The sequence below is a fragment of the Sphingobium xenophagum NBRC 107872 genome, assembly GCF_000367345.1.
GTDB classification, from domain to species: Bacteria; Pseudomonadota; Alphaproteobacteria; order Sphingomonadales; family Sphingomonadaceae; genus Sphingobium; species Sphingobium xenophagum.
Genome location: NZ_BARE01000028.1, coordinates 1 through 55,805, shown reverse-complemented (window position 1 = coordinate 55,805; position 55,805 = coordinate 1). Strand labels below are relative to the sequence as shown.

At 63.9% G+C, this 55,805-nt stretch carries 56 protein-coding genes and 1 tRNA gene (1 of these 57 running past the window's edge); 20 read left to right on the top strand and 37 right to left on the bottom strand.

What is annotated here, in order from left to right:
• Positions 1–1,163: the end of a valine--tRNA ligase gene (locus SX1_RS13325; RefSeq protein WP_019053391.1), read on the top strand. The gene continues 1,555 nt to the left of window position 1, outside the view; only the last 1,163 of its 2,718 coding nucleotides appear in the window; its start codon lies off the left edge, out of view; its stop codon occupies positions 1,161–1,163.
• Positions 1,164–1,319: 156 nt separating this feature from the next.
• Complete coding sequence (locus SX1_RS13320; protein WP_017181600.1) at positions 1,320–2,771, top strand: MATE family efflux transporter; 1,452 nt, start codon at positions 1,320–1,322, stop codon at positions 2,769–2,771.
• A 158-nt stretch (positions 2,772–2,929) separates the two neighbouring features.
• Here the strand turns inward: SX1_RS13320 and SX1_RS13315 are convergent, their stop codons facing one another.
• Complete coding sequence (locus SX1_RS13315) at positions 2,930–4,585, bottom strand: ATP-binding protein (RefSeq protein WP_026002126.1); 1,656 nt, start codon at positions 4,583–4,585, stop codon at positions 2,930–2,932.
• A 195-nt stretch (positions 4,586–4,780) separates the two neighbouring features.
• Here SX1_RS13315 and SX1_RS13310 point away from each other — a divergent pair, with 195 nt between their 5' ends.
• Positions 4,781–5,869 (top strand): acyltransferase family protein, encoded by a 1,089-nt coding sequence (locus SX1_RS13310; RefSeq protein ID WP_019053390.1) that lies wholly within the window; start codon positions 4,781–4,783, stop codon positions 5,867–5,869.
• Here SX1_RS13310 and SX1_RS13305 read toward each other — a convergent pair.
• The 11 genes from SX1_RS13305 to SX1_RS13255 form a co-directional block, all read right to left on the bottom strand.
• The gene (locus SX1_RS13305; RefSeq protein WP_019053389.1) at positions 5,866–6,870 is read right to left on the bottom strand and encodes an LLM class flavin-dependent oxidoreductase; all 1,005 of its coding nucleotides are present in this window, start codon (positions 6,868–6,870) and stop codon (positions 5,866–5,868) included. The two genes, SX1_RS13310 and SX1_RS13305, sit on opposite strands and share 4 nt — an antisense overlap.
• 45 nt (positions 6,871–6,915) lie before the next feature.
• On the bottom strand, positions 6,916–7,356 hold the full coding sequence (locus SX1_RS13300) for an Hpt domain-containing protein (RefSeq protein WP_026149755.1): 441 nt from the start codon (positions 7,354–7,356) through the stop codon (positions 6,916–6,918).
• A gap of 90 nt (positions 7,357–7,446) precedes the next feature.
• On the bottom strand, positions 7,447–7,662 hold the full coding sequence (locus SX1_RS13295) for a sulfurtransferase TusA family protein (RefSeq protein WP_019053387.1): 216 nt from the start codon (positions 7,660–7,662) through the stop codon (positions 7,447–7,449).
• Between the two features lie 5 nt (positions 7,663–7,667).
• Entirely contained in the window at positions 7,668–9,032 is a 1,365-nt protein-coding gene (der, locus tag SX1_RS13290; protein ID WP_017181594.1) for a ribosome biogenesis GTPase Der, read from the bottom strand.
• A 129-nt stretch (positions 9,033–9,161) separates the two neighbouring features.
• Positions 9,162–10,511 carry an outer membrane protein assembly factor BamB family protein gene (locus SX1_RS13285; RefSeq protein ID WP_017181593.1) on the bottom strand — a complete coding sequence of 450 codons (1,350 nt, stop codon included), beginning with the start codon at positions 10,509–10,511 and terminating at the stop codon, positions 9,162–9,164.
• Between the two features lie 14 nt (positions 10,512–10,525).
• Entirely contained in the window at positions 10,526–11,224 is a 699-nt protein-coding gene (locus SX1_RS13280; protein WP_026149754.1) for a tetratricopeptide repeat protein, read from the bottom strand.
• 76 nt (positions 11,225–11,300) lie between these two features.
• On the bottom strand, positions 11,301–12,173 hold the full coding sequence (panB, locus tag SX1_RS13275) for a 3-methyl-2-oxobutanoate hydroxymethyltransferase (RefSeq protein ID WP_019053384.1): 873 nt from the start codon (positions 12,171–12,173) through the stop codon (positions 11,301–11,303).
• Positions 12,174–12,271: 98 nt separating this feature from the next.
• On the bottom strand, positions 12,272–14,731 hold the full coding sequence (locus SX1_RS13270) for a TonB-dependent receptor (protein WP_026149753.1): 2,460 nt from the start codon (positions 14,729–14,731) through the stop codon (positions 12,272–12,274).
• A gap of 159 nt (positions 14,732–14,890) precedes the next feature.
• Positions 14,891–15,079, bottom strand: a complete 189-nt coding sequence (locus SX1_RS13265) for a YezD family protein (protein ID WP_019053382.1) — start codon at positions 15,077–15,079, stop codon at positions 14,891–14,893.
• 103 nt (positions 15,080–15,182) lie between these two features.
• Entirely contained in the window at positions 15,183–15,851 is a 669-nt protein-coding gene (locus SX1_RS13260; RefSeq protein WP_026149752.1) for an RBBP9/YdeN family alpha/beta hydrolase, read from the bottom strand.
• A gap of 192 nt (positions 15,852–16,043) precedes the next feature.
• Positions 16,044–16,421 (bottom strand): PRC-barrel domain-containing protein, encoded by a 378-nt coding sequence (locus tag SX1_RS13255; protein ID WP_026149751.1) that lies wholly within the window; start codon positions 16,419–16,421, stop codon positions 16,044–16,046.
• A gap of 86 nt (positions 16,422–16,507) precedes the next feature.
• Between SX1_RS13255 and SX1_RS13250 the strand changes: the two genes are divergently transcribed.
• Positions 16,508–16,939: an OsmC family protein gene (locus SX1_RS13250; protein WP_019053380.1), complete on the top strand. Its 432-nt coding sequence runs from the start codon at positions 16,508–16,510 to the stop codon at positions 16,937–16,939.
• Here the strand turns inward: SX1_RS13250 and SX1_RS13245 are convergent.
• From SX1_RS13245 to SX1_RS13230, 4 genes are all read right to left on the bottom strand, one after another.
• The gene (locus SX1_RS13245) at positions 16,911–17,837 is read right to left on the bottom strand and encodes a DMT family transporter (protein ID WP_026149750.1); all 927 of its coding nucleotides are present in this window, start codon (positions 17,835–17,837) and stop codon (positions 16,911–16,913) included. The genes SX1_RS13250 and SX1_RS13245 overlap by 29 nt on opposite strands.
• Positions 17,838–17,892: 55 nt before the next feature.
• A complete protein-coding gene (locus tag SX1_RS13240; RefSeq protein WP_019053378.1) occupies positions 17,893–18,714 on the bottom strand; it encodes a class I SAM-dependent methyltransferase in 822 nt (273 codons plus the stop codon).
• Positions 18,715–18,847: 133 nt separating this feature from the next.
• On the bottom strand, positions 18,848–20,377 hold the full coding sequence (locus SX1_RS13235) for a TadA family conjugal transfer-associated ATPase (protein WP_019053377.1): 1,530 nt from the start codon (positions 20,375–20,377) through the stop codon (positions 18,848–18,850).
• Positions 20,374–21,939: a putative glycosyltransferase family protein gene (locus SX1_RS13230; RefSeq protein WP_019053376.1), complete on the bottom strand. Its 1,566-nt coding sequence runs from the start codon at positions 21,937–21,939 to the stop codon at positions 20,374–20,376. The genes SX1_RS13235 and SX1_RS13230 overlap by 4 nt, the downstream gene beginning before the upstream one ends.
• Positions 21,940–22,055: 116 nt before the next feature.
• Between SX1_RS13230 and SX1_RS13225 the strand changes: the two genes are divergently transcribed.
• Together SX1_RS13225 and SX1_RS13220 are read left to right on the top strand one after the other, a co-directional pair.
• The gene (locus tag SX1_RS13225; RefSeq protein ID WP_019053375.1) at positions 22,056–23,066 is read left to right on the top strand and encodes a glycosyltransferase family 2 protein; all 1,011 of its coding nucleotides are present in this window, start codon (positions 22,056–22,058) and stop codon (positions 23,064–23,066) included.
• Complete coding sequence (locus SX1_RS13220; RefSeq protein ID WP_019053374.1) at positions 23,039–23,764, top strand: class I SAM-dependent methyltransferase; 726 nt, start codon at positions 23,039–23,041, stop codon at positions 23,762–23,764. The genes SX1_RS13225 and SX1_RS13220 overlap by 28 nt, the downstream gene beginning before the upstream one ends.
• On the opposite strand, the gene SX1_RS13215 is transcribed toward SX1_RS13220, so the two are convergent.
• The gene (locus SX1_RS13215) at positions 23,735–25,261 is read right to left on the bottom strand and encodes a hypothetical protein (protein ID WP_019053373.1); all 1,527 of its coding nucleotides are present in this window, start codon (positions 25,259–25,261) and stop codon (positions 23,735–23,737) included. The genes SX1_RS13220 and SX1_RS13215 overlap by 30 nt on opposite strands.
• Before the next feature lie 294 nt (positions 25,262–25,555).
• Between SX1_RS13215 and SX1_RS13210 the strand changes: the two genes are divergently transcribed.
• Positions 25,556–25,909: a YciI family protein gene (locus SX1_RS13210; protein WP_019053372.1), complete on the top strand. Its 354-nt coding sequence runs from the start codon at positions 25,556–25,558 to the stop codon at positions 25,907–25,909.
• Positions 25,910–25,989: 80 nt separating this feature from the next.
• Here SX1_RS13210 and SX1_RS13205 read toward each other — a convergent pair whose 3' ends face one another.
• From SX1_RS13205 to SX1_RS13180, 6 genes are all read right to left on the bottom strand, one after another.
• Positions 25,990–26,244, bottom strand: a complete 255-nt coding sequence (locus tag SX1_RS13205) for an ATP synthase F1 subunit epsilon (protein WP_017181577.1) — start codon at positions 26,242–26,244, stop codon at positions 25,990–25,992.
• A 50-nt stretch (positions 26,245–26,294) separates the two neighbouring features.
• The gene (gene atpD, locus SX1_RS13200) at positions 26,295–27,740 is read right to left on the bottom strand and encodes a F0F1 ATP synthase subunit beta (RefSeq protein ID WP_017181576.1); all 1,446 of its coding nucleotides are present in this window, start codon (positions 27,738–27,740) and stop codon (positions 26,295–26,297) included.
• A gap of 24 nt (positions 27,741–27,764) precedes the next feature.
• On the bottom strand, positions 27,765–28,649 hold the full coding sequence (locus tag SX1_RS13195; protein ID WP_019053371.1) for a F0F1 ATP synthase subunit gamma: 885 nt from the start codon (positions 28,647–28,649) through the stop codon (positions 27,765–27,767).
• 73 nt (positions 28,650–28,722) lie between these two features.
• A complete protein-coding gene (gene atpA, locus SX1_RS13190; protein ID WP_019053370.1) occupies positions 28,723–30,252 on the bottom strand; it encodes a F0F1 ATP synthase subunit alpha in 1,530 nt (509 codons plus the stop codon).
• A gap of 2 nt (positions 30,253–30,254) precedes the next feature.
• On the bottom strand, positions 30,255–30,809 hold the full coding sequence (locus tag SX1_RS13185; RefSeq protein WP_026002122.1) for a F0F1 ATP synthase subunit delta: 555 nt from the start codon (positions 30,807–30,809) through the stop codon (positions 30,255–30,257).
• 182 nt (positions 30,810–30,991) lie between these two features.
• On the bottom strand, positions 30,992–32,539 hold the full coding sequence (locus SX1_RS13180) for a S1C family serine protease (RefSeq protein ID WP_019053369.1): 1,548 nt from the start codon (positions 32,537–32,539) through the stop codon (positions 30,992–30,994).
• 113 nt (positions 32,540–32,652) lie between these two features.
• Between SX1_RS13180 and ada the strand changes: the two genes are divergently transcribed.
• Together ada and SX1_RS13170 are read left to right on the top strand one after the other, a co-directional pair.
• The gene (ada, locus tag SX1_RS13175; RefSeq protein WP_019053368.1) at positions 32,653–33,714 is read left to right on the top strand and encodes a bifunctional DNA-binding transcriptional regulator/O6-methylguanine-DNA methyltransferase Ada; all 1,062 of its coding nucleotides are present in this window, start codon (positions 32,653–32,655) and stop codon (positions 33,712–33,714) included.
• 73 nt (positions 33,715–33,787) lie between these two features.
• Positions 33,788–35,308, top strand: a complete 1,521-nt coding sequence (locus SX1_RS13170; RefSeq protein WP_019053367.1) for a hypothetical protein — start codon at positions 33,788–33,790, stop codon at positions 35,306–35,308.
• On the opposite strand, the gene SX1_RS23810 is transcribed toward SX1_RS13170, so the two are convergent.
• Genes SX1_RS23810 through SX1_RS13160 form a run of 3 tightly spaced genes read right to left on the bottom strand, consistent with a single transcriptional unit; the run spans position 35,220 to position 38,316 of the window.
• A complete protein-coding gene (locus tag SX1_RS23810; RefSeq protein WP_081609960.1) occupies positions 35,220–35,441 on the bottom strand; it encodes a DUF1289 domain-containing protein in 222 nt (73 codons plus the stop codon). The genes SX1_RS13170 and SX1_RS23810 overlap by 89 nt on opposite strands.
• Positions 35,441–37,609, bottom strand: coding sequence for a primosomal protein N' (locus tag SX1_RS13165; RefSeq protein ID WP_019053366.1), 2,169 nt, complete (start codon positions 37,607–37,609; stop codon positions 35,441–35,443). The genes SX1_RS23810 and SX1_RS13165 overlap by 1 nt, the downstream gene beginning before the upstream one ends.
• Positions 37,610–37,653: 44 nt before the next feature.
• Complete coding sequence (locus tag SX1_RS13160) at positions 37,654–38,316, bottom strand: DUF2490 domain-containing protein (protein ID WP_019053365.1); 663 nt, start codon at positions 38,314–38,316, stop codon at positions 37,654–37,656.
• 132 nt (positions 38,317–38,448) lie between these two features.
• On the opposite strand from SX1_RS13160, the gene fsa reads away from it, so the two are divergent.
• Entirely contained in the window at positions 38,449–39,102 is a 654-nt protein-coding gene (gene fsa, locus SX1_RS13155; RefSeq protein WP_019053364.1) for a fructose-6-phosphate aldolase, read from the top strand.
• 60 nt (positions 39,103–39,162) lie between these two features.
• Here fsa and SX1_RS13150 read toward each other — a convergent pair.
• Positions 39,163–39,239 (bottom strand) — tRNA-Arg (locus SX1_RS13150).
• A 68-nt stretch (positions 39,240–39,307) separates the two neighbouring features.
• Between SX1_RS13150 and SX1_RS13145 the strand changes: the two genes are divergently transcribed.
• The gene (locus SX1_RS13145) at positions 39,308–40,027 is read left to right on the top strand and encodes a queuosine precursor transporter (RefSeq protein WP_019053363.1); all 720 of its coding nucleotides are present in this window, start codon (positions 39,308–39,310) and stop codon (positions 40,025–40,027) included.
• Here SX1_RS13145 and truA read toward each other — a convergent pair.
• Both truA and fmt read right to left on the bottom strand, forming a co-directional pair.
• A complete protein-coding gene (truA, locus tag SX1_RS13140; protein WP_019053362.1) occupies positions 40,024–40,767 on the bottom strand; it encodes a tRNA pseudouridine(38-40) synthase TruA in 744 nt (247 codons plus the stop codon). The genes SX1_RS13145 and truA overlap by 4 nt on opposite strands.
• Before the next feature lie 52 nt (positions 40,768–40,819).
• Positions 40,820–41,728, bottom strand: coding sequence for a methionyl-tRNA formyltransferase (fmt, locus tag SX1_RS13135; protein ID WP_019053361.1), 909 nt, complete (start codon positions 41,726–41,728; stop codon positions 40,820–40,822).
• Positions 41,729–41,781: 53 nt separating this feature from the next.
• Here fmt and recR point away from each other — a divergent pair, with 53 nt between their 5' ends.
• Complete coding sequence (gene recR / locus SX1_RS13130) at positions 41,782–42,378, top strand: recombination mediator RecR (protein ID WP_017181562.1); 597 nt, start codon at positions 41,782–41,784, stop codon at positions 42,376–42,378.
• A 68-nt stretch (positions 42,379–42,446) separates the two neighbouring features.
• Positions 42,447–42,977: a peptide deformylase gene (gene def / locus SX1_RS13125; protein ID WP_026002120.1), complete on the top strand. Its 531-nt coding sequence runs from the start codon at positions 42,447–42,449 to the stop codon at positions 42,975–42,977.
• A gap of 103 nt (positions 42,978–43,080) precedes the next feature.
• Here the strand turns inward: def and phoB are convergent, their stop codons facing one another.
• The 7 genes from phoB to SX1_RS13090 form a co-directional block, all read right to left on the bottom strand.
• Positions 43,081–43,782 carry a phosphate regulon transcriptional regulator PhoB gene (gene phoB / locus SX1_RS13120; RefSeq protein ID WP_026149749.1) on the bottom strand — a complete coding sequence of 234 codons (702 nt, stop codon included), beginning with the start codon at positions 43,780–43,782 and terminating at the stop codon, positions 43,081–43,083.
• A gap of 5 nt (positions 43,783–43,787) precedes the next feature.
• Positions 43,788–44,480 (bottom strand): phosphate signaling complex protein PhoU, encoded by a 693-nt coding sequence (phoU, locus tag SX1_RS13115; protein ID WP_019053359.1) that lies wholly within the window; start codon positions 44,478–44,480, stop codon positions 43,788–43,790.
• 17 nt (positions 44,481–44,497) lie between these two features.
• On the bottom strand, positions 44,498–45,286 hold the full coding sequence (gene pstB / locus SX1_RS13110; RefSeq protein WP_019053358.1) for a phosphate ABC transporter ATP-binding protein PstB: 789 nt from the start codon (positions 45,284–45,286) through the stop codon (positions 44,498–44,500).
• An 8-nt stretch (positions 45,287–45,294) separates the two neighbouring features.
• The gene (gene pstA, locus SX1_RS13105; protein ID WP_019053357.1) at positions 45,295–46,536 is read right to left on the bottom strand and encodes a phosphate ABC transporter permease PstA; all 1,242 of its coding nucleotides are present in this window, start codon (positions 46,534–46,536) and stop codon (positions 45,295–45,297) included.
• A 124-nt stretch (positions 46,537–46,660) separates the two neighbouring features.
• Positions 46,661–48,055, bottom strand: a complete 1,395-nt coding sequence (gene pstC, locus SX1_RS13100) for a phosphate ABC transporter permease subunit PstC (RefSeq protein ID WP_019053356.1) — start codon at positions 48,053–48,055, stop codon at positions 46,661–46,663.
• Positions 48,056–48,063: 8 nt separating this feature from the next.
• Entirely contained in the window at positions 48,064–49,134 is a 1,071-nt protein-coding gene (locus SX1_RS13095) for a substrate-binding domain-containing protein (RefSeq protein WP_019053355.1), read from the bottom strand.
• A 126-nt stretch (positions 49,135–49,260) separates the two neighbouring features.
• A complete protein-coding gene (locus tag SX1_RS13090) occupies positions 49,261–50,514 on the bottom strand; it encodes a sensor histidine kinase (protein ID WP_052310912.1) in 1,254 nt (417 codons plus the stop codon).
• A gap of 98 nt (positions 50,515–50,612) precedes the next feature.
• Here SX1_RS13090 and SX1_RS13085 point away from each other — a divergent pair, with 98 nt between their 5' ends.
• From SX1_RS13085 to SX1_RS13070, 4 genes are all read left to right on the top strand, one after another.
• Positions 50,613–51,053, top strand: a complete 441-nt coding sequence (locus SX1_RS13085; RefSeq protein ID WP_019053353.1) for a hypothetical protein — start codon at positions 50,613–50,615, stop codon at positions 51,051–51,053.
• Positions 51,054–51,270: 217 nt separating this feature from the next.
• Positions 51,271–51,558, top strand: a complete 288-nt coding sequence (locus tag SX1_RS13080) for an HPr-rel-A system PqqD family peptide chaperone (RefSeq protein ID WP_019053352.1) — start codon at positions 51,271–51,273, stop codon at positions 51,556–51,558.
• Complete coding sequence (locus SX1_RS13075) at positions 51,555–52,418, top strand: HprK-related kinase A (protein ID WP_019053351.1); 864 nt, start codon at positions 51,555–51,557, stop codon at positions 52,416–52,418. The genes SX1_RS13080 and SX1_RS13075 overlap by 4 nt, the downstream gene beginning before the upstream one ends.
• The gene (locus tag SX1_RS13070; RefSeq protein WP_019053350.1) at positions 52,415–53,404 is read left to right on the top strand and encodes a nucleotidyltransferase domain-containing protein; all 990 of its coding nucleotides are present in this window, start codon (positions 52,415–52,417) and stop codon (positions 53,402–53,404) included. Before SX1_RS13075 ends, SX1_RS13070 begins: the two co-directional genes overlap by 4 nt.
• Before the next feature lie 5 nt (positions 53,405–53,409).
• Here SX1_RS13070 and SX1_RS13065 read toward each other — a convergent pair whose 3' ends face one another.
• Positions 53,410–54,771, bottom strand: coding sequence for an amidohydrolase (locus SX1_RS13065; protein WP_017181549.1), 1,362 nt, complete (start codon positions 54,769–54,771; stop codon positions 53,410–53,412).
• 261 nt (positions 54,772–55,032) lie between these two features.
• Between SX1_RS13065 and SX1_RS13060 the strand changes: the two genes are divergently transcribed.
• Genes SX1_RS13060 through SX1_RS13050 form a run of 3 tightly spaced genes read left to right on the top strand, consistent with a single transcriptional unit; the run spans position 55,033 to position 55,730 of the window.
• Positions 55,033–55,281: a hypothetical protein gene (locus SX1_RS13060; RefSeq protein WP_255209758.1), complete on the top strand. Its 249-nt coding sequence runs from the start codon at positions 55,033–55,035 to the stop codon at positions 55,279–55,281.
• Between the two features lie 32 nt (positions 55,282–55,313).
• On the top strand, positions 55,314–55,442 hold the full coding sequence (locus SX1_RS24840) for a hypothetical protein (RefSeq protein ID WP_017181547.1): 129 nt from the start codon (positions 55,314–55,316) through the stop codon (positions 55,440–55,442).
• 3 nt (positions 55,443–55,445) lie between these two features.
• Positions 55,446–55,730, top strand: coding sequence for a hypothetical protein (locus SX1_RS13050; protein ID WP_019053348.1), 285 nt, complete (start codon positions 55,446–55,448; stop codon positions 55,728–55,730).
• Positions 55,731–55,805 lie beyond the last annotated feature (75 nt).

The following is a 55,805-nucleotide window of genomic DNA, read 5'->3' as shown; positions in this document are numbered from 1 at the left end:
TGATTTCCGGCTTCGACATCCTGTTCTTCTGGGACGCGCGGATGGCGATGCAGGGGATTGAGTTCATGGGGGACGTGCCATGGCGCAAACTCTATCTCCACGGCCTCGTTCGTGCGGCGGACGGGCAGAAAATGTCCAAGTCCAAGGGCAATGTCGTCGATCCGCTGGGCTTGATCGACACATATGGCGCGGACGCCCTGCGCTTCTTCATGAGTGCGATGGAGAGCCAGGGTCGCGACGTGAAGATGGACGAGAAGCGGGTCGAGGGGTATCGCAACTTCGCGACCAAGCTGTGGAACGCTGCGCGCTTCCTCCAGTCGAACGGCGTCACGGCGTCGACCAGCATCGATGCGCCTGCCGCCACCCTGCCGGTCAATCGCTGGATCATCGCGGAGACGGTGGCCACCGTGCAGGCGATCGACACGGCGCTCGCCGACCTGCGTTTCGACGCGGCGGCCAACGCCATCTATCATTTCGTCTGGGACCAGTTTTGCGACTGGTATATCGAACTGACCAAGGGCGCGATGGATGACGAAACGCGCGCCGTCGCCGGATGGGCGTTCGACCAGATTTTGGTGATGCTGCACCCGTTCATGCCATTCATCACCGAAGAGTTATGGCACCTGACCGGCGACCGCGCGAGCGCGCTGATTGTCGCGCAATGGCCCAGGGCGCTGGCGGCGGTGGATACGGAGGCTCAGGCGGAGATTGACTGGCTGATCCGGCTGGTCAGCGCGATCCGCACCGGGCGGACCGAACTGAATGTGCCGCCCGGCGCGAAGCTGCCCATGGTGGTGCGCGACGGATCGGAAGAGACGCATCGTCGCCTCGACCGGCAGGGCGCGGCGCTGGCGCGGCTGGGGCGGATCGAAAGCCTGACCTTTGGCGAGCCACCCGCAGGCGGCGCGGCGCAGATCGTGGTGGATGAGGCGACCTTCATCCTGCCGCTGGAAGGCGTGATCGACATTGCGGCGGAAAAAGCGCGGCTCGCCAAGGCGCTGGCCGCCGCGGAGAAGGAGCGCGACGCGCTGGGCGGGCGGCTGTCCAACCCCAGCTTCGTTGAAAAGGCCAAGCCCGAAGCGGTGGCCAAGGCCCGCGAGGACCATGCCGAAAAGAGCGCCGAGGCCGAACGGCTGAAAGCAGCGCTGGACCGGCTGGGGTAAGTGAGTAGTCTGGCGTAGCAGAATATAGACCCGTTCGGGCTGAGCCTGTCGAAGCCTTGTTCTTTCCTTCAAGAAGGACGGCCCTTCGACAGGCTCAGGGCGAACGGGGGTGGAGGGTTTCATCCTCCGTTCGATTGGGTGGGCTGAGGAACGAGCATGGCAGCGAGCACAGCGGGCGGAAAAGACCTGACGCAGGGGCCGATCGCGTCCACGCTGTTGCTGTTTGCCATTCCCACGCTGGCGTCGAACATCCTCCAGTCCCTTAACGGCTCGATCAATGCGATCTGGGTCGGGCGCTTTCTGGGGCCGCAGGCGCTGGCGGCGACGGCAAACGCTAATATCATCATGTTCCTGATGTTCTCCGTCGTGTTCGGATTTGGCATGGCGGCCACCGTCATGATCGGCCAGTCGATGGGGCAGCGGGATGTCGATGCGGCGCGGCGCGCGTTTGGATCGGCGGTCGGTTTCTGCATGGGGCTGGCGGTCGTCGTTTCGACCGCGGGCTGGCTGGGCGCGCCCGCTTTGCTGCGGGTGCTGGCGACCCCGGCGGAAGCCTATGACATGGCGCTGGTCTATCTGCGCGTCATCTTCATCGCCATGCCCGCCACCCTGTTGTCGGTGATGATGATGATGGGCCTGCGCGGGGTGGGGGACGCCCGCACGCCGCTCATTTTCATGATCGTCAGCGTAGGCGTCGACCTGATTCTCAATCCCGTGCTGATCCTGGGGCTGGGGCCGTTTCCCGCGATGGGCATCGCCGGGTCAGCGACCGCGACGGCGCTGGCGGGCTTTATCAGCCTGATCGGCATCATCGCCTATAGCTATGCCAGGGATCTGCCGCTGCGGTTGCGCGGCCCGGAGCTTGCCTATCTCCGTCCCGCCGCCGACCAGATGCGGGTGCTGCTGGGCAAGGGGCTGCCGATGGGGCTGCAAATGATCGTCATGTCGGCGTCGGGGCTGGTGATGATCGGCCTCGTCAATCGCGAAGGGCTGGCGGTGACGGCGGCCTATGGCGCGTCGCAACAGCTATGGACCTATCTCCAGATGCCGGCCATGGCGATGGGCGCGGCGGTCAGCGCCATGGCGGCGCAGAATGTGGGGGCGGGCCGGTGGGACCGGATCAGCCGGATCACAGGGGTCGGCATCGGCTATCAATTGCTGATCACCGGCACGATGGTCGCGGTGATGCTGGCGTTCCACGAGCCGCTGCTGAGCCTGTTCCTGGGCAATAACAGCGCGGTGATGGCCGAAGCCTGGCATATGCAGTTGCGGGTGAGCTGGAGCTTCCTGGCCTTTGGCTGCACTATGATCCTGTTTGGCGTGATGCGCGCCAATGGCGTGGTGGTAAAGCCGCTCATCATCCTGATCTTCACCCTGTTCGTCGTGCGGATCGGCTTTTATTATGTCGGTTATCCGCTGATCGGGCCGGACGCGCTTTGGTTCAGCTTCCCCGCGGGGTCGTTCGTGTCGCTGCTGCTGGCGTTCCTAGTCTATGCCCATGGCGGCTGGCGCAAGGCCAAGCTGCTGGTGCCGGTGCATGAGGAAGAATGTCGCGAGGCCGTGAACAGCGAGGCGGAGCCGGCCGGGCGGATCGCGCCGACCGGGTAAGGGGTCTTTTGAAAAATGCGCGGAAGGGCGCATTTTTGCAGCCGCACCGGCCCTCTCCCCCACCCGGCCACCCATAGGCTACTATCGTGGGGTGGCCGGGTGGGGGAGAGGGCCGGTGCGGCACGAATGTGCTAAGGCACATTCAACAAAAAGCCGCTTTAGCGCCCTTGATTGCGCCAGCGGGTGATAGTGCGGTCGAGAATGGCGTCCTCGCCGCCCGACTGGCGCCAGAGTTCGGTGAAGCTGGGGTCGCCCGATGCGGGGCGGCGATGTTCTTCCAGATTGTCGAGCGCGACGCGGATGGGCACTGCGACGCCTTCGCCGCAGATGATCGCTTCCCGATTGCGCAGCGCCGGGATGGAATCGAGGAAGCCGCGGGCGCCTTCCGGCATGGCGGCTTTCACGAAGGCCTGGTCGCGATCATTGTTCAGGCGCATCGAAATGATGGTGCCGCACTGGGATAGCACGCCTTCGGCCAGATCGGACGGGCGCTGGGTGATGAGGCCCAGCGAGACGCCATATTTGCGGCCTTCCTTGGCGATCCGCTCCAAAATCTTGCGCACTGCCTGACCCGCGCCGGTGGTGCTGTTGGGAATGTAGCGATGCGCCTCTTCGCAGACGAGCAGGATGGGGCGCTGCGGTTCGTCGCGCGCCCAGATGGCATAGTCGAACACTAACCTGGACAATACCGACACGACGGTGGAGGTGATGTCGGACGGCATGGCCGACACGTCGATGATGGAGATGGGCTTGCCGTCCGATGGCAGGCGGAAAATCTTGGCGATGAAGGCCTGCATCGTGTCGGCGACCAGCATGCCGGAGAACATGAAGCTGTAGCGCGGGTCGGCCTTGATCTCGTCAATCTTGGTCTTGAGCCGCATATAGGGCAGCGAGTTGGTGCCCTTGTCGAGCTTGCCCATCTCATTCTGGAGAATGTTGGTCAGGTCCGACAGCAGATAGGGGATCGGCGAATCGACGGTCAGGCGGCCAATCTGTTCGGCCAGGCGGTTCTTCGATCGCGCCGCGAGCAGGCATTTGGCGAGAATGTCGCAATCGACGGTGCGTTCGGAGCCGGACGAGGTGACGAACACCTCGCAATGTTCCTCGAAATTCATCAGCCAATAGGGCAGGGCCAGATTGTTGATGTCGAACACGGCCCCGTTGCTGGCGAAGGCCGCGCCATATTCGCCATGCGGGTCGATCATGACGATATGCCCCTGCGGCGACAGGTCGCAGATGCGGTGCAGGATCAGCGCTGCGCTGGTCGATTTGCCGGTGCCGGTGGAGCCGAGCAGCGCGAAATGCTTGCCCAGCATCGAATCGACATACAGGGCGGCGCGGGTGTCGTTGGTCGGATAGACGGTGCCGATTTCGACATTGGCCCGGTCGTCCGCAGCGTAAATCTGCTGCATGTCGCTGCCCGACACGGGGAAAATGTCCGTACCCGGCGTGGGATAGCGGGTAACGCCGCGACGGAAGCGATGGATACGGCCGGTCAGCTTTTCCTCTTCGCCCTCACCCAGAAAATCGATGTCGGCTATGATGCTCTGGCTCGCCTGATCCAGCGTCATCGCGCGGACGCTGGCGACCAGCCAGCATTCGCCGACGCGCATCTTCACCTGGCTGCCGACCTGCCCGGCCATGGCGGTGCAGGGATCGAGATCCTGACCCAGGACGGCGAGCCGCACAGGGTCTATCATCACCTTGGAACTGGAGCCGGCGATCTGGAACACCATACCCATGGCCTGCCCCAAGGCGGGGTGCGCGGACGGTACAGCATTACAAAATTCATGTACGCCCGGCATCTGGGTCATGAGCCTTTGTCATCCCTTTGACCGGAGCGGATTCCGGCAAACAGAGACTTGTCTAGGCGATGAAGGTAAAGATTGGCTTATACGCGCGGACGGTTAACAGGGCGTAGGCACGGGTCCGAAACGGATCGACCTTGCCACGCGGGGAACAGCGGGCCAATTGGCGCATTGTTGCCGCGTAACTGTCAGGATCTTTGTTTGTCCGAAACGATATTGGCCGATGGAGCGCGTCGCTCCGACGCGATCGCCATTGCCCGTGTCATCTGCATCCTTGGGGTGGTCTATGTCCATGCATGGACCGGGCAGAATGGGGAAGCGCTCGCGGCGCTGCGCGGCAGCGCGCAGGATAATCTGCGCTGGGCGTTGATGGAGATATTCGGGCGCAGCGCGGTGCCGCTGCTGGGGCTGATTTCCGGCTGGCTGGTCGCGGGATCGGACACTGCGCGCCATTGGGGGGCGCATGTCCGGCGCAAGGCGCGCACGATATTGCTGCCGATGATCCTGTGGAACGGGCTGGCGATCCTGCTCGTGTCGGGCACGGCCTACCTCTGGTCGCTGAGCGCGCCGGTGCCGACATCGCTTTGGTGGGTGGTGCAGGAAGTGCTGATCATCAGCCGCAACCCCGACATCAATGTCCAGATGCCGTTCCTGCGCGACCTGTTCCTGTGCATGGTCGCCGCGCCCATGCTGGTGCGATCGCCGGGATGGGCGCTGTCGCTGGTGGTCATGGTGGCCGCTGCGGCGCATGTGGCGGGGCTGGGGCCGCCATTGCTGATGCGGGCGTCGATCCTGTGCTTCTTCACTCTCGGCATCCTTGCCCGGCGCGGCGCGTGGGCGCAGCGGGCGATCGCCCTGCCGCTGGCGGCGGCAGTGCTGCCCTTTGCGCTGATGATCGGCGTGCAGTTTTGCTTGATGGTCGGGCTGGTCGACATGCCCTACGCGCCGGTGCGCAATGCGATCGACCTGATGGTGCGGATCGCGGCCACGCTCGCTTTCTGGCGGTTGGCATGGGCGCTGGCGGGGAGCAGGGCGCGCGCTGTGCTGCTGCGGATCGAGCCTTTTGCCTTTTTCCTCTTCTGCGCGCACCTGATCCTGATCTGGCTGTTCGGGCCACTGCTGGGCAAGCTGTTCGGCAAGCTCGGATCGCCGCTCTATCCCGTCTACCTGCTGATCCAGCCATTGCTGGTGCTGGGCGCGGTCATGCTGATCGCTACCGGGCTGCGCCAGATCGCGCCCGGCGCAGCAAGCGTGCTGAGCGGTGGCCGGTTGAAACCTCGCTCGCGTTAAGCCGGTTCGCGGGCGGTAAGCGCCTGTGCCGCGGCCATGGCGATGGCGAAGCTGTGCTTGCGCGCCTGCACATCATGGATCTGGCCCGTGAGGATCAGCTCGTCCGCCTGGGTACGTCGCAGGAAGGCGGCAATGTCGCGCTCGACATCGGCCTGGGTGCCGATGCTGGAAACGCTCAGCACGTCGGACAGCATCGCCTGCGCCTGGGGCGGCAGGCTGTCATAATAGCCCTCCACCGGCGGCTGGAGCTTGCCCGGCTGCCCGGTGCGCAGGCGCACGAACGCCTGCTGCATCGAACTGGCCAGCAATTGCGCTTCTTCCGCGCTGTCGGCGGCAAAGACGTTATAGCCCGCCATGACATAGGGATATTTCAGCTGCGCCGACGGGCGGAAATCGCGGCGGTAGATGGCGATCGCCTCGTCCAGCGCGCCCGGTGCGAAGTGGGAGGCGAAGGCGTAGGGCAGGCCGAGCGCGGCGGCGAGCTGCGCGCCATAGAGGCTGGACCCCAATATCCACAGCGGCACATCCTCGCCTGCGCCCGGCGTCGCTTCTATGCCCAGCCGCTCGTCACCCGCGAAATAGGCCTGCAATTCCATGACGTCGCGCGGGAACTGATCCGCGCCGCCGGCCAGATTGCGGCGGATCGCCTGCGCCACCCGCTGGTCGGAGCCGGGCGCGCGGCCCAGCCCCAGGTCGATCCGGTTGGGGAAAAGCGCCGCGAGCGTGCCAAATTGCTCGGCAATGAGCAGCGGGGCGTGGTTGGGCAGCATGATGCCGCCTGCGCCGATACGGATGGTGGAGGTCGCATGGCCGATATGGGCCAGCACGACCGATGTGGCGGCCGACGCGATGCCCGGCATGCCATGATGTTCGGCGACCCAGTAGCGATGATAGCCCAGCGCCTCGGCATGGGCCGCAAGATCGGCGGCATTGGCGAGCGCGGTGGATACGCTGTCGCCTTCGCGGACGGGGACGAGGTCGAGCAGGGAAAAACGTGTCATGCCCGCTATATGGGGGCATGATGAGTTTTATTTCAATACGGGAAATCAGACGGCGCGACCAAATCCCTGTGGCGGGGTGTCTGCGCGGCGGCCAAATGTCACGGGGCGGCGGGCGACCAGCGGATTTGCGTCCCGGTCGAGCAGCGCCATCGTTTCGGTAAAGCAGGGACGCAGCGCCACGACGGTTTCGATCAGTTCGTCCGGGCCTTCGCGGGTTTCCACGCATCGGCGGGCGACCATCTCAATCTCTTCGGCCATGGCGCTCAGCCGATAAGCGCCGAACTGGGCCGATTCGCCCTTGAGCGTATGGGCCGGCGTCACCAGCGCAGCGGCGTTGCGGGCACGAAAGGCATCCTCGACCGCGCTGATGGATTTGGCGCCATCTTCACGGAAATAGCCAAGGATGCGCAGAAATGCCGCACCCAGCTCACCGCGGGTCCGTGCAAAATCGCTCCAATTGACGAGGTCGGCGTCTTGATGAGGCACCCGGGCCACTCCTTGTTCTACGAACGGGAAAATAAGTGGCGCGCGTAAATAGAGCGTTAAAGCGTGGCGGGCAGCAACCGATTGTTTGCGTCAATCCGGAGCGATGCGCGACAACGCATATTGGTGCGTGTCGATAACCGCGAAAAGCCAGCCATTTTGCCGGGCAAGCGCTTCCAGTTCGCGCCCGGCAATCGGGTCATCCGCTTCGATCCTGATGGCGGGCGCATCGCGCATGGCCCGTGCCGCGCGCAGGGCGGGCCAGGGGCATTTCATGCCGCGTGCATTGACGATGACCGGGTCGGCCATCGCGCCTATTTGCCGAAGGGATTTTTGGCGCTGCGCAGCGTCAGCCGCACCGGCACCGCGCCAAAGCCCAGTTCCTTGCGGATGCCGTTGACCAGATAGCGACGATAGCTTTCGGGCAGATCATCGAGCCGGGTGCCAAACAGGATGAAGCCGGGCGGGCGCGTCTTGGCCTGGGTGATGTAGCGCAGCTTGATCCGCTTGCCGCCGGGCGCTGGCGGGGGATTGGCCTCCAGCGCGCTTTCGAACCAGCGGTTGAGGACGCCGGTGGACACGCGCTTCGACCAGGTGGAGCGGGTTTCAAAGGCGACGCGGATCAGATCGTCCAGTCCCTTGCCGGTCGCGGCCGACACGGTCATGATCGGCACGCCGCGCACCTGCGCCAACCCGTCGAACAGCGCCTGCTTGATGCCCTGATACAGGGCCGATCCATGTTCGACCGTATCCCATTTGTTGAGCGCGACGACGAGCGCGCGCCCTTCCTCCAGCACCTTGTCGGCGATGCGCAGATCCTGCGCCTCCAGCCCGCGGGTCGAATCCAGCAGCAACACGACGACTTCGGCAAAGTTCACAGCGTTCAGGCCATCGGTGACGGCCAGCTTTTCCAGCTTGTCCTGCACCTTGGCATGTTTGCGCATCCCGGCGGTGTCGATCAGGCGGACGGGACGCTCCAGCCCCTCGTCATCGACCCACATCCAGTCCACGGCGATGCTGTCGCGGGTGATGCCCGCTTCCGGGCCAGTCAGCAGCCGGTTTTCGCCCAGCAGCCGGTTGATCAGCGTGGATTTGCCCGCATTGGGACGACCGACGATGGCGAGCTTGAGCGGGGCGCTCTCCTCATCCTCGTAAAAAGTCTTGTCTTCGCTTTCAAACTCCTCCCGCTCCAGATGCGGGAGCAGCGCCTGAAACAGGTCGGCCAGGCCCTGACCATGTTCGGCGGAAAAGGGGATTGGTTCGCCAAGGCCCAGGCTGAAGGATTCCATTACGCCATCGTCGGCGGCCTTGCCCTCCGCCTTGTTGGCGACCAGCACGACCGGCACGTCATTGGCGCGCAGCCAGCGGGCGATTTCCTCGTCCAGCGGGGTAATGCCCGCGCGCGCGTCGATCATGAACAGGGCAAGATCGCAATTGTCGACCGCCGCTTCGGTCTGCATCCGCATGCGACCGGGCAGGCTGTTGGCGTCCTCATCCTCATAGCCTGCGGTATCGACGATGATGAAATCCAGGCCAAGCAGATGGGCCTCGCCCTCCCGCCGGTCGCGGGTGACGCCGGGCTGGTCGTCGACCAGCGCCAGCTTCTTGCCGACCAGGCGGTTGAAGAGGGTGGACTTGCCCACATTGGGACGCCCGACAATGGCTACTGTGGGCAGCATGGAGGCCCGTATCCTTCCGAAAAATTCAAAATCGACAAACGCCGCGCTCCCGCGAAGGCGGGAGCCCAGTCCGTATCGGGGAACTGGACTCCCGCCTTTGCGGGAGCGGGCTTAGCATGTTTGTTGCTCTTAGCGGAGTGCCGTCAACTTTCCATCATCGGCAAGCACATAAAGCATATTGTTGGCGACGATGGGCGGGAGCGACATGGAGCGATTCATGTCCACATCGGCCTGCACGCTGCCATTGGTGGGATCGACATAGACCATCTGGCCGCGCGTCGACACGACGATCAGCCGATTGCCCGCCAGAACGGGGCCGGTCCAGCGGATCGCCTTGTCCTTCTTCTTTTCCTTCTGCCAGCGGCGCAGCTGGCTGACCCAGCGAATCTTGCCGGTGGCGCGCGCGACGCAGAGCAGGCGGGCGTCGCTGGTGACGACGAACACCCATTCGCCGACGACCGACGGGGTGGAGATGCCCGCAATGTTGATTTCCCAAAGGCGCTGGCCGCTGGTCAGTTCGTAGGAGGCCATGCGGCCGCCCTGACCGATCGCGAACACCCGGCCCCGGTCGATCACGGGATCAGCGTCGATGTCGGTCAGCGTCGCGACGGCGGTGGAAATGCTGGTGCGCGAGAGCGCGTCGCCCCACAGCGTCCGGCCATTTTCATATCGATAGGCGGTCAGTTCGCCCGAACTATAGCCCGCGATCACCGTGCCCTGCGCCGCGGCGGGCGCGGCAACGCCGAACACGCCGGTCACCTGCAACGTGCCGCTGTCGGTCCACTGGGTTTCGCCGTCGGACTGGTTGAGCGCGAAAATCTGGTTGTCCTGACCCATCACATAGACATGGCCATTTTCCAGCGTCGGCGCGCCGCGCAGCGGCCCGGACAGATGCTTTTTCCAGATGATCGCGCCATCGGCGACGTTGAGCGCGAATACGTCGCCAAGGCCGGTGCTGGCGAACACCCGGTCGCCCAGGACGCTGACGCCGCCGCCGAAGAGCGAACGGCCATTGCCCTTGCCCTCGGCAGGCAGGCTGGTCTGCCACAATTTGCTGCCATTGGCCGCATCGAACGCGATGACATGGGCGCCTGCGTCAGTGACGAACAGCTTGCCACCCGACACGACCGGCGATGCGGCGAGGCGCGCCTGTGGCGAACTGCCCTCGATCGAAGCGCTCCACACCTGCGTCGGCGATGCGCCGAGCGCGACATTGCCCATCGCCTTGGACGGATCACCGCCCGGCTGCGCCCATTGATCGTTGACATAAGGGGCGGGCAGGGCGACGGGCACGTCGGCCAGAGCCGGTTCGACCTCGATACCCTGTTCATTGTTCAGGATGGACACGCGGTTGCCCAGCACCGGGGTCTTGGGGCCGCCCTTCTTGCCGCCGACAATGCCGCAGCCGGCCAGCAGCGCGATCATGAGGGTGAGCGTCACAGCGCGGCCGATGGGCGCCTTTGTCTTCATGCTGTCCATTCCCATGCGCTCATTCATCCCTGTGCCGGATCAGCGGGCGATTCCACCGCGTCGATCCCCAATAGTCCCGCCATCTGTCGCGCGCGTGAACGGATCGACTGGGGGACGTTGGCGTCCTTGGCGATTCCGGCGAACAGCGGCCCGGCGAGGTCATTCTTGCCCATCTTCATATAGGCGATGGCGACCAGTTCCCCCGCGCTGCCGAACCAGGGCGCGCCCTCGACCGCCAGCGGTTTCAGCCGATCGACGATCTGCTGCGGCTTCAGGCTGTCAAATTCCAGCGCGGTCTGGCGGATCAGCGCCACATCGCGATAGGGCTGGTCCAGCCCCGTGTCGGCAACCATCGCGCCATAGAGCGCGATCGCGCCCTTGGTATCGCCCTTGCGCGATGCCGTCCCCGCCTGCACCAGCAGTGCCGACGCGCGATAGCCCGGCTGGCTGGCCTTCGTCAGCGCGTCCAGTTGCTTGGCGTCAGGGGTGCCGCCGCCGGTTGCGGTCGCCAGCACGGCGTCCATCTGTTCCGACACGGCTTCCGCCTCGGTCTTGCTGTGATGCTGCCAGTAGAGCCAGCCGCCAAAGGCCGCCAGCCCGGCCACGACCGCGACCAATATCCAGCGCCCGTAGCGCTGCCACACGGTCAAAAGCTGGTCCTGACGGACGGCTTCATCGACCTCGCGCATGAAGGCTTCGCTATTTTGCGGCGTCAGGGCCACTTTATTCTCCGGGACATGGATCAGAAACAGATGGGCAGAAGGCGCGATCAATAGCGGCGCTTATGCCACAGGCAAATCACTTTTTAGGGCGATAGACCTGTTCTTCGGTCGGAAAGCTGCGCGCCCGCACGTCATGGGCGTAACGCTCCGCCGCGCTGGCGATCGTTTCGGCGATATTGTCGAAGCGTTTGACAAAGCGCGGCACCCGTTCGAACATGCCCAGCATATCTTCGGTCACCAGCACCTGCCCATCGCAATGGGCCGATGCGCCGATGCCGATCACGGGCACATCGACGCTGTCGGTAATGGCAACGGCCAGTTCCTCCATCACGCCTTCCAGCACCAGCGCGAAGGCGCCCGCCTGCGCGACGGCGCGGGCGTCGGCCATGATCTTGGCATGTTCTTCCTGGCTCTTGCCGCGCGCGCCATAGCCGCCCAGCGCATTGACCGCCTGCGGGGTCAGGCCGACATGGGCCATGACCGGGATGCCGCGCTGGCTCAAGAAAGAAATGGTTTCGGCCATCACTTGCCCGCCTTCCAGCTTCACCGCCGCCGCGCCGGTTTCCGCCATGATGCGGCTGGCGCTGGCAAAGGCCTGTTGCGGTGAGGCTTCATAGCTGCCGAACGGCATGTCGACGATGACGACGCTATGATAGCTGCCGCGCACCACCGCCGCACCATGCGCGCACATCATGTCGAGCGTGACGGCAAGGGTGGAGGGCAGGCCGTAAATCACCTGCCCCAGCGAATCGCCGACCAGCAGCATGTCGCAATGCGGATCGAGCAATTGGGCCTGCCGCGCGGTGTAGGCGGTCAGCATCACCAGCGGCTCGGTCGTTTTCCCCTCAAACTTGCGCCGCTGGATGGCGGGCACGGTCAGGCGCTTCATTGGCGCGGGCGTGGGATTGGCGCGGCTGGTCGAGGTGTCGAGCGTGAAGGTCGTGGACATGGGCAGGCTCTAGCCCAGCCAGTCCCGCGGCGCAAATGGCCAGCAATGGGCGGAGTGGCATGGTCGTGCCGCTCCGCCCACCGGCGGGGTGAGAGGGATCAGAAGCTGAATTTGATCGTGCCGCCCCAGGTTTGCGGATCGCCAGGCTGGCCGGCGATCAGGCCGGTGTTGCCGGGTGCGACCTGGAGCGTTTCGATATAGTCGACGTCGAGCGCATTGCGGACCCAGCCGAACACTTCGAACCCTTCGCCCCGGAAACCGGCGCGGAAGTTGGTCAGCGCATAGCCCTTCACATTGGTGTAGATCGAGGGCGAGGCGTTGCTGTTCCAGTGCGAACGGTAATTGCCGTCCACGCCGAAATAGACTTGGCCCTCTTTCGCCAGCAGCGTCACCGGCTGGTTGATCTCCGCACCATAGGAGAAGGCCCATTTCGACACGCCGGGCAGATCGGCGCCGGAAATGTCGCACTGGCGCGGGCTGAGTGCGCCCGGCACGCCGGGTTGCGAATAGTCCAGCGTGGCGTTGGCCGCCTGGAACGTGCCGCCCGACAGTTCGGGCGGGCAGGGCGCGTCCACGAACCTTTTATATTTGGCGTCGGTATAGGCGCCATTGGCATAGGCGGTGAAGCGGTCGCTGGCGACGATCTTGAAGTCCGCCTCGATCCCCTGCGACCGGACCTTGCCCGCATTGGCCAGATAGCCGCGCACCGTGCCGAACTGGCCGCCATTCACCGTTGCCTGAAAATTCCTGATGTCGGTGCGGAAGGCGGTGAGATTGAAGGTCGCCCGCCGGTCAAGGAACTGGGTCTTGAGGCCGATTTCAAAATGGTTGACCGATTCCGGCTTCACCGTGCTGGCGTCATAATTGACCGTGTTGTCGGCGTTGAGCGGCAGGCCGTTCTGGTTGATCCCCAGCGTCTTGAAGCTCTTGGCATAGGTCGCATAGGCCAGCACGTCGCGGGCGATCTTGTAATTGATGTTGAAGTCGTAGGTGAAATTCCAGGCGCTGTCGGACGGCGCGCTGACCTGCGGCTGATAGACGCCGCATTGCTGTGAGGTTCCCTTGATCGTCCCCGGCTCAGCGACGGTGGTGCAGCTGATGGCCTGCCCTTGGGCGTTGGTGACGACGCGCTGATAGAAGCCAGACTTCTTGTCATAGTTCAGGCGCAGGCCCGGCTGGATCGTCAGCGCGTCGGTCACCTTCCAGCTCAACTGCCCGAACAGCGCCGCGCTGTCCGCCTTGAGCCACTGGGTGTTGCTGGCGGTCAGGCCAGCGAGTGTCGCGGGGTTATTGGCGGGGTTGGCCGGATCGGATGAAGGGGCAAGGCTCCATTGCGCGGCGGCGCTGCCCTGTTGCTCCGTCCCCTGGGTGTCGACGCGCTGCTTGAAGCCGAAAAGGCCGACAACGACATCGACATTCTGGCTTTCGTAATTGTAGCGGAATTCCTGGCTATACTGGTCCTGCTGAGAGGGGTTTTGCGATCGGGATACGATCGACAGTCCGGTAAAGTCGCGGTCATTTTCCGGCTTCCAGTCCCAGAAGCGCCAGGCAGTAACCGACGTCAGCGTGCCGGGACCGACATCCCATTTGATCTTGGCCGATACGCCGCCAATCTTGTTGCCAGCGTTCAGGTTGGAATCGAGGTCGGTCAGCCGATCATAGGGATTGCGGCTGGGCACGACATAATTTTGCGCCGCTGCCAGCGCGTCATATTGGCGGTTGAGCGGGCGCTGGGTGCGACCGACGCGCACGAAGGTGGTACCGCAGCATTTCGGGTTCTGGCGGCTGTAGTCGCCCGACAGGGTGACGCTGAAATCCTCGCTCGGCTTGAACAGCAATTGCCCGCGAAGGCCCAGATTGTCCTGTTCGTTGATCCAGCGCTGGCTTGTCACATTGTAGAGCGTGCCGCGACGGCTGGTCGACGCCATGGCGATGCGCACGGCGACCGTGTCTGACAGCGGGCCGGAAACAGCCGCCTTTGCCTGTCTGAGGTTGAGATTGCCCACGGTCAGTTCGGCGCGGCCTTCGAAATCGAAAGTCGGCTGGTTGGTCGTGATGTTGATCGCGCCTGCCGTGGTGTTCTTGCCGTAGAGCGTGCCCTGCGGCCCGCGCAGCACCTCGACCTGCGCGACGTCGAGAAAGTCGAAGGTCGCGGCAGCAACGCGGCTGTTATAGACATCGTCGACATAGATGCCCACGCCCTGTTCAAAGCCGTCGCTGGTCAGGCCGAACGGCACGCCGAGGCCACGAATGTTCACCGAGGTGTTGCGCGGGTTGGTGGTATAGACCTGCAAGGTCGGCGCGAGCTGTTGCAGCTTCACGATGTTGAAGTTGCCGGTGGCTTCGATGCTGTCGCCACGGACCACGGAAATGGCCAGCGGCACTTGCTGCGCCGTTTCCTGACGGCGGCGGGCGGTCACGACGATAACGTCGCCGCGCGGGTTCTGCGTTTCCGCGGCCGGATCGACCGGCTGCGGCGTGGCGTCCTGCGCATGGGCGGCAGGCGTGATGAAGGAAGCGCTTGCCACGCTGGCAAGTAACAGAAAACGCGCAATCATATTGGTCCCCTTTTCCGGCGGTCCGGTGGTTGTCGATCGCGGCGTTTCCGGTGGTCCGGTCAAAGCCTGTATTTTCAGGGTGACGCTCAATAGTGCGGCTCACCCCCTTGCCGCATGGGTCATGATGACCCGGTAGCCCCGTTTACTCGCCCTCCGCTGTCAGCTGGTCAGGCGCGTCTTTTCCGTAACGTCGATCTGGACCACGCGGGCGTCATGGACGGTCAGCGTGATCGATCCGAACTTCAGGGCCGTCAGCACGGCGCGCACCTTGTCGATGCTGACCATGATGTCGGAGCGCTGGGTTTCGGTACGGCCGTTGCGCAAGTCAGTTGGTAAGGTGTCTTTCATATGGCCTCCGTTCCGCGCTATATATCAACTAAAATGATAGACAAAAAAGCAAATATAGATGGCGCGCAACTTTCTCTTTGTCGTTCCCTGCCGGAGCCAAGGATCATCGGTGGGCGCGCGCACTGGCAGCCACCAGCGGCTGCCGCGCAAGTGGCATGGCCGGGCGGGACTGATGCATGGCGGACGCCTGTTCCCGCGCATTGTCGATCAACCTTTCGAGCAGCCCTTGCCCGAAGCGCCAATCGCCAAGGCCGGAAGCGGCGTTGATATGGCCGGCATGGCCAGCGTCCACAAATTCGCTGCCCCAATATTTGCCGATGCTATGGGCGCGCTCGAAGAAAATATAAGGATCGTCCCGGCTGGCCACCAATATGGAGGGGAAAGGCAAGGGCGCGCGCGGCGTGGGGCCAAAGCCGCCGATCATTTCGGGCGTTTCCATCCGGTCGCAATCGGGCGGGGCGACCAGCAGCGCGCCGGTCACTGGCCAGCCATAGGCCTGGCTCTGCAGGGCGCCCCACCATGCGACCGCCATGCAGCCCAGGCTGTGCGCCGCCAATATGACGGGGCCGTTGGCGGCGCGGATCGCCGCGTCCAGCCGGGTGACCCAGGCATTGCGGTTGGGGCTGGCCCAACTGCCAAGATCCACCCGCTCGCAATCGCCGCGCGTTTCTTCCCACAGGCTTTGCCAATGGTCCGGCCCGCTATTGTTCAGGCCGGGAATGGTCAGCACGAGCGGTTGGCGCGTGTCACCCGAAAATCCGAATCGCTCCATGATCTGGTCCTCAATCCTGTCTATCCAGGCCATGACCGTAATTCTACTATTTAGATAGACAATTGGTCAACGATGGAATGTGGCATAATCCGGGCAATTGGAATGGCGCAGTTGGGAAGGGAGGCGAAGAATCGGAAAACGTGGCGGCGGACAGGAGTGGCCTTGCGGCTGCGCCTGTCCGCCAGCACCATTTTACCAGGGGTAGATCAGGCCATAATATTGATAGACGTTGCGGCCATAGCCTTCGTCATAATCGGGCCGTTGATCGGCCATGTAATGTGGGGCCTGCTCCAGCACCTTGCTGTCCAGGTCGACGACATAGCCGCCCTGTTCGGTGTCATAGTTCAGCATCGACCAGGGCAGGGGATAATGGTCATTCCCGATCCCTAGAAAACCGCCGAAGGACAGCACCGCATAACGGACCTGCCCCGACATCTTGTCGACCATGAAGTTGGAAATTTTGCCGAGCTTTTCGCCCTGCCGGTTATAGACGGCGGTACCCTCCACCCGGTCGGACGCAATCAGTTCGCCATGATTGGCCGCATGATTGATCATTGTCGTTTCAGACATTGTCATTCTCCTGCATCAGTGGGGTTATATCTATGCAACCACGAGCGACGCTGGGGGTTCCTTGTCGATTAGCAGGAGATAGAAGCATGAAGATCAATCGCAGCGGTTCAGCGGTGTGGAGCGGCGGGCTGAAGGACGGCAAGGGCGCGATATCGACCCAGAGCGGCGCGTTGGACGCCTATCCCTATGGCTTTGCGACGCGTTTTGAAGGGGTGCCGGGCAGCAACCCGGAAGAATTGATCGCCGCCGCCCATGCCTCCTGCTTCACCATGGCCTTGTCGCTGATCCTGGGAGAAGCCGGGTTTACCGCCAGCAAGATGGAAACCAATGCCGTCGTCACGCTGGAAAAGCAGGAAGATGGTTTTGCCGTCACCGCCAGCCATCTGACGCTGAAGGCCAGCATCCCCGACGTCGACGAGTCGACATTTCAGGATCTGGCGGCAAAGGCCAAGACCAATTGCCCGATTTCCAAGCTGCTGAAGGCCGATATCAGTCTGGAGGCAGAGCTGCTGTCCTGACCCGTGCCGCCTTGCCGCGGACATGTTCGCGCCAGGCAATATAGAGGCCGCTGGCAATGATCAGGCTTGCCCCGATCCAGGTCGTCGCCAGCGGCCATGGCGCGCCGATCGCCAGACCCAGCAGCGTCGTCCAGATGATTGCGCTGTAATCCATCGGCAGCACCACCGATACCGGACCCCAGCGCAGCGCGGCGGTCAGGCAAATCTGGGCGATGCCGCCAAACAGGCCGATCAATAGCAACAGGCCCCATGTGACTGGATCATGCATCTGCGCGAAAAAGGGCATGGCGATGCCCAGCGGGATCATCGACAGCGTGGTGAACCAGAATACGACCACGCCAGCGCTTTCGGTACGGCCCAGTTCGCGCAGCACCAGGCTGACGCTGGCGGTCACGAAAGTGGCGGCGATGGCGACCGCGACGCCCTGTAGCGGGAAATGGGCGGCATCGGGCCGTACCATCACCAGCACGCCGACAAAGCCGATCAGCACCGCAGCCCAGCGATGGATGCCCGTTGCCTCCCGCAGGATCAGCGCCGACAGGATCGTGCCGAAAATCGGCATGGTGAACCCGATTGTCGCGGCTTCGGCGGGCAGCAGCAGGATATAGGACAGGAAGTTGAGCAGCATGCCGGTCAGGCCCAGCAGCATGCGGCTGGCATGGACGCCGATGCGCCGGGTGTGGACGCTGCGCAACCCGTCGGCCATCGCCACCCAGCCCAGCACGAAGGGAAGGGCCAGCGCCTGGCGATAGAAGAGCGATTCGACGACATGGACGCCCCGTCCATCGACCACCCGCACCGTCACGAACATGATGGACAGGCAGATGACAGCAGACAGCCGAAGTCCGATGGCGAATAGCGGTCGATGCGGTCGGGAATGGGGCGGGGCGGGCGTCACCGCTCCGCCTTAGCCCGGTTGCGCCATCGCGCAACCGGGAAGGGACGGCAAAATTCTATTGCATCGGCTTGACGAATTTCAGCGTCATGCGATCGCTTTCGCCAATGGCCAGATATTTGTCGCGGTCGACATCCTTCTGGCTCAACGTCGGGGGCAGGGTCCATACGCCCTTGGCCCAATCCGCCGTATCCTTGGGATTGGCGTTCACCTCCGTCGCGCCGGCATAGGTGAAGCCGGCGGCTTCCGCGATGCGGCGGATGGTGGAAAGCTTGAGATAACCGCTCGTCTTTTCCAGCGCGCTGTCGCGTCCTTCGGGCATGCGATGATCGACCACGCCCAGCGTACCGCCCGGCTTGAGCATCGCGAAGAACGCCGCGAAGGTCGCCGCCTCCGTGCCGCCCATCACCATGTTATGGACGTTGCGGAAGGTCAGGACGGTGTCCACGCTGTTGGCGGGGATCGCGGCGCTTTCGTCGGGGAAGGGGACAACCGTGACCTTGTCATAGACGGTCGGCTTGGCGGCCAGGAAGGTCTTGTAACCGTCCAGATAGCGCCCCGTTGGTTGCAGGGCATAGAATTTGCCCTGATCGTGCAGCAGCGGCGCCAATATTTCGGTGTACCAGCCACCGCTGGGCGCATATTCGACCACTGTCTGGGTCGGTGTCACGCCAAAAAAGGCCAGCGTTTCGGCCGGGTGGCGATATTTGTCGCGCGCGACATTGGCTGGCGTGCGGCTGGGCGCCGCGATGGCGGCGGCGATCGGATCAGCCGCCTTCGACGCGGCATGATCGCCATGCCCGGCATGCTGGGCGAGCAGGGGCAGGGCAGGCAGGGCAAGGCCGGTCAGCAGCAGTCCGGCACGGGCGAGACGGTTCATCGGCAGTCCTCTCTTGAAAAGTCAGGAGGAGGGTGTGCCGGTCGCGGCGAAGCGATGCAAGGGGGCTGGAGGGGAAATCCCCGCCAGCCACGATTCGTCATGAAACAGCTTTGCCGTTTCGCTCAGCCAGCGCTTACAGGCAGGCTTCCAGAAAAGGCTGATCGAAACCGAACATCCGCGCCTTGTCCAGCGTGTAGGGACGCAGGCCCATCGACCGATATTCGCCGACGATCTTCCCGCTGTCATCTTCATCATGATATTCGAACTTGAACAGTTCCTGCGTCACGATGACATCGCCTTCCATGCCGATCACTTCGGTCACGTTGGTGACGCGGCGCGACCCATCACGCAGCCGCTTGACCTGCACGATCAGGTCCACCGAGTCGGCGATCTGCTTGGAAATGGCTTCCTTGGGGATTTTGATGTCGCCCATCAGGATCATATTTTCCATACGGCCCAGACATTCGCGTGGGCTATTGCTGTGGAGCGTACACATGGAGCCGTCATGGCCCGTGTTCATCGCGGCGAGCAGGTCGAAACATTCCGCGCCACGAATTTCGCCCAGAATGATGCGGTCCGGGCGCATACGCAGGGCGTTCTTGACCAGATCGCCGATGGTGATCGCGCCATTGCCTTCCAGATTGGCCGGGCGGGTTTCCAGCGGCAGCCAGTGCGGCTGTTGCAGCCGCAATTCGGCCGCGTCCTCGATCGTGAGCACACGTTCGCCCGGATCGATCATTTTCGACAGGGCATTGAGCATCGTCGTCTTGCCCGAACCGGTACCGCCCGAAATGACGATGTTGAAGCGGCAGGCGCCTGCAATCTTGAGCGCGGTCGCCATCTTGGGGCTCATGGCGCCCCATTGGGCGAGCATGTCGATGGTGATCGGCTTGGCAGAGAATTTACGAATCGAGATGGCGGTGCCACGCAGCGACAGCGGCGGCACGATGACGTTGACGCGGCTGCCATCCGGCAGGCGGGCGTCGGCCAGCGGCGTGGTCTGGTCGACGCGGCGGCCGACCTTGCTGACGATCCGTTGCGCGATCTGGAACAGATGTTCCTCGTCCCGGAACTTGATCGGCGCGATCTGGAGCTTGCCCTTCTTTTCGATATAGGTCTGGTCCGGGCCGTTGACCATGATGTCGGTCACGTCCGGGTCGGACAGCAATTCTTCAAGCGGGCCGAGGCCCAGCAGTTCATCGACCAGCACCTTTTCCAGCGCGAACTGTTCGCGCCGGTTGAGGGTCAGCTTCAGTTCCGCCAGCACTTCCATGATGATCGGGCGGAATTCCTCGGCCAGTTCATCCTTGGTCAGGGTTGCGGCGGCTTCCGGATCGACACGCTCCAGCAGGCGGGGCAGCACCTGCTCCTTGATCTTGTGGACGCTGGCTTCAAAACCCTGCGGTCCGGCGTCGGCCACATGTTCGTGATTGGCGCGGTCGGACAGGCGCTGGATGGCGTCGGCATTGCGCTGCATCTGGCTGGTCGGTGCAGCCAGTGGATCGACGCTCGTTTCGCCTGGCAGGGCCGCTATGTCGAGCGGGGGAAACTGATCGCCGCCGCGCGCTTCTTCCTTGGGCGCGCCGCCTCCCTGCATCGGCCGGGCAACGCCAAAGCCGGGCTTGATGCCAGCAGGTCCATTTTTCCGTCCAAAGGCGCTCATAAGTCTCCGCCAGTAATTCGCGATCGAAGCCGCCCGGTTGAGGGCCGATCAGATAGGGCTTGGGAAGGTGAATAAGATGGAAACTTTGACAAATGGCTAATGGACCGGCGGCCCGCCAGCAGCGCCAGTATCAGCAACGCGATCAGGCTGACCACAGCGCCAGCCGTTTCCTGCCACAGCCGCACCCGTTCGATGCGGTAGGTGCCCGGCGTCGCGTCGAAGCTGATCAGCGGACCATGGCTCGCAATGGCCTGCCCGTCGCGCGTCACGCGCCAGATGGGAAAGGCCGCATGGCCCATCGTCACCGGGCCGGAGCGGGTCACGGTGATGCTGTCGCCGCGCGGGAGGGTGGCAAAGCGGCCAAGGTCGGTCCAGCGATCGACCCGATCGACGAGCGAAGCATCGAATCCGGCGGGCAGATATTCCGGTGCGTCAGGCTGGTGCCGTTCGATCCTGTTATAGTCGACAGGCATGCACAGCAGGGCATGGGCAATCAGGCCAGTGAGCAGGAACGGAAAGGCCAGCACCAAAGCCGCGCCAAACGCAATGATGCGGCGGGGCGGGCAGGCGGCGATTGCAGTGACGGCGGCAAATTCGGTGATGGCCAATATCCGCCAGGGAAATTGCACCTTGTCGAGCAGGTCTATGCTCCACAGCAGCGGGATCAGGTTGATCGCCGCCAGCGCCGTGCCGATCGTGATGGCGGTCCATAGCGATCGCGCGCGCCAGGCAAGCAGGACAAGGCCCAGCGCGATGGAGGGGAAGAGTTCAAAGTCCTCGCGCCAGATCGACCAGACGCTTGCCTGATATTTGCCAGTCCATAAGAGTGCGGTCGACATGTGCGCCTGAAGCGTCGCGGCGGGTAGCAGATAGAAAGCGGCGAGCGCAAAGGCGAGCAGGCCGGCTACAAGGCCCGGTAGCAACGTCGCGCGGTCCTGCACGATCCGCTGAAGCATCAATGGCGCGATCAGGAACAGGCCGGTCAGCGTTGCCAGTGGCAAATGGGTCAGGATCAGCGCGGCATAGGCGCTGGCGAGGAGCGTCACGCCACGCCGCGACGGCAGCCAGCTAATGCCCAGCGCGATCAACGGCAGCCAGACAAATCCTGCAAACTCCGCCAGTGCGCCGCGCACATACAGGTCGAACAGATGATAGGGCGCAACCATATAGAGAGCCGCGCCGATCAATGGCCGCGTTCCTCTCGCGGCCAGCCACGCATACATAGCGAGCCCCGATGCGATCAGCAACAGCAGGCCAGCGCAGCTTATCGCCTGTGTTACGCTCAGCCCGATCGCGTTCAGCCCGCCCGACAGCCAATAGGCGAGCGGCGGATAGAAATAGAAGGTCGGGCTGCCCAGCCCTTCGAAACTGTGGGGGAGCCAGCGCTCGTAAAAATGCCCTGCCGCGATCTGATCGCCAAAATGGCGGGTCCACATAAGATTGTAGAGATGGCTGTGGGTCGCGCCCGGTCCCCATAGCAAGGCAGGCAGCATCAGCCCGCAGCCCAACAGGGTCAGCGTCCAGACCGGGTGCCGGCTGGCAAGGGAGGCGATGGCGCGCATGGGCCGGTGATGACGCAATATGGTAAATGAAGCGTAAGGATGATGGCGCGCACTTACGATCCATTAACCATTCTAGCCGATAGCGGAGTGAGTTTTTCGCGAGGATCATTGCGCCCATGCGCACGCTGTCGATCGTCATCCCGGTCTATAACGAGCAGGACAGCCTGTCGCTGTTCCTGGAGGCGGCGCGTCCGGCGGTGGAGCGGGCGTTGGCGCTGATCGGGCCTGATGCGCGGGCGGAATATCTGTTCGTCAATGATGGCAGCAGCGACCGGACCGGCGACATATTGACCATATTGGCGCGGTTGAATCCCGACATAAGCGTTGTCACCCTGTCGCGCAATTTCGGCAAGGAAGCGGCGCTGGCGGCCGGGATCGACCATGCGGGCGGTGACGCCGTGATCCCGATCGACGTCGATCTGCAGGATCCGCCGGAGGTGATCGTGGATATGGTCCGCCACTGGCTGGCGGGCGCGCAGGTGGTCAATGCGCGCCGGTCCGACCGCTCCACGGACGGCTGGTTCAAACGGACGAGCGCGCGCGGATTCTATTGCCTGCTCAATCGCCTGTCCGATTATCCGATCCCCGAAAATGTCGGCGACTTCCGTTTGCTCGATCGGCAGGCGGTGGATGTCATCAAGCAACTGGGCGAGCAGGCGCGCTTCAACAAGGGGCTGTTCAGCTGGATCGGCTTTCGCGTCGCCACGGTCGATTATGTCCGCGCCGCGCGCGGGACGGGGACGACCAAATGGCGGCTCGGCAAGCTCTGGTCGCTGGCGATCGACGGCATCACCGCGTCGACCACCATGCCGCTGCGGATATGGTCCTATATCGGTGGTGGCATTGCGTGCCTGGCCTTTGCCTATGCGGCCTTTCTGGTCGCCCATACGATCATCACCGGGGTCGATACGCCCGGCTATGCCTCCATCATGGTCGCGGTGCTGGGGCTGGGTGGGCTTAACCTGCTCAGCCTGGGCATTATCGGCGAATATCTGGGCCGGGTCGCGCGCGAAGTGCGGCAACGGCCGCTCTATGTGGTCGCGGATCAATCGACTGTGCCGGTGGCTCCGGTCGCCGAACCAATCAGGGACGAGGATGAATGGACCGATCAGCCTATGCGAGCCTGAGCGCGCAGGAGGGGAGCCATTGGTGGTTCGTCGCCCGCCGCGCCATAGTGGACGCGCTGATCCGCACCCGGATCGCGCCGCGCGCCAACGCGCGCATATTGGAGGCGGGTTGCGGCACCGGCGGCAATCTGGCGATGCTGGCACGCCATGGCACGGTCGATGCGCTGGAATATGACGGCGAATCGCTTGCTCTTGCGATGTCTCGCGGCGTAGGCACAGTTGCGGTGGGAGCATTACCTGACCAGATCGGCTTCGGTGACAACTGCTATGACCTCATCGTTTTGCTCGATGTGCTGGAGCATGTCGAACAGGATCGAGCATCGCTTGCGGCCTTGCGCGAACGGCTCGCGGTAGGCGGTTCACTATTGTTGACAGTTCCGGCCGCGCCATGGCTGTGGTCGGACCATGATATCCTCCACCATCACAAGCGCCGCTATACGCTTGGCAGCCTGTCTGCTGTCGCTCGTTCGGCCGGGCTAGAGGTTAAAGAAGTCGGTTATTTCAACAGCCTTCTATTCCCGGTTGCCGTTCTGGCGCGATTCGCGCAGCGCCTGACGGGGCGAACGACAGTTGCAGACTCGCGCCCTGTACGGCCTATAAACGCACTGTTTCGCCATATTTTCTGCATGGAACGCCACCTGATCGGGCGGATCAGCCTACCTGTTGGCTTATCGGCTTACGCGATCCTGTCGGCCTGACGGCGGCACATCCGGCTTGTCCGGGTGATGCCATGCCCCGTCCCAGCAGCGGTCCGGTTCGGTCGGGTCTAACCGATAAGGAACAGTAGGTCGCACGAGTGACGGCATTCTGTCCAGCGGAGCCAGATATGTGCCTTTGGGCTGAAACCAGAAACTTCCTTCCCAGGCCTTGACGAAACTGCATCGGACTTCCGGCGCCGGGGGATAAGCCAATGCGCGGCGTATTTCCGTCAGCGGGGTGATGATGCCGATGGCCAGCGCCAGCAAAAGCCATGGCCGTGCGGGCGAGGCGGTTCGCACGGCATCGGCGACCATGACTGCCAATATTGTCAATGCAGTGATCGACCCCCGCATCATGAAATCGGTGGACGATCCGATCTGAAGGAAGGGTATCGCCAACAGCCACAGCGTTAGTACCACCAATATGTCTATCCCGAAACGCGACCTCCTCACGAACAACGCCAGTGGTGCGACATAGACCAGCACTTCAAGCAGCTCGAAAAAAGCCCATTGCAACGGCACGATTGAGATCAGCTTTGCGCCCACGCCATCACCCGCTGCGCTCAGATAAAGCAGCCCGGGGACGCACAGCAGGGTGGTGAGGGCGGGCAGGGCGATGTCGGCGGGGCTGATGGCGCGCGCGCGCAGGCTGCTGATGCCCGCCAATGCCGCAAATGGCATGGCGCCCATCAACCCCAGCGGCGACCAGAGCGCCGTCAAGGGCAGCAGCGCCAGATAAGCGCCCAGCGGCAATTTCTCCGCACGCCAAAGGAGGAAGCCCAGTGCGCCGATCCAGCCCGACAGCGCATGTTGCGGCACCCAGAAAGCCAGGGTGACGGTCGATGAATATTGGAGATAGGCCCAGTTTTCGAGATGATCCGACAATCCGCCGCGAAACAGGATGCGCCCCAGCGCGTCGAGGCCGCTGAAGCCCACGACGACCGCCAGCGCGATCATTTTCGCGCGGCGCGTCTCAAATAGCGTCGATCCCAACGCCAGCAGCGTGCCGGTCAGCAGGCTGTTCTGGACCAGCAGCGCGATGTCGCCAGCGCTTCCACCCAGCGCCTTGGCCGCCAGCGCAGGGATCAGGAACATGCCGACCGGCGCGCGCAACAGTTCCGCCTCGCCCCTTGCGGTATAGACGAACGGCCAGGGGTTGATGCTCATGTCGCGCAGCACGGCGAAGCGCACCTGCCAGTCGATATTGGCGTAGAAAAAGCGTCCCTCCCCACCCAGGAGAAGGAGTATCGTCGCCACGCCGATGCAGATCAGCCATGTCGCGGCTGTCGGTCCGGCAAAGTCGCGCGCCGTCCGGACGATGGCGACGCAGAGCAAGCCGGTCAGCAGCGCGCCGAGCCCATAGGCCCAGACGGGCATGACATTCAGGAACCGCCACAGCAGCAACTGGTCGAGGGCCAGCCAGCCGGCCAGCAACGCGATCAGCCAGCCGCCGGGCAGGGGGCGCTGCAAAGCGCGGGCAGGGGGCGGAGCGATCATCAGGCTTGTTCATGACAAGGCGGGGCGAGTGCGGCAATCGGCGTTGCCCGCCTCATGCATAAAAAAGTTGCGGCAAGGATGCAGATTGCCAACATTGCCCCATAGGACAGCAGGGCTATCGCATATGGCACCATGCCTATCTTATTCGTCACCCTGAACTTGGTTCAGGGTCCATTTCGCCAGCCCATGCCGTTGTCTGCGACGATAAATGGATGCTGAAATAAATTCAGCATGACGTTTGGGGGTAACGCAACGTCATACGCGATAGCCCTGCATTGAGCAGGGAGACAGGCGATGCGGGTGATGGTGCTGGTGAAGGCGACGCCGGATAGCGAGACCGGCCTGTTTCCCGAACCCTGGACAAGTCAGATGATGGCGGCGATGGGCCGCTATAATGACGCATTGCGCGACGCTGGCATATTGATTGCCGCCGATGGGCTGACCCCCACATCGCAGGGCAAGCGTATCGCCTTCGACGGCGCGGATCGGGCCGTGATCGACGGTCCGTTCATGCCTAGTCGCGATCAGGTGACAGGCTTCTGGCTATGGGATGTCAGGGATATGGACGAGGCGGTTGCCTGGGCGAAGCGTTGCCCAAACCCGATGCCCGGACCCAGCGAAATCGAAATCCGGCCCCTTCATGAATGACCGTCCAACAAAAAGGGGCGCTGTCGAGCGCCCCTTCTGCCGACCGTGCCACGCCGGGCCGGTCCTTTCATATGCGGTGATCAGCCGGCCTTTTCGGCCAGGACCGTCAGGCCCTTTTCATTGACCTCGGCAAAGCCGCCTTCCACCGGGATGATTTCGGGCGCGGCCCCTGCGGTCGCATAGATCTGGATGCTACCGTCGCGTACGGTCGACATGAAGGGCGCATGTCCCTCCAGCACGCCGAAGTCGCCATCGGTGCCGGGCACCACGACCTGATAGACCTCTTCCGACCGGAAGAGCTTTTCGGGGGTCACGAGTTCAAAATGCAGTGCCATGTTCGTTTCCTTAGCCCCTCCCTTTCAAGGGAGGGGATGCAACAGGTCGCTTAAGCCGCTTCGGCGGCCAGCTTCTTAGCCTTTTCAATGGCTTCGTCGATGCCGCCGACCATGTAGAAGGCGTTTTCGGGCAGATGGTCATATTCGCCATCGACCACGGCCTTGAACGACTTAACCGTGTCCTCGATCTGGACGAACTTGCCGCTGATGCCGGTAAAGACTTCGGCGACGTGGAACGGCTGCGACAGGAACTTCTGGATCTTGCGCGCGCGGGCGACGGTCAGCTTATCTTCTTCCGACAGTTCGTCCATGCCCAGAATGGCGATGATGTCCTGCAGCGACTTGTACTTCTGCAGGATCGACTGGACGGCGCGGGCGGTGTCATAATGTTCCTGACCCACGGTGCGCGGTTCCAGAACGCGGCTGGTGGAGTCGAGCGGATCGACCGCCGGATAGATGCCCAGTTCCGAAATGGCGCGGTTGAGAACGGTCGTCGCGTCCAAGTGCGCGAACGACGTCGCAGGCGCGGGATCGGTCAAGTCGTCCGCGGGGACGTACACGGCCTGCACCGAGGTGATGGACCCCTTGTTGGTGGAGGTGATGCGTTCCTGCAGCGCGCCCATGTCGGTCGACAGGGTAGGCTGATAGCCCACGGCCGAAGGAATACGGCCGAGCAGAGCGGACACTTCCGCGCCTGCCTGGGTGAAGCGGAAGATATTGTCGACGAAGAACAGCACGTCCTGATTTTCGACGTCGCGGAAATATTCAGCGATGGTCAGGCCCGACAGCGCAACGCGGGCACGGGCGCCCGGCGGTTCGTTCATCTGGCCATAAACCAGCGCAACCTTGGACCCTTCGGTGATGGCGTTGCCATCGGCATCCTTGGCGATGACGCCCGCGTCCAGGAATTCGTGGTACAGGTCGTTACCTTCGCGGGTACGTTCACCAACGCCCGCGAAAACCGACGTACCGCCATGGCCCTTGGCGATGTTGTTGATCAGTTCCTGAATAAGAACCGTCTTGCCCACGCCCGCGCCGCCGAACAGGCCGATCTTGCCGCCCTTGGCATAGGGGGCGAGAAGGTCGATGACCTTGATGCCGGTGACCAGGATCGCGCTTTCGGTCGACTGGTCGACAAATTCGGGAGCCTTGGCATGGATGGGCGAACGCAGTTCGGTCGCGACCGGGCCGCGCTCGTCAATGGGTTCGCCAACGACGTTCAGGATGCGGCCGAGCGTGGCGGGGCCGACGGGGACGCTGATCTGCGCGCCGGTGTCGGTCACTTCCTGGCCGCGGGTCAGGCCCTCGGTCGAGTCCATCGCGATGGTGCGGACGGTGTTTTCGCCCAGATGCTGGGCGACTTCCAGAACAAGGCGCTGGCCGTTGTTGCTGGTTTCCAGTGCCGACAGGATCGACGGGAGCGCATCAGGGAAGGTCACGTCGACGACGGCGCCGATGACCTGCGAAATGCGGCCTACATTGTTGGTGGTTGCCATGACTGCTTCCTTGCGTGCGTGTGCTTAGAGGGCTTCAGCGCCCGAAATGATTTCAACGAGTTCGGTGGTGATCGCGGCCTGACGGCTGCGGTTATACTGGATCGTCAGCTTGTTGATCAGGTCGCCGGCGTTGCGCGTGGCATTGTCCATCGCGGTCATCGACGCGCCCTGTTCGGATGCGTTGTTTTCCAGCAGCGCCTTGAACAGCTGGATCGCGACGTTGCGCGGCAGCAGGTCGTCCAGGATCGCTTCCTCGCTCGGTTCATATTCGACCGTCGCGGCGATGGCGTTGCGGTCGGCGTCGGCGGGAATCTTGACGGGAATGATCTGCTGTTCGGTCGGGATCTGCGCCAGCGCCGACTTGAAGCGCGCATAGAAGAGATGCGCGACGTCGAACTTGCCGTTCAGATACATGTCGGTCAGCTCGCCAGCGATGGCGTGCGCCTGATCATAGCCGGGCTGCTTGGCGCCAGTCGTGTCATACTGGGCGACGATCTGGCCGGGATACATGCGGTTGATCACCGGACGGCCCTTGCGACCGATCAGGTAGAATTTCACCGTCTTGCCCTGCTGGATCAGCTCGTCCGCCTTGGCGCGGGCGGCCTTGACGATGTTGGCGTTGAACGCGCCGGCCAGGCCACGGTCGGAGTTGGCGACGACCAGCAGATGCACGTCATCCTTGCCGGTGCCCGCCAGCAGCGGCGATGCGCCTTCGCCCGAACCGCCCGCGATTTTCGAGGCGAGGGAGGCGACGACGGCTTCCAGGCGGCTGCTATAGGGGCGCGCGGCTTCCGCTGCGGCCTGCGCCTTGCGCAGCTTCGCGGCGGCGACCATCTGCTTCGCCTTGGTGATCTTCTGGGTCGATTTGACCGACCCGATGCGGATCTTCAGTTCCTTGAGGCTTGCCATCTCAATCCCGAATTCAGTGTAGGGAGGCCGCCGGTCGCCCGGCGGCCTTCATCAAATCACTTAGGCGCCAGACTTAAGCAAAAGTCTTGCCGAAGCTGTCGAGCGCGGCCTTGAGCTTGCCCTTGGCTTCGTCGCCCAGATCCTTGGTGTCGCGGATCATGGTCAGCACGTCGGCATGATCGTGGCGCAGATAGGCCAGCATCAATTCTTCGTAGCGGGTCACGTCCTTGACAGCGACGCTGTCCAGATAGCCGTTGGTGCCAGCGAAGATCGACGCGGTCTGTTCCTCGAACGGCAGCGGCGAGAATTGCGCTTGCTTGAGCAGTTCGGTCAGGCGCGCGCCGCGGTTCAGCAGCTTCTGGGTCGATGCGTCGAGGTCCGAACCGCACTGGGCGAAGGCCGCCATTTCGCGATACTGGGCCAGTTCCAGCTTGATTGAGCCGGACACCTTCTTCATCGCCTTGGTCTGCGCGGCGGAACCGACGCGCGACACCGACAGGCCGACGTTGATGGCCGGACGGATGCCCTGGTAGAAGAGGTTGGTTTCCAGGAAGATCTGGCCGTCCGTGATCGAGATCACGTTGGTCGGGATGTAGGCCGACACGTCGCCTGCCTGCGTTTCGATGATCGGCAGCGCGGTCAGCGAGCCAGACCCGTTGTCGCTGTTCATCTTGGCCGCGCGCTCCAGCAGGCGGCTGTGCAGATAGAACACGTCGCCCGGATAGGCTTCACGGCCCGGAGGACGGCGCAGCAGCAGCGACATCTGGCGATAGGCGACGGCCTGCTTCGACAGATCGTCATAGACGATGACGGCGTGCATGCCGTTGTCGCGGAAATATTCGCCCATGGTCACGCCGGTATAGGGGGCGAGATACTGGAGCGGAGCGGGCTCCGAAGCGGTCGCGGCGACGACGATCGAATATTCCATCGCGCCATTTTCTTCGAGCTGCTTGACGATCTGGGCAACGGTCGAGCGCTTCTGGCCTACCGCGACATAGATGCAGTAGAGCTTCTTGCTCTCGTCATCGCCCGCATTGGCGGCCTTCTGGTTGATGAAGGTGTCGATCGCCACGGCGGTCTTGCCGGTCTGGCGGTCGCCGATGATCAGTTCGCGCTGGCCACGGCCGACGGGGACGAGCGTGTCGATGGCCTTGAGGCCGGTCTGCACGGGTTCGTGAACCGAGGTGCGCGGGATGATGCCGGGCGCCTTGCGCTCGACGCGCATGCGCTGGTCGGACACGATCGGGCCCTTGCCGTCGATCGGGTTGCCAAGGCCGTCCACGACGCGGCCCAGCAGGCCCTTGCCGACGGGGACGTCGACGATGGTGCCGGTGCGCTTGACGGTGTCGCCTTCCTTGATCTCGCTGTCGGACCCGAAGATCACGACACCGACATTGTCGGCTTCCAGGTTCAGCGCCATGCCCTGAATGCCGTTGGCAAACTCGACCATTTCGCCCGCCTGGACATTGTCGAGGCCATGGACGCGGGCGATGCCGTCACCCACGGTCAGCACGGAACCGACTTCGCTAACCTGCGCTTCGGTGCCGAAATTGGCGATCTGGTCCTTGATGACCTTCGAAATTTCTGCGGCGTTGATATCCATGTTCAGCCTTTCATCGCCATGGCGAGACTATTCAAACGGGTACGAATGGAGCTGTCGATCATCTGGCTGCCGATCTTGACGACCAGCCCGCCCAGGATCGCGGGGTCGACCTTCGCATCGATGGCGACGTCGCGGCCGACGCGGGCGCGCAGGCTTTTGCCGAGCGCGGTGATCTGCGTCTTGGTCAGCGGGTGCGCGCTCGTCACTTCGGCGCGGGCCTCGCCCTTGTGATTCGACAGCAGGGTTTCATAGGCGCGGATGACGGCGGGAAGCTGGCCAAGCCGGCGGTTCCCGGCAAGCACGCCCAGAAATTTCGTGGTCAGGGGATCGATCCCCATGGAGGATGCGACGGCGGCGATCGTCTTTCCAGACGCATCGCGGCTCAGCACCGGGCTGTTGATAAGCGCTTTGAAATCAGGCGATTGGGCAATCGCACCCTTCAACGCGGCAAGGCTGTCCGCCACGGTGTCGAGCGATTGGCCATCGCGCGCCAGATCGAACAGCGCAACCGCGTAGCGGCCGCTGAGGCTGGCCTGTATACCGCCGGTAGTCTCCACGCGCTTACCGTCCTCCATTTGATGTGCCGGTCATGCAAAGAGGGGGGAGCAGTTACGCCCGTCCCCCTTGTTGTGGGGCCGGTTAGCAGCGCGATTATGACTATGCAAGTCATGCTGCGCGATTCCGGCAATAGTGCGAAACCGCTGGCATTTGACTGAGTTTTTTCGCGGCGCCGAATCGGTTATTGCGCCGGATCGACCGGGGCAAGCCGACCTTTCTGGCAATGATAGACAATCCGTTCGTTGGGCTGGGCCGGGACGATGGCCGCAATATGCGATTGCAGCGCGGCAATCCGGGCCAGAGCTTCGGGATTGCTGCCACAGGCGGGAATCGGCTTGTCCCCCACCAGCGCGCGCGCCTTGGCCATGGTGTCGGCATCGGGCAGCCAGCGGTCGACGCGCAGCACGCCATTGACGGGATCAAAGCGGCCGGAGGCGAGATAATGGCCCTCCGCCGGGATCGTCACCCGCTGCCATCCGGTGCCGCTGGCAACATATTGGGTGTCGCCATTGACGCAGCCGCCCTCCGCCCAGTTGAAGGCGATGTCATCGGGTTGCGACAGGGTCAGGCGGCTGCGCGCCATGTCCACCTTGCAGATATTGTCGCCCGCCCAGGCAAAGGCGGTATTGCTGACCACGCCCCCATCCTGCGCCACGGCGACCTTTTCGTCGATGCTGGCGAAACTGGGTCGGAAGAAGAACACCCCCGCCGCCCCGAACAGCAGCAGCCCGCCGATCGCCAGCGACCATGTCGCATGCTTCTCCCGCTTCTGACTGTAGAACAGCCCGCCAGCGCCCAGCGCCAGCACGGCCACGGCCAACAGTACGGCTGCCCCGGCCATCGCGTTTTCGCGCGCGGAAATCACCTCCCGCTCGGCAGCGTCGCGAGCGCGGTCCATTGCCTGCTGACGCGCGCTGTCGCTGGCGCGCAGCTTTTGCTCGCTCATCGCCGATTCGCGCTGGAGGATCGCGGCCTCGGCCGAATCGGCGTCGGCAAAGGAACGGCACGGCACGAAAGTATGGCGCGACGATACGCCCGCCTGCCGCAGGAAGGAGGCGATTTCTCGCCAGGATACGGCAAAGCCGAATTCGGCGTCGCTGCCATCCGATACCGATCCGAAGCTGTTGACCCCCAGCACTCGACCACAATCATCGACCAATGGCCCGCCGCTGTTTCCAGCCGCCAAGGGCGCCGTGTGCAGCAGCGTGTCGAAGCTGCGGCTCGCGCGGCCGGCGGACACATTGCCGCTGGTTTTGACGGTCGCCACTGGTTCGACCATCTGCTTGAGGCCCAGCCCCTGCGCCCGGTCGACCGTACCGGGATAGCCGATCGCGGTGACATGCTGGCCGTCGGTCACGGCGCCGGCGTAGAAAGTGCTGACCGGCAGGCTGCCCTGTTCCAGCTGGATCAGGGCCAGGTCGTTGCCGGGCGAAAAGGCGATGATGCGCCCGCCATAGCTGTTGGTGCCTTCGGACGGGATGACGCCGATGACGAGATTTTTCTCTTCCCGCGCCAGTTCCACGACATGGGCGTTGGTCAATATCTTGTCGGGCGCGACCGCCAGGCCGCTGCCATGGCCGACAAAATAGGCTTCGCTGCCATCGGTCGCGACCAGCACGACGCGCACCACCCCGCGCGCGGCAGCGGCGATGTCCTGCTGTTCGGCGCGGGAGACCGTCGGCGCGGCAAGGGCGAGCGCCAGAAGCATGAAGCGGAAAAGAGCGACCATAGGCGCGCATACATATGCGAAGGCGGGCGTTGCGCAATCGGGAAAAGTGCGTGGTTTTTTTGAGCGCAAGCCGCGGGAAGCATGGCCAGCGCTTTCGCTATATCCCATAATGTATGAACCAGATGACCCGCCTGTCCACGCCCGCGCCCTCCATGCCCGATCCCGACCAGTGCTGGGCGGCGGTCTTGCGGCGCGACCGGACGATGGACGGGCGCTTTGTCAGTTGCGTCGCGACCACCGGCATTTATTGCAAGCCCAGTTGTCCCGCGCGGCACCCCAGGCGGAAGAATATGACCTTCCTGCCCGATCCTGCAGCGGCGCGTGCAGCGGGCTTCCGCGCCTGCCTGCGCTGCCGCCCGGACGAAACGGGGCGGGACCGGCAGGCGGTGGCCGCCGCGATCGCACTGATCGAAGCGGCGGAGGATGCCCCCCGGCTGGAGGCGATCGGGGCCCATGTCGGCTATGCCCCGCATCATTTCCATCGCCTGTTCAAGCGCGATACCGGGCAGACCCCCGCCGCCTATGCCCGTACGCTGCGGGCCGACCGGCTGAAGACCGCGCTGGACGCGGGCGCCAGCGTGACGGCGGCCATTTACGAGGCGGGCTATGGTGCGCCCAGCCGCGCCTATGCCGACGCGGCAACCCATCTGGGCATGACGCCCAGCGCCTGGCGCGCGGGCGGGCGCGGCGTCACGATTCGCTGGTGCACCATCGCCAGCAGCCTTGGCCCGATGCTGGTCGCAGCGACCGACAAGGGGCTGTGCCGGATCAGCTTCGATGAGGGCGAGGCGGCGCTGCGCGACCGCTTCCCGCAGGCGGACCTGCGCCCCGCCGACGCTGCTCTGGATCGGCTCGCCGCTGCCGTCGTGGCGCTGGTGGATGATCCGACCGGCGCGCCGGACCTGCCGGTCGATGTTGGCGGCACCGCCTTCCAGCAGGCGGTATGGTCCGCCCTGCGCGCGATACCTGCCGGGCAGACCCGCAGCTATGGCCAGATCGCCGCCGCCATCGGCCGCCCCGGCGCCGTCCGAGCGGCTGGCACCGCCTGCGGCGACAATGCGCTCGCCGTCCTCATCCCCTGTCACCGCGTCCTGCGCAGCGACGGCACGGCGGGCGGCTACGCCTGGGGCGTGGAGCGGAAACGGGCGCTGCTCGCGCGAGAAAAGCGCAAATAGCGGATCAGATTGCACTTTCCAATCGGTCCGGCCTCCGCCACTCTGGAGACCGGTCTTTGGGTGAAATATAACGATGCGGATGTGGGCGGCCCTGTTGCTGGGCATCGGATGGATGATGGCGTTGCCCGGCACGGCGCAGGCGGCATGGTGGCAGGCGAAAAGCCGTCACTTTACCGTTTACAGCGAAGGCAATGACGAAAAACTGCGCGGCCTGGCCGAACGGTTGGAGAAGTTCGATTTTCTGCTGCGGCGGCTCCATGATGTGACTGATCCCGAACAGGGTAGCCCGGTGCAGGTCTATCTGCTTTCCAACGACAGGAAGGTGCAGAAACTCGCGAGCAATCCCAACATCGGCGGCTTTTACACGACATCGAATCGCAGCGCCTTTGCGGTGCTGGCGCGCGGCGAAAAGACCGGAAAATTTGATTTCGGCGCGGAAGAAATCCTCTTCCACGAATATACGCATCATTTCATGCTGCATCACTTTCCGGCTGCCTATCCCGCCTGGTATGTCGAGGGATTTGCCGAGTTTTTCTCTGTCGTGAAATTTCCCAAGAGCGGCGCGATCGAGTTCGGCCATGTGCCCATGGCGCGGTTGCCCGGACTGGTGCTGGGCCAACCCTATCCGCTCGAATATCTGTTCGCCCGTGACACGGGCGATCTCAGCCGACGTGACGGGGACCGTTATTATGGCACCGCCTGGCTGCTCACCCACTTCTATCAATATAACAAGACGCAGCGTGGCAAGGAGATCGCCAGTTATTTGGCGGATTTGGTCAGGGGCGTTCCAGACCGTTCGCCCGACAGCTATTTTGAAGGTGGGCTTGCAGGTCTGGAAAAGGACCTCAGGGCCTATATGCGCCACCGTCTGTCAGCCTCATCGCTCAAATCCAATGAAATGAAGATTGGCGAGATTGTCGTCAGCCCTGTCGATCCGGCGCAGGGCGCGTTGGTCGAGGATGAACTGCGGCTCATCAATCACCCGAAGGCCGACGAACTACCCGCTATCGTCACCGCCATTCGCGCGACCGCCGCCCAATTCCAAGATTCTGCCTATGCGGCTGCCCTGTTGGCGGAAGCGGAATGGGCCGCTGAGGAGAAGGACGCCGCGTTGGCGGACGCGGACCGGGCGATCGCGATGGATGCCCGGTCATCGCGTGCCCATGCGGTTCGCGCGCAGGTTTTGCTGGAGCGCGCGCATGACAGCGACAAGGCGGACGACTGGAAGGCGGCGCTGACCGCCATCGTTCGCGCCAACCGCGCCGACACGGAGGACCCCGTGCCGCTGGCGCTATTCTACCGCTATCACGCAATGCGAGGCGACAAGATGCCCGATCTTGGCTATGATGGGCTCTACAAGGCCTTCACCCTGTTGCCGCAAAGTCCTGACTATCGCTTCAATGTCGTCCGCGCAATGGCGGCGCGGGGCGACTATGCCACAGCTTCCCTGCTGCTCGATCCTATCGCCTATTCGCCCCATGCGTCTAACATGCGCGAAGCGGCGATCAGGTTGAAGGCGGAACTGGACGGCCAGGCGGCCCAGACGTCGGCAGAGAAGGCGAAGAAAACGGGAAATCCCGCACCCGCGCCATGACGGCGGCGCGGGCTTCGTCGCCCATGCTGCGCCAATGGACGATTTCGTCGATCGTCCGTCCGCAACCAGTGCAGATCCGCGCTGCGTCCAGCGCGCAGAGGTTGCGGCATGGGCTGGCAATAGGCGTGTCCATCACATGAAACTGTAGGGATCGACATCCACGGCGACGCGGGTGCTGGATTTCCACACGATATTGCCCAGCCATTCGCGAATCGCTGCCTGTATGTCGACCTGCCGCGTTGCGTGGATGAGCAGCCGGTGGCGATGCCGTCCGCGCAGGACGGAGAGCGGCGCAGGGGCGGGGCCATAGACGCGCATCCCCTCTATCAGCGGCGCGGATTTGCCGATAAGGCGCGCGACCTGCGCTGCTTCGTCGGCATCCTCGCTTGAAATGATGATCGCGGCGAAGCGGCCGAAGGGCGGGGCGTTGGCGCGCCGTCGATTTTCGGTCTCGACCGCGTAGAAGCGCTCGGTATCGCCCTCGATCAGCGTCTTGATGACCTCGCCTTCGGGCATCCGGGTCTGGATGAACACGCGGCCCGGCTTTTGTCCCCGTCCGGCGCGCCCGGCCACCTGCATGATCTGCTGAAAGGTGCGCTCCGACGCGCGCAGGTCGCCGCCCTCCAGCCCCAGATCGGCGTCGATCACCCCCACCAATGTCAGATTGGGGAAATGATAGCCTTTGGTCACCAACTGGGTGCCCACGATGATGTCGATGTCGCCCGCCTCCACCGATTTGACGAAATCGGCGACCCTGGCTGGTGAAAATAACGTGTCGGATGTGACGATGGCCGTGCGCGCCTGCGGCCATAGCGCCTTCACCTCGTCAGCGATCCGCTCCACCCCCGGCCCGCAGGCGACCAGCGAATCCTCCTCCTTGCATTCCGGGCAGAAGCGGGGCGCGGGAACGACATGGCCGCAATGATGGCAGGCCAGCCGATGTGTCAGCCGATGTTCGACCATCCAGGCGGTGCAATTGGGGCATTGGAAGCGATAGCCGCAATGGCGGCAGAGAGTCAGCGGGGCATAGCCGCGCCGGTTGAGGAACAACAGGCTCTGTTCGCCCTTGGCCATCACCTCGTCGATGGCCTTGACCAGAGGCGGCGCGATCCAGCGACCGCGTTCGGGCGGATCGGTCAGCAGGTTGATCCCCTCGATCTGCGGCATTTCCGCCCCGCCATAGCGGGATGGCAATTTGATTTCGCGATAGCGGCCCAGTTCGACCTGATGCCGCGTTTCGATCGCGGGGGTGGCGGACGCCAGGATGACCGGGAATTTCTCGATCAGGCCGCGCATCACTGCCACGTCGCGGGCGTGATAATGGACGCCATCCTCCTGCTTGAAACTCGCCTCATGCGCTTCATCGACGACGATCAGGCCGAGCTTCGGATAGGGCAGGAACAGCGCAGAACGCGCGCCGACGACGACCTGCGCCTGCCCGCTGGCAATCGCCCGCCACGCCCGCCGCCGCTCGGTCTGGCGCAGGCCGCTATGCCAGTTGACCGGAATCGTGCCGAACCGGGCCTCGAACCGTTCCAGAAACGGCTCGGTCAGCGCGATTTCGGGCAGCAGGACCAGCACCTGGGCGTCGGCCCGAATGGCAGCGGCGATCGCCTCGAAATAGACTTCGGTCTTGCCCGATCCGGTCACACCGTCGAGCAGGAAGGGCGCAAATTCATGGTCGCGCACGGCGTTCGCCATCGTCATGGCCGCGTCCGCCTGTGCCGCTGACAGGGTGGGCGGGGCATGGTCCGGGTCGGGCGCGGGGAAGGGTGTATCGACGCTGACTTCGATGGCGTCGAAAATATCCTGCTTGATGAGGCCGCGAATCACCGCGTCGCTCACCCCGCCGATCAGCGCCAGTTCGCGCACCAGCCCCTGCCGCTCGCCGATCCGCGCCAGCGCCTGGGCGCGCTGATCGGTCATGCGATCGGGCTGACGGCCATTGGCCTTATATTCGATGACGGTGCGCGTGCCTTCCAGCGCTGCCATCGACGCCAGCGCCATGCGCAGCACGGCGGCAGGGGGCGACAGATAATAGTCCGCCGTCCATTCGATCAGCCGCCGCAGCGTTTCTGGCAAAGGCGGGGCGTCCACCAGCTCGATCAGGTTGCGCAGCCGGTTGTCGCCCACGCTCTCGACATCGGGGAAACTATCCTCCTCCCACACCACGCCGACCAGCTGGCGGGGGCCAAGCGGCGCGACGACGATGCTGCCGGGCTTCACGTTCATGCCGTGCGGCACGCGATAGTCGAGCGGCCCCAGGGCAGCGTTGAGCAGGAGGACACGGGCGCGGGACATGCCCCGTCCTTAGCGCCTGACGCCCGACAGGCAAATGCCGCCTGCTATATCCGCCAGCTCAATGTCAGCCAGGGTATATGGGCGACGACATCTGGCCGGGCCTCGCGAAAAGTCTGCTGCCGCATGTAGAGCAGTTGCGCATCGAGGTTCTTGCCGATCGGGTGGCGCAGGCCGATCTGTTGCCGCATCACGGCAAGGCCGGTCCTGTCGCTGGGCCGGGCGCGATTGAGGTGAAAGAAGAATTCCGTCACCGCGACCATGGTCCACTGTTTCGCCCGGTCCAGCGGTACGCTGGCCTGGAGCCGCTGGCGCAGGCGCCAGCTGGCGGTATCGACATTGTCGAAGAAGCGCTCCTCCATGCGGGTGCGGGCTTGCCAGATACCCTTGCTGAGCGTCACCTGCTGATGAAAGCGCAGTTCCTGGTCGACCTCGCTCTTGAGATAGGCGATGGCGCCGCCCACTTGCACCGCAGGGCTGATGCGATGGTCCAATGCGATCCGCGCCAGAAACTGCTCGCCGCCGCTGCCAGTGTCGGACCGCGCGCGCTGGCTTGCATCAATGGTGACCAGATCGTCTTTGCTGGCGTGGATCGTCGCCATTTCCGTGATCCACATTTGCGATTCCTGGGTCGCGGCTAGCGCGGGAGAGAGCATCGCGATGACCGGCAGGACGCCTGCCAGCAGGCTAAGGGGCAAATGGCGGCGCATCTTTGGTCCTTTGGCAAGGTGCGCGCCCTATAATCGCAGTGGCGGGACGACACAATCACCCGATCCGACATGGCCAATCCCGCCGCCAGCCGCTAAAGGGACCGGATTCGCCCATCCCCGGAGCCGCATTCCATGAAATTCTTTGTCGATACCGCCGACACCGCCGAAATCCGTGATCTCGCCGCCACCGGCCTGCTCGATGGCGTGACCACCAACCCGTCGCTGATCCACAAATCGGGCCGCAAGTTCCTGGAAGTGGTCGAGGAAATTTGCGGGCTGGTCGAAGGCCCCGTTTCCGCCGAAGTCGTCGCGCTCGATCATGAGACGATGATGAAGGAAGCCGCCGTCCTGCGGAAGATCGCGCCCAATGTCTGCATCAAGGTGCCGTTGACCATCGACAGCCTCAAAACCTGCAAGGCGCTGACCGACGATGGCGTGCTGGTCAACGTCACGCTGTGCTTTTCCGCCAATCAGGCGCTGCTCGCGGCCAAGGCGGGCGCCAGCTTCATCTCGCCCTTTGTCGGTCGGCATGACGATAACGGCTTTGACGGCATGGCCCTCATTCAGGACATCCGCCTGATCTACGACAATTATGGGTTCGATACCGAAATTCTGGTCGCTTCGGTCCGCCACCCCATCCATGTGCTGGAAAGCGCCCGCATCGGCGCCGACGTCATGACCGCGCCGCCCGCGGTCATCAAGGCGCTGTTCAACCATGTCCTGACCGACAAGGGCATTGCAGGCTTCCTGGCCGACTGGGAAAAGACCGGCCAGACCATCCTCTGATCCAGGATCGCCGGGCGCGTTAGACGACGCGCCCGGCGCTGATCGTCCTTCTATGATGGATGGTGACCCCGGCAGGACTTGAACCTGCGACCATCCGCTTAGAAGGCGGATGCTCTATCCAGCTGAGCTACGGGGCCATGCTTCGCCCCGATAGCGGCGCGCGCGGCAGCTTGCAATCACCGGCCTGTGCGATATGCACGGCTGCATGATCGACGGGGCCGTTCAGAAAATCGATGCCGATGCGCTGGGCGGTCGCCCGTTGCGCTATTTCGACTTTGTGATGGCGGCCTTCGTCGTCATCCTGCTTCTGTCCAACCTGATCGGCGCGGCCAAGCTGTCGACGCTGGGCGGCGTCACCTTTGGTGCGGGCATCCTGTTTTTTCCGCTGGGCTATGTCATCGGCGACGTGCTGACCGAAGTCTATGGCTATGCCCGCGCGCGGCGCTGCGTCTGGGCCGGCTTTGTCGCGATGCTGTTCATGGCGCTGATGAGCTGGGTGGTGGTCGCGCTGCCGCCAGCGCCCGGCTGGCCGGGGCAGGACGCCTATGAATCGGTGTTCGGCAATACCTGGCGCATCGTGTTCGCTTCCCTCATCGCCTTCTGGGCCGGGGAATTTGCCAACAGCTTCGTCCTGGCCCGCATGAAGGTGCTGACGCAAGGGCGGCACCTTTGGATGCGAACGATCGGGTCGACGGTCGTGGGGCAGGGCGTGGACAGCCTGCTCTTCTATCCGCTCGCCTTTTACGGACAGTGGAGCAATGCGCAGGTGCTGACCGTCATGGTCACCAACTGGGCGATGAAGGTCGGCTGGGAAGCATTGCTGACGCCCATCACTTATGGCGTGGTCAATATGCTCAAGCGGCGCGAAGGGCTGGACGTCTATGATCAGGGCACCAATTTCACGCCGTTCCGCGCCCGGCTTTAAGCCGGATAATCGGCCCGCACGAAATAGAGGCCATCTGGCGGCGCATTGAGCCCCAGCGCGGCACGGTTACGGGCCTCCAGCGCATCGCGCAGGTCATCGGCCGACCATCGCCCCATTCCCACCATCGCCAGGCAACCGACCATGGATCGCACCTGATGGTGCAGGAAAGACCGCGCCCCGGCATGGATCGCAATCCGGTCCCCCTCCCGCTCGACGCTTAGCCGGTCGAGCGTCTTGACCGGGCTGGCCGACTGGCAGTGGGCCGAGCGGAAGGTGGTGAAATCATGTAGCCCGACCAGCACTTGTGCCGCGTCATGCATTGCCCCGGCATCAAGCTGCGGCTTCACCTGCCAGGCGAGTCCCGCTTCGAAGGTCAGCGCCGCGCGGCGGTTGACGATGCGATAGACATAGGATCGGCCTATGCATGAAAAGCGCGCGTGCCAGTCGTCTGATACTTCTTCGCAACCCAATATCGCCACCGGCTGCCTTCCCAGCCGCGCGTTGATCGCCTCCATCAGGCGGAATGGCGTCATCGGCTTGGCCACATCGGCATGGGCGCGCATCGCCAGCCCGTGCACGCCGGCGTCGGTGCGCCCGGCGGCATGAACCACGACCCGCTCGCCCGTCACGGCATGGATCGCATCCTCGATCGCCTGCTGCACGCTCGGCCCATGCGCCTGCCGCTGCCATCCCATGAACGGCCGTCCGTCAAATTCGACGGTGAAGGCAAAACGGGTCATGGCTCAGGGGCGTTCGTGTCGAACATGGTCGAGATACGGGGGGCGCGCCATCTCACCCATCCACCCGGCTCCCGGCCGGCATATCGAACCCGCGCAGCATCTCATCCGGCGTCATCGCCGCCTTGCCCGCGCGCTGGATCAATGTCGGGCGGATCGCGCCATGGCCACACGCGATCAGCAGCGCGTCGTCCAGCAACGCGCCGGGCGCGCCATCCTCATGCTCGACCTGCGCCGTCAGGATGCGAAACCGCTCCCCGCCATATTCGAAAAAGGCACCGGGAAAAGGATTGAAGCCGCGAACCTGCCGCTCGATCTGAAGCGCGGGCCGGGTGAAGTCTATCCGCGCCTCCGCCTTGGCGATCTTGGCAGCATAGGTGACGCCCTCATCGGGTTGGGCCATTGGCGGATGCTGCGCGACATCGTCCAGCACCTCGACCATCAGGTCCGCGCCCGCCTGCGCCAGTTCGGCGGTCAGCGCGCCCGCCGTCTTGCCCTCTATCTTGGTCACATATTTGGCCCGCATCGGCCCGGTATCCAGGCCAGCCGCCATGTCCATGATCGTGACCCCGGTGACATTGTCGCCCGACAGGATCGCCCGCTGGATCGGCGCCGCCCCACGCCAACGCGGCAGCAATGATGCGTGGATGTTCATGCAGCCATGGCGCGGCGCATCCAATATGGCGCGCGGCAGGATAAGCCCATAGGCCGCGACCACCGCGACATCGGCATCGAGCGTCGCGAAGGCGGCCTGTACCGCCGCGTCCTTCAGCGATTCTGGCGTCCGAACCTCAATCCCCATCGCCTCGGCCCGTTGATGGACGGGGGAGGGGGTCAGGTTCTTGCCACGCCCGGCCGGACGGGGCGGCTGGCTATAGACCGCGACGATGTCGTGCCCCGCCTTTGCCAGTGCGTCGAGCGCGGGAACCGCGAAATCGGGAGTGCCCATGTAGATGATACGCATAGCGTCATCTCAAAGCCCTTGTCGGGACGGGTTGCAAGCCCTTATCTCACGGCATGGCCTCTCCCGAAATCGAAGCGCTGACGCAAGCCTTGTCCCGCCTGCCCGGTCTGGGGCCGCGTTCGGCGCGGCGGGCGGTGCTGCACCTCATCAAGAAGCGCGAAGCCGCCATGGCCCCGCTGCTGCGCGCGCTGGAGGCAGTGAACGACCGGCTGGTCACCTGCCATGTCTGCGGCAATGTCGACACGGTCGATCCCTGCGGCATTTGCGCCGATCCGCGCCGCGACCCGCGTGCGCTGTGCGTCGTGGAGGATGTCGCCGACCTGTGGGCGCTCGACAAGTCCCGCCTTTTTCCCGGCCGCTTCCATGTGCTGGGCGGTCGCCTGTCCGCCCTGGAAGGGGTGCGGCCGGAGGATCTGACCATCGATGCGCTGGTCGGGCGGCTGGAACAGGGCGGTATCGATGAAGTGGTGCTGGCGATGAACGCCACGCTGGAGGGGCAGACGACCGCCCATTATCTGGCCGAGCGGCTCGAACATTTCCCGATCCGCCTGACCCAGTTGGCCCATGGCGTGCCGGTGGGTGGCGAACTGGACTATCTGGACGAAGGAACGCTGGCGCAGGCGCTGCGGGCGCGAAGGCCGGTGGGGTAGGGGAGCGAAACCTTTTGCCCGCGCCGTGGATCGCTTGAAATCCTGCGTCTTTCCGCTATTTTATGAAGATGGCCATTCTTCCCATCCTAGAGGCGCCGGACCCGCGCCTGCGCACCATTTCGACCCCCGTGGAGTCGATCGACGACGATCTGCAACGTCTGATCGACGACATGTTCGACACCATGTACGACGCGCCGGGCATCGGCCTGGCCGCGATCCAGGTCGGCGTGCCCAAGCGGGTGCTGGTAATGGATTTGCAGGAACCGGAATCCGACGCGGAGGACGCTCCCCCGGTCAAGAAGCCGATGGTGTTCATCAACCCCGAAATCCTCAAGGAATCGGAGGATTTATCCGTCTATAACGAGGGCTGCCTGTCCGTTCCCGACCAATATGCGGAGGTGGAGCGCCCCGCGACGATCCGCGCCAGCTGGATGGACCGTGACGGCCGCATTCATGAGGAACAGCTCGACGGGCTGCTTGCCACCTGCCTCCAGCATGAAATGGACCATCTGGAGGGTGTCCTCTTCATCGACCATCTGTCGCGCATGAAGCGGGACATGCTGATGAAGAAGCTGACCAAGGCCCGCCGCGCCGCCTGATTTATGTCCGTCATCCCGGCGACAGCCGGGATCTCGCTGCCTTTGCGCGGCGCTGCAAGAACAAGGGAGATGCCAGCCTTCGCTGGCATGACGGGTCTTTGGGTCAGCTCACCCCGTCGGTGTCGAGCGCATAGCCCGCCGACCGCACGGTGCGGATGATGTCCTGAAACTGGCCATCGCCGTTGATCGCCTTGCGCAGGCGGCGGATATGCACGTCCACGGTGCGCAGTTCGATATCGCTGTCCTGCCCCCACACGCTGTCGAGCAGACGCTCGCGCGAGAATACCCAGCCGGGATGCTCCAGAAAATGGCGCAGCAGGCGGAATTCGGTTGGGCCAAGCGGGATCACCTGGCCGCCGCGCCGTACCTTGTGCCCCACCGTGTCCATCTCGACATCGGCAAAGGTCAGCGTCTCGCCGGCCAGCGCCGGGCGTACCCGCCGCAGCACCGCGCCGACCCGCGCCACCAGCTCGCGTGGCGAAAACGGCTTGGTCACATAATCGTCCGCGCCGGTTTCCAGCCCGCGCACCCGATCCTCTTCCTCACCGCGCGCGGTCAGCATGATGATCGGCACATTGGCGGTGCCGTTGGCGCGGCGCAGGCGGCGGCACACCTCGATGCCCGACAGGCTTTCCACCATCCAGTCGAGCAGCACGATGTCGGGCACATTTTCCTGCGCCATCAGCAGGGCTTCCTCGCCATCGACCGTATGGGCGACGTCGAAATCCTCACGCTTGAAATGCCAGATCAGCAATTCGGCCAGCGCTGCGTCATCCTCGACCAGCAGCATTTTTGCACGGGCCATGATTCTTATTCCTCCGCCGCCGCGCCACCGCGATCGCGGTCGGGCAGGGTCTGGCCCGTGGCCGCATAATAGACCATTTCCGCGACATTGGTCGCATGGTCGCCGATCCGCTCGATATTCTTGGCGATGAACAGCAGATGCGCGCATTCGCTGATCGTCTTGGGATTTTCGACCATATAGGTGACCAGCGTGCGGAACACACTGTTGTAGAAATCGTCGACCACCGTGTCGCGCTCGACCACGGCGACCGCCAGATCGGGATCGCGCGCGGCAAAGGCGTTGAGCGCGTCATGCACCATCTCGCTCGCCACCTGTCCCATGGACGGCAACAGCGACACCGGCTCCAGCGTGCGCTGGTTGACCATGATCAGCGGCACCCGCTTGGCGATATTCTTGGCATAATCGCCAATCCGCTCGACCACGCCGACAATCTTGAGCGCGGCGATCACGTCGCGCAGGTCGTTGGCCATCGGCGCGCGGAGCGCAATCACCTGGATGACCAGCTTTTCGACTTCCGCCTCGATCGCGTCGATACGCTTGTCCTCGGCCACCACCTGCGCCGCCAGCGCCAGATCCTGCCGTTGCAGCGCGATCATCGCGCTTTCGATGGCGGCTTCGGCCCGCCCACCCATTTCCGCGATCAGGCCGCGCAGCCTGTCGATTTCATCGTCGAACGCCTTGATCGTATGTTCAGCCATATTCGTTTCTCCCGCGATCAGCCGTAGCGACCGGTGATATAATCCTTGGTCCGCTCCTGCGTCGGGTTCGTAAAGATGTCGCTCGTCACGCCATATTCTACCAGATCGCCGAGGTGGAAGAAGGCGGTGCATTGCGACACGCGCGCAGCCTGCTGCATGTTGTGGGTCACGATGACGATCGCATAGCGGCCGCGCAATTCGTGGATCAGTTCCTCGATCTTCGCCGTCGCGATCGGGTCCAGCGCGGAACAGGGTTCGTCCATCAGGATGACCTCCGGCTCCACCGCAATAGCGCGGCCAATGCACAGCCGCTGCTGCTGTCCGCCGGACAGGGCAGTGCCGCTGTCGTGCAGCCGGTCCTTCACTTCTTCCCAAAGGCCCGCGCGGCGCAGAGACTTTTCGACGATCACGTCCAGGTCCGCCTTGGCATGGGCCAGGCCATGGATGCGCGGCCCATAGGCGATATTTTCGTAGATCGACTTGGGGAAGGGGTTGGGCTTCTGGAACACCATGCCGACCCGCGCGCGCAGTTGCACCACGTCCATCGACGGGGAATAAATATCGTCCCCATCCAGCGTGATCGTGCCTTCCACCCGCGCGCTGGCGACCGTGTCGTTCATGCGGTTCAACGTCCGCAGGAAGGTCGACTTGCCGCACCCCGACGGGCCGATGAAGGCGGTGACATGGTCCATGTCGACGTCGATCGACACGCCCTTGATCGCCTGCTTCGCGCCGTAAAATACCTTGACGTCGCGGGCCGACATTTTGGGGTTGGCAATGGCCAGGGGATTTGTTGCTTCGGTCATGGGCGCGTTTACCACCGTGTTTCAAACTTGTTGCGCAGATAGATGGCCAGGCCATTCATCGCGAGGAGGAAGGCCAGCAGCACGATGATCGCGGCCGACGTCTTTTCGACAAAGCCCCTGGAGACTTCATCGGACCACAGGAAGATCTGCACCGGCAACACCGTCGCCGGATCGTTGATCCCGCCCGGCGGCGTCGCGATGAAGGCGCGCATGCCGATCATCAGCAGCGGCGCGGTTTCGCCCAGCGCGCGCGCCATGCCGATGATCGTGCCGGTCAGGATGCCGGGCAGCGCCAGCGGCAGGACATGGTGGAACACGACCTGCACCGGCGAGGCGCCGATGCCGAGCGCCGCGTCGCGGATGCTGGGCGGGACGGACTTGATCGCGTTGCGCCCGGCGATGACGATGACCGGCATCGTCATCAGCGCCAGCGTCATGCCCCCGATCAGCGGCGCCGATCGTGGCAGGTGCATGAAGTTGAGGAAGATGGACAGGCCAAGCAGGCCGAAGATGATCGAGGGGACCGCCGCCAGATTGTTGATCGACACTTCGATAATGTCGGTCCACCACGTCTTGGGCGCATATTCCTCCAGATAGAGGGCGGTGGCCACGCCAACCGGGAAGCTGAGCGCCAGCGTCACCAGCATCGTCAGCAACGAACCCTTGAACGCCCCCCAGATGCCGACCTGCGTCGGATCGGTGCCGTCGCTGGACGTCAGGAAGCCCCAGTTGAAGCCGGTCGTCAGCAGCCCCGCCTTGCGCAGTCGCTCCACTGCCGCTTCGGCTTCCGGCGCGCCTTCATGCTTGGCGGCAAGGTCTATGGTGGTCGAGGCTGGAACGCGGATCGTCACCGTCCGTCCCAATATCGCCGGATCGGCCTTGATCGCATCGCGGATGCTGATCCAGGCGGTCGGCGACAGCAGGGCGTCGGCGTCCGGGCCGAGCGCTGCCTTGGCGACCTGCCCGGTCACCATCGGCAGATTGGCATTGGCCAAGGCTGCGTCGGTGATGTTGGCCGGATCAAGCAGCAGCGGGGATGCAGGGAAGTTGACCTGAAGCGCGATTTCCGTGCGGGTAAAACCGCGCAGCCCGTTGCCGATCATCGTGAACAGCAGGAAGGCGAGGAAGGCGGCAGAGAGCGCCACGGCGAACAGGCCGGCGAATTTGAACCGCCGCTCGGCCGCATAGCGCCGCGCAATCCGCTTGCGCATCGCGTCCGACTTCCAGTCGGTGGGGTTGCGAGTGGTCATTCTGTCTCTCCCCGTTCGGGCTGAGCCTGTCGAAGCCTTCCTCTGAGCGCAGCGAAGTGACCTCCCTCCGGTCGGTCGAACCCTTCGACTTCGCTCAGGGCGAACGGATGTTGGGTGTTCCGGCTCATTCGTAAGCCTCGCGATATTTCTTCACGACCCGCAGGGCCACGATGTTGAGCAGCAGGGTGACGATGAACAGCACCAGGCCGAGCGCGAAGGCGGCCAGCGTCTTGGCGCTGTCAAATTCCTGGTCGCCGGTCAGCAACTGGACGATCTGGGTCGTCACCGTGGTCACGCTGGCAAAGGGGTTGAGGGTCAGGTTCGCGGCCAGACCGGCGGCCATGACCACGATCATCGTTTCGCCGATCGCGCGGCTGACCGCCAGCAATACGCCGCCGACCACGCCGGGCAGGGCGGCCGGGATCAACACCTTGCGGATCGTTTCGCTGGTGGTCGCGCCCATCGCCAGGCTGCCGTCGCGCATCGACTGCGGCACGGCGGCGATGCTGTCGTCGGCCATGGAGGAGACGAAGGGAATGATCATCACGCCCATCACCAGACCAGCCGCCAGCGCGCTTTCCGAGGAAGCGCCATGGATGCCGATCATCACCGCAAAGTCGCGCAGCGCAGGCGCAATGGTGAGCGCCGCGAAATAGCCATAGACAACCGTTGGAACGCCCGCGAGCATCTCCAGCGTCGGTTTCATCCATTTGCGCACGACGGGCTGGGCATATTGGGTCAGGTAAATAGCGCTCATCAGGCCCAGCGGAATGGCGACGACCATGGCGATGATCGCGCCGATGAAAATGGTGCCCCAGAACAGCGGCACCGCGCCGAACGCATCCTTGTTGCCATAGCCCATCGCCGCCGATTGCGGCGACCATTTGGTGCCGAACAGGAAGTCCAGCGGATTGACCATGGAGAAGAAGCGGAAACTTTCCCACAGCAGGGACGCGACGATCCCCACCGTCGTCACGATCGCGATCAGCGATGCGATCAGCAGCGTCGCCATCACCAGCCGTTCGACCCGCGTGCGCGCCCGGAAATCGGGGCGAACGCGCGTGAAGGCATAGGCGCCGCCGGCAAAGGCCAGCACGATCGCCAGCACAGCGCCCGCCAGGCCATATTTGCTGATGGCGGCGCGATAGGGTTCGACCAGTCCCTGCGACAGCGGATTGAACGCGCCCGCCTGCGCGCCCGTCGCGATCGCCCGTGCCTCACCCAATATGGCGGAGCGCGAGAAATCGTCGGCGGGCAGGCTTTGCGCCGCCGGATCGGCCAGCACCGCCTGCGTCACCAGACCGGGGGCGATATTGGACCAGACCGCCAGAAACAGGACCGCCGGGACGATCGCCCACAAGGCGACATACCAGCCATGATAGCCCGGCAGCGAATGGACGGCATCGCGCCGCCCGGTCGCCCGTGCCACGGTCTGCAAACGCATGGCGCGGGCGCGGGCGCTGACCCAGGCGATAGCGCCCAGGCCAGCGAGCAGCAGGAAAAGTGCGGGACCGGTCATTATGGCCCTTACTTCAGCTTGGAGCCGTCAAGCACGGTCAGCGCCTTGATCGTTTCGGCGCTGGCCTTGCGGACATCTTCGGGGGCCGCGACCATGCCGCGCTTGGTGAGGGCGCCATCGGGCGCCCAGTTGGCGGCGAAGGTGTTGAGATAGTTTTGCAGCCCCGGAATGGCCGCAATATGCGCCTTCTTCACGTAGATATAGAGCGGACGCGCACCTGGATACTGGCCGGTCGAGACCGTTTCATAGGTCGCCTGGATGCCGTTGATCGGCACATCCTTGAGCGTGTCCTTATTCTCTTCCAGGAAACTGTAGCCGAATATGCCGACCGCATTGGGGTTCGCGCCCAGTTTCTGGACGATCAGATTGTCATTCTCGCCCGAATCGACATATTTGCCGTCCTCACGGACGCGGGTGCAGGTCGCCTTATAATCGTCCTCGTTCTTCTCTTTCAGTTCCTTCATCGCCGGGTCGGACTGGCAACCTTTTTCCAGGATCAGTTCCGCCAGCGAATCGCGCGTGCCGCTGGTGGACGGAGGACCGAAGACCGAAATCGCGATGGCGGGCAGGCTGGGATCGACATCCTTCCAGGTCTGCGCCTTGTTCGGGCCCTTGCCATAGGGATTGGCCGCCAGCGCCTCATAGACGATTTTTGGCGTCAGCTTGTAGCCGGGGCCATTTTTGGCTTCGGCAAAGGCCAGGCCGTCGACGCCGACCTGCACTTCGATGATGTTCTTGACCCCATTGGTCGCACACATGTCGAATTCGGATTTCTTCATCCGGCGCGATGCATCGGCAATGTCGGGATGCTGGGCGCCGACGCCGGCGCAGAACAGCTTCATGCCGCCGCCAGTGCCGGTCGATTCGATGATCGGCGACTTCATGCCGGGATTGCCCTGAACGAACAGTTCGGCAACCGCCGTCGCGAAGGGATAGACAGTCGACGATCCGACCGCGCGAATCTGGTCGCGGGTCTGGCCCGCGCCGCCGCTGCCGCTCTGGTCGCCGCAGGCGGACAGGGAAATGACGCTCAATGCCGTTGCGGCGAACAGGGTGAATTTATGCACGGAAACCTCCATTATGAAAGGCCGCGATTCGCTGTTCGCTGCCCCTTTTGACCGGCGCTATAGGGCCGCTCCATCGCGGCATTGTGACATTCAGGTTGCAGTTTGATGACATCGCAAAAGGCGATGATGACAGGATCGCTATTTTGGGCAAACCTGCCCGGCTTCCGCCTCGTTCATCAGCGGCAGCAGCACGGTCACGGTCGTTCCCTTGCCCAAAACGCTCGCTACGTCCAGCCGTCCGCGATGCCGTTCGACAATATGTTTGACGATCGCCAGCCCCAGCCCGGTGCCGCCCATCGCCCGGCTGCGCCCTGAATCGACGCGGTAGAAGCGCTCGGTCAGGCGCGGCAGATGGTCCGGGCCTATGCCTTCCCCTTCGTCGGCTACGGACAGGCGGCACATGCGGCTGCCGCCTTCGCTCAGCGTCACCCGGATCGGCGTGCCGGGGCGGCCATATTTGACCGAATTGCCGATCAGATTGTGCAGCAGCTGCGACAGCTGCGCCCGATCGCCCTGCACCGCCTGCCGGCCCGGCGCGACATCCATCTCCACCTCGCGGCCACGCTCGCCATGGCTGGATCGGAACACGTTGACCGCTTCGGCGACCAGTTCGCCCAGATCGACCGCGTCCGCGGGCGCGCGATATTTCTCCGCCTCGATCCGCGACAGCGAGATCAGGTCATCGACCAGTCGCTGCATCCGCCGCGCTTCGCCATCCATGATTTTCAGGAAGCGCTGCCGGGTTTCGTCATCCTTGCCCAGTTCGGGATCGGCCAGCGTTTCGATAAAGCCCAATATCCCGGCCAGCGGCGTGCGCAGTTCATGGCTGGCATTGGCGACGAAATCGACCCGCATCCGTTCGGCGGCATGGGTGCCGCTATGGTCGACCAGATGCACCAGGCGGCGCATGTCCGCCACCGCGCCCACCGGCGCGACCCGCATCTGCCAGCGCTGCTCGCGCGTGCCCAGCCCGACCAGTTCGATCATGAACGGTTCGGCCAGCGGGGCAAGGCTCGCCAGTCGTTCGGCCGCGGCGGGATGGCGGATGGCGATGCGCGCATCCTCTCCCTCGATATGCGCGCCCAGCAGGCGTTGCGCCGCCCGGTTGACCCGTGCGATCCGCCCGCGCTCCACCAGCATCAGCGGATCGGAAATCCCCTCCAGCAGGCTCGCGAAATCGGGATGGTCGATCAGGTCCGGCTCGTCCAGCGTCACTTTCGGTACGTCGCGCCGCGGCGTACCGGCTTCGGCGGTAATGGCCAGGACGATCACGCCCGCCAGCACCGGCAGCATGACGGCAAAGGGGGATGCGCCCATCATCAGGGCAGCGCCCGTGCTCAGCAGCAGGACGGCGAAGGAGGCGATGATCTGGGAAGGACTGAGTCGATTCATGGTTACCGCACTGGATTTGTCGCGCATTTGCTGCGATGTCTGGCCCAATAGCGTGTAATCATGACGCTTTGGCAAGCCCGATAGCGGACCAGGATCAGATGAGCGAGCCGATGACCGGACAGGATGATGACCAGCAGCGCGATATGGCTGCACAGGCCGACACGCCCGATCTGGCCGTGCCTTCGCGTCGCCAGTTGTTGATGGGTGGCGCAGCGGCGGCGTCCGCGATCGTGTCGATCCGCCCGGCGCTGGCCAATACTGCCGCCTCGGTCCTCAACTGCACGATACCCGTGCCGGATGCCGGCCGGGCGGGCAATCTGATCGCCCCCAATGGCCAACTCGTCCCCGCCGGGACGCCCGGCGCCTTTCCCGGCGCGGGCCGCCCCTTCACCGGCGAACAGGTCAAGCAAGCCTTGCGGGGACGCCCGCTGCCCGGCACCAGCTATCAGCAGAATCAGGCCTATCTCAACTATATCCGCCGCCTTCAGTCCGGCACCAGCGGCTTCACCTGCTACGCCTCGCTTCAGATGCCGCGTTAGGCACTTGGCTACCCCTCTGCGTTAGGGCAGGGCGGATGTATGTGAGGCCAACATCTCCTTCATCGTCACCCTGAACTTGTTTCAGGGTCCATTTCACCAGATCAAGCAGTTGTTTGGGACGAGAAATGGATGCTGAAACAAGTTCAGCATGACGGGCATGTGGTGGCACCATATGCAATAGCGCCGGAGCAGGGCGCTGCTTATGGGGTAGCAGAGAGTGACAGCGACGAAACTCTATCGGCGGGACGGTGCGGACGCGGTGACTGCCTGCGCGCTCGACGACATCGTCCTGCTCTATCATCCCCGGTCGGGTCAGACCCATATGGTGATCAGCCCGGTCCCCGAAATTCTCGATCAACTGGTTGATGGCGGCCCGGCCAGCGTGGCGCAGATCCACGACCGGCTGGCCCGCAGCTTCGACCTTGGCCCGGCAGACGAAGCGATGGACGAAATCGCCGCCCATCTCGACGCGCTGGTGGCGCTCGGCCTGGTACGCCCGGCATGAGGCACCATCTGACGCTGCGCATTGGCCCGGCGACCTTCCGCATCGGCTCCGCCTGGCCCGCGCCAGTTGCGCAACTGGCCAGCCTCTACGCCGCCTATCCGCAACCTTCCGACGCCGTCGCCGATTTCACCGTCCGGCTCCAGCCGACCAGCCTTGTGCGCCGCTTCATCCGTCCGTCCATTTTCATCACCGGCGACCATGGCCTGGCCGATGCCGCGCCGATGAGCCTGTCCCATGGCCTGCTCGCGGCGGAGATGGGGATGAACCTGCAAATGGCGCTGGGCTGGCGGCGGCATCTGCTGCTTCATGCCTCCAGCGTCGAAAAAGATGGTCGCGTGCTGGTGATGACCGGCGAGTCCGGCTCCGGTAAATCGACCCTCGCGGCCCTGCTTGGCGAACGTGGCTGGCGCTTCATGGGCGATGAATTTGCCTTGCTGGACCTTGATAGCGGCGCGATCCTGCCCTTTCCCCGCCTCGTCAGCCTCAAGAATCGCGCGATCGACGTGGTGGCGGGCCAAGTCGGGGAGGGGCGCATGGGACCGCTGCTCGCCGCCACGGCCAAGGGCGACATTCGCCATATGGTCCCGCGCCATGATGCGGTCGCGCGCATGGGGCAGGGGGCGATGCCCGCACTGCTGCTTTTCCCCCGCTTCGGCCACGCCGCCGACATGCGCGCCGTTGGCCAGGCGGAAATTTTCATGCGCCTGACGCAAGCCTCGACCAATTATGTCGCGTTGGGCGAACCGGCTTTCACGGCGCTGACCCGGTTCGTGCGCGATGTTCCCGCCCGCGCGATCGACTTCCCCACGGGTGAGGACGCCATCGCCATGGTCGAACGGCTGTGGGAGGAGATGGCATGAGCGCCGCGCTGCTGGTGCGCGCGCTGCGTGATCCTGCGTCCGTCGCCGGGCTGGACGCATCCGGCTGGAACGGCCTGATCGCCGCCGCGCGTGCCGAACGGCTGATCGGGACGCTGGCGTTTCGGCTTGACGGGGTGACGGTGCCCCCAGCGCTCACGCCGATCCTGTCCGATGCGCGGCTGGATGCCGCTCGCGAAGCGCGGCAGGCGCTATGGGAGGCTGACCGCGCGGCGCAGGCGCTTGGGGATCTGGGCGTGCGTGTCGTCCTGCTCAAGGGCACGGCCTATGCCGCCGCCGGGTTGAAGGCCGGGCAGGGCCGCTTCATCGGCGATCTCGACATCCTCGTGCCGGTCGAGGCGATGGCGGCGGTCGAACAGGCGCTGATCGCGGCGGGCTGGGAATGGGTGAAGGATGATCCCTATGACGATGCCTATTATCGCCAATGGATGCACGAGCTCCCGCCGATGATCCACGCGACGCGCGACCGGATGATCGACGTGCATCACACGATATTGCCGCTGACCGCGCGCCAGACCCCCGATGCCGCCGCGATGATCGCCGACGCCGTGCCTGTGGATGATGGCCTTTTCGTCCTGTCCCCCGAAGATCGGGTCGTCCATGCCGTCGCCCATATGCTGGCCGATGGCGATTTGCAGGGCGGGCTGCGCAACCTGTGGGACATCCATCATCTGCTGGCCGACACTGACCCGGACATATTGGCGAGCCGCGCCGCGCGCCATGGCCTGACGCCCCATGTCCGCCAAGCGCAGCGGCTGGCCGCCGCGTTCTACGGCCCCGGCGCGCGCCTGACACTGTGGGATCGCCTGATCCGCGCCCGGCTGCTGGCCCGCGACGGCTGGGGCCGCGAGACCCGCAAGGCGCTGGTGTTCGCCTTCTTCCTGCGCTCCCACTGGATAAGAATGCCGCCCTTGATGCTGGCCCGGCACCTGTGGACCAAATGGCGCAAGGGGCATCGGCCGCAATAGGAAGCCTATTCCTTCTTCAATATATCCAGCGCCAGCACCGTCATAGCTTCGCTCGCTGTTGCGATTACCGCGTCGGCTTGCGGCGCCCAGAAAGGGCTGTGGAGCGAGGGAAGGGGAGCCTGGCCCGCCTGTGCCGCCGCCATCTTGTCCGCAGGCACGCCGCCGACCCAGAAGATGAAGCTGTGGATGCTCTTGTCCGCGCGATAGAAGCGGCCGAAATCCTCGCCGCCCATCACCGCCTGGGTCTTGACCACCCGGCCTTCGGGGAAATGCCCTTTCAGAACGCCTGCCATCTGTTCGGCAAATTCGGGCGGGTTGTAGGTGGAGGGGGTGAATTCGTCCTTCACCGTCACCACCGGCATCCGGTCGTCCGGCACCCCGGCCGCGATCGCTTCGCCGCGCGAAATGCGCTTGATCCCGTCGATCAGCCTGGCCCGCGTCTCGTCCGAATAGCTGCGGATCGTCAGCAGCAATTTCGCTTCGTCAGGGATGATATTATGCTTGGCCCCGCCCTGGAAACTGCCCACCGTCACGACCGCCGGGTCGGATGGCTCCTGCTCCCGGCTCACCAGCGTCTGGAGCGTCCCCACGATCCGCGATCCCAGCACGATCGGGTCTTTGGTCGTTTGCGGATAGGCGCCATGGCCGCCCACACCCCGCACCAATATGTCCACGCTGTCGACATTGGCCAGCGCATAGCCGGGCGTATAGCCGATCTTGCCCGCCTCCAGATTGGCCGCGTCGTGAAAGGCGATGGCGTGGGTCGGCTTGGGGAAGCGGGTATAAAGCCCGTCCTCCAGCATCAGCCGCGCGCCGCGCCCGACTTCCTCGGCAGGCTGGAGGATCATCACCAGCGTGCCTTTCCACTCATCCTTGGCCGCCGCCAGCAGCTTGGCCGTTTCGATAAAGGCGGTCATATGCGTGTCATGGCCGCAGGCATGCATGACGCCCGTTTCAACGCCTTCGGGCGTCTTGGTACGCACTTTCGACGCGAAGGGCAGCCCGGTCTGTTCGACGACCGGCAATGCGTCCATATCCGCCCGGATCAGCAGCACCGGGCCGGACCCGTTCTTCATCACCGCAACCACGCCCGTGCCGCCGACCTTGTCGGTCACGTCGAACTTCAACGCTTTCAGCCGCTTTGCGAGCTTCGCGGCGGTATTGACTTCCTGTTCCGACAATTCGGGATTGGCATGGAGGTCGCGATAGAGCGCCATCAGCCCTTCCATATCCTTCGCTATGGTCGCGCCGATCGCGCTTTGCGGCGTTTCCGCCGGGGCTGTCGGCGGCGTTGCCGGATCGGTCTGGGCGATCGCGATGGAGGTGAAGCTGGCGACGGCCAATATGGCTGCGAGCGCATGGCGCATGATGAAAGTCTCCCTTGGCTGCCCGCAGCATAAGGCGATTTCAGGCCGGTGAAAGGGGGGCTGCGTGCCAAATGCCGAAAAAGCGGCGGCCCTTGTAAACCCGTGCCGTCGATACTATTTCACAAGTGAAAGGAACGATCCGCCGCATTGCGTGGCGCGATGATCGTCCATCCTCCTGCGACATGCTTGATCCGCGCGCGTCCGACGAAGCGCATCCTGCTGCCCTGCTATCCCGATCCCTCGCGCAAAGGAGCCTGCTCCATGGCCCAGACATCCGCCTTCTGCCTTGCCCAGCAGTCGATCCATCACGCCCGTTCCCTGTCCGAAACCCTGCCCAACGCCCGTGGCGTTGCGCTGGCCGCTGCCAATGCCTGGGGCCGGGAAGCCAAGCTGGCTGCGAGCGCCGAACGTCGCCGCGCGACGCGCACGATCACGACGGAGGATGAGGCGATCGCCGCCGAATTTCGCGCTGAAGATGACGCCGAAGCCGCGTTGAACGCGGCGCGCTGACCTCCCTCTCACATAGCGGAAAGATCCAGATCATGGCCAAGGGTCAGAAGAAATCGAACCGGGAAATCCGCAAGCCCAAGGCGGGAAAACCGCCCAAGGCCAATGCGTCCAACCCGTCTACCAAGCCCGGCCCGGTCGGCATCGTGACGTTGAAAAGCTGAACGATGGCGAACGATACACCCGATCAGTCCGCGCCAGCGCCCGCTTCCAACCGCACATCGCCGGGTCGGCGCTTCACGCCGCACAATGCCGTGCGCCTGTCCCCGGCGGAAGCCGAACGACAGGGCCGCGTCACCCGGATCGCGATCGAGAAACTGGGCGCGCCTGCCGCGATCCTGTTCCTCAACAGCCAGCATGACGGCATGGCCGACCGCCCGCTGCCGCTGGCGACGGCGAGCGAGGAGGGTCTGCAAGCGGTGCTGCGCCGGCTGGAGGCTGGCCCGGCCTGATGTCAGGCCGGGCGGCGCGTCATTGCGCCGTCCATCCGCCGTCAATGCTCATATTCGCGCCCGTGATATTGGCGG

What these genes read in the sequence shown, in the direction of transcription:
- SX1_RS13320 (WP_017181600.1), top strand. Translation starts at nt 1,320, where the DNA reads ATGGCAGCGAGCACAGCGGGCGGAAAAGACCTGACGCAGGGGCCGATC.
- SX1_RS13315 (WP_026002126.1), bottom strand. Translation starts at nt 4,585, where the DNA reads ATGACCCAGATGCCGGGCGTACATGAATTTTGTAATGCTGTACCGTCC.
- SX1_RS13305 (WP_019053389.1), bottom strand. Translation starts at nt 6,870, where the DNA reads ATGACACGTTTTTCCCTGCTCGACCTCGTCCCCGTCCGCGAAGGCGAC.
- SX1_RS13295 (WP_019053387.1), bottom strand. Translation starts at nt 7,662, where the DNA reads ATGGCCGACCCGGTCATCGTCAATGCACGCGGCATGAAATGCCCCTGG.
- der (WP_017181594.1), bottom strand. Translation starts at nt 9,032, where the DNA reads ATGCTGCCCACAGTAGCCATTGTCGGGCGTCCCAATGTGGGCAAGTCC.
- SX1_RS13285 (WP_017181593.1), bottom strand. Translation starts at nt 10,511, where the DNA reads ATGGACAGCATGAAGACAAAGGCGCCCATCGGCCGCGCTGTGACGCTC.
- panB (WP_019053384.1), bottom strand. Translation starts at nt 12,173, where the DNA reads ATGTCCACGACCTTCACGCTCGACACCTCGACCAGCCGCGCCAATCCC.
- SX1_RS13270 (WP_026149753.1), bottom strand. Translation starts at nt 14,731, where the DNA reads ATGATTGCGCGTTTTCTGTTACTTGCCAGCGTGGCAAGCGCTTCCTTC.
- SX1_RS13265 (WP_019053382.1), bottom strand. Translation starts at nt 15,079, where the DNA reads ATGAAAGACACCTTACCAACTGACTTGCGCAACGGCCGTACCGAAACC.
- SX1_RS13260 (WP_026149752.1), bottom strand. Translation starts at nt 15,851, where the DNA reads ATGGAGCGATTCGGATTTTCGGGTGACACGCGCCAACCGCTCGTGCTG.
- SX1_RS13255 (WP_026149751.1), bottom strand. Translation starts at nt 16,421, where the DNA reads ATGTCTGAAACGACAATGATCAATCATGCGGCCAATCATGGCGAACTG.
- SX1_RS13250 (WP_019053380.1), top strand. Translation starts at nt 16,508, where the DNA reads ATGAAGATCAATCGCAGCGGTTCAGCGGTGTGGAGCGGCGGGCTGAAG.
- SX1_RS13240 (WP_019053378.1), bottom strand. Translation starts at nt 18,714, where the DNA reads ATGAACCGTCTCGCCCGTGCCGGACTGCTGCTGACCGGCCTTGCCCTG.
- SX1_RS13235 (WP_019053377.1), bottom strand. Translation starts at nt 20,377, where the DNA reads ATGAGCGCCTTTGGACGGAAAAATGGACCTGCTGGCATCAAGCCCGGC.
- SX1_RS13230 (WP_019053376.1), bottom strand. Translation starts at nt 21,939, where the DNA reads ATGCGCGCCATCGCCTCCCTTGCCAGCCGGCACCCGGTCTGGACGCTG.
- SX1_RS13225 (WP_019053375.1), top strand. Translation starts at nt 22,056, where the DNA reads ATGCGCACGCTGTCGATCGTCATCCCGGTCTATAACGAGCAGGACAGC.
- SX1_RS13220 (WP_019053374.1), top strand. Translation starts at nt 23,039, where the DNA reads ATGGACCGATCAGCCTATGCGAGCCTGAGCGCGCAGGAGGGGAGCCAT.
- SX1_RS13215 (WP_019053373.1), bottom strand. Translation starts at nt 25,261, where the DNA reads ATGATCGCTCCGCCCCCTGCCCGCGCTTTGCAGCGCCCCCTGCCCGGC.
- SX1_RS13210 (WP_019053372.1), top strand. Translation starts at nt 25,556, where the DNA reads ATGCGGGTGATGGTGCTGGTGAAGGCGACGCCGGATAGCGAGACCGGC.
- SX1_RS13205 (WP_017181577.1), bottom strand. Translation starts at nt 26,244, where the DNA reads ATGGCACTGCATTTTGAACTCGTGACCCCCGAAAAGCTCTTCCGGTCG.
- atpD (WP_017181576.1), bottom strand. Translation starts at nt 27,740, where the DNA reads ATGGCAACCACCAACAATGTAGGCCGCATTTCGCAGGTCATCGGCGCC.
- SX1_RS13195 (WP_019053371.1), bottom strand. Translation starts at nt 28,649, where the DNA reads ATGGCAAGCCTCAAGGAACTGAAGATCCGCATCGGGTCGGTCAAATCG.
- atpA (WP_019053370.1), bottom strand. Translation starts at nt 30,252, where the DNA reads ATGGATATCAACGCCGCAGAAATTTCGAAGGTCATCAAGGACCAGATC.
- SX1_RS13180 (WP_019053369.1), bottom strand. Translation starts at nt 32,539, where the DNA reads ATGGTCGCTCTTTTCCGCTTCATGCTTCTGGCGCTCGCCCTTGCCGCG.
- ada (WP_019053368.1), top strand. Translation starts at nt 32,653, where the DNA reads ATGAACCAGATGACCCGCCTGTCCACGCCCGCGCCCTCCATGCCCGAT.
- SX1_RS13170 (WP_019053367.1), top strand. Translation starts at nt 33,788, where the DNA reads ATGCGGATGTGGGCGGCCCTGTTGCTGGGCATCGGATGGATGATGGCG.
- SX1_RS23810 (WP_081609960.1), bottom strand. Translation starts at nt 35,441, where the DNA reads ATGGACACGCCTATTGCCAGCCCATGCCGCAACCTCTGCGCGCTGGAC.
- SX1_RS13165 (WP_019053366.1), bottom strand. Translation starts at nt 37,609, where the DNA reads ATGTCCCGCGCCCGTGTCCTCCTGCTCAACGCTGCCCTGGGGCCGCTC.
- SX1_RS13160 (WP_019053365.1), bottom strand. Translation starts at nt 38,316, where the DNA reads ATGCGCCGCCATTTGCCCCTTAGCCTGCTGGCAGGCGTCCTGCCGGTC.
- fsa (WP_019053364.1), top strand. Translation starts at nt 38,449, where the DNA reads ATGAAATTCTTTGTCGATACCGCCGACACCGCCGAAATCCGTGATCTC.
- SX1_RS13145 (WP_019053363.1), top strand. Translation starts at nt 39,308, where the DNA reads ATGATCGACGGGGCCGTTCAGAAAATCGATGCCGATGCGCTGGGCGGT.
- truA (WP_019053362.1), bottom strand. Translation starts at nt 40,767, where the DNA reads ATGACCCGTTTTGCCTTCACCGTCGAATTTGACGGACGGCCGTTCATG.
- fmt (WP_019053361.1), bottom strand. Translation starts at nt 41,728, where the DNA reads ATGCGTATCATCTACATGGGCACTCCCGATTTCGCGGTTCCCGCGCTC.
- recR (WP_017181562.1), top strand. Translation starts at nt 41,782, where the DNA reads ATGGCCTCTCCCGAAATCGAAGCGCTGACGCAAGCCTTGTCCCGCCTG.
- def (WP_026002120.1), top strand. Translation starts at nt 42,447, where the DNA reads ATGGCCATTCTTCCCATCCTAGAGGCGCCGGACCCGCGCCTGCGCACC.
- phoB (WP_026149749.1), bottom strand. Translation starts at nt 43,782, where the DNA reads ATGGCCCGTGCAAAAATGCTGCTGGTCGAGGATGACGCAGCGCTGGCC.
- phoU (WP_019053359.1), bottom strand. Translation starts at nt 44,480, where the DNA reads ATGGCTGAACATACGATCAAGGCGTTCGACGATGAAATCGACAGGCTG.
- pstB (WP_019053358.1), bottom strand. Translation starts at nt 45,286, where the DNA reads ATGACCGAAGCAACAAATCCCCTGGCCATTGCCAACCCCAAAATGTCG.
- pstA (WP_019053357.1), bottom strand. Translation starts at nt 46,536, where the DNA reads ATGACCACTCGCAACCCCACCGACTGGAAGTCGGACGCGATGCGCAAG.
- pstC (WP_019053356.1), bottom strand. Translation starts at nt 48,055, where the DNA reads ATGACCGGTCCCGCACTTTTCCTGCTGCTCGCTGGCCTGGGCGCTATC.
- SX1_RS13095 (WP_019053355.1), bottom strand. Translation starts at nt 49,134, where the DNA reads ATGGAGGTTTCCGTGCATAAATTCACCCTGTTCGCCGCAACGGCATTG.
- SX1_RS13090 (WP_052310912.1), bottom strand. Translation starts at nt 50,514, where the DNA reads ATGAATCGACTCAGTCCTTCCCAGATCATCGCCTCCTTCGCCGTCCTG.
- SX1_RS13085 (WP_019053353.1), top strand. Translation starts at nt 50,613, where the DNA reads ATGAGCGAGCCGATGACCGGACAGGATGATGACCAGCAGCGCGATATG.
- SX1_RS13075 (WP_019053351.1), top strand. Translation starts at nt 51,555, where the DNA reads ATGAGGCACCATCTGACGCTGCGCATTGGCCCGGCGACCTTCCGCATC.
- SX1_RS13070 (WP_019053350.1), top strand. Translation starts at nt 52,415, where the DNA reads ATGAGCGCCGCGCTGCTGGTGCGCGCGCTGCGTGATCCTGCGTCCGTC.
- SX1_RS13065 (WP_017181549.1), bottom strand. Translation starts at nt 54,771, where the DNA reads ATGCGCCATGCGCTCGCAGCCATATTGGCCGTCGCCAGCTTCACCTCC.
- SX1_RS13060 (WP_255209758.1), top strand. Translation starts at nt 55,033, where the DNA reads ATGGCCCAGACATCCGCCTTCTGCCTTGCCCAGCAGTCGATCCATCAC.
- SX1_RS24840 (WP_017181547.1), top strand. Translation starts at nt 55,314, where the DNA reads ATGGCCAAGGGTCAGAAGAAATCGAACCGGGAAATCCGCAAGCCCAAG.
- SX1_RS13050 (WP_019053348.1), top strand. Translation starts at nt 55,446, where the DNA reads ATGGCGAACGATACACCCGATCAGTCCGCGCCAGCGCCCGCTTCCAAC.